This window comes from Ralstonia sp. AU12-08 (assembly GCF_000442475.1).
GTDB classification, from domain to species: domain Bacteria; phylum Pseudomonadota; class Gammaproteobacteria; order Burkholderiales; family Burkholderiaceae; genus Ralstonia; species Ralstonia insidiosa.
In genome coordinates this window covers 1-57,156 of record NZ_ASZV01000049.1, presented here as the reverse complement: position 1 = coordinate 57,156, position 57,156 = coordinate 1, and the positions used below count along the sequence as shown (strand labels likewise).

The following is a 57,156-nucleotide window of genomic DNA, read 5'->3' as shown; positions in this document are numbered from 1 at the left end:
CGGGAAATCGCACGCCGGCACCGCTCCTGCGCTGGTCCTCGGTCTCGCGCTCATGATCTTCTTCGCACCGCGCTGGTACCGGCTCTACCGGTTTCGAACACATACGTTTTTCTGGTATCGAAAGAAGCATCCGGGGTTGGTATCTGACGCTGGCACGATCACGTGTGATCGCTGCTCGTCCAAGCATCTCAGCGTGCACGCGCTTCGACGTGCGCCCGGCACACGCGCCCATTTTTGCAAGACCTGCGGCAAGACGCTCTATTTCTCGGCAGAGGGGTGCTAGGAGCGCGCAACTCTTCGGCACCGGCAAGCGAGAAAGCGCGCTTACCCATAATGCATTCACCACGATCAGCACGACGGCCCCAGCCGACACAACTCACAGCCCACAATCACATGACCACATTCTGCAAGTTCGACATCCCGGCGTTTACCGCAACCGTGCGCAAGAAGGCAAAGCTCCTGCTGGCCATCGCCGCCACCGCCATCATCACGGCATGTGGCTCGTCGACGAGCGACATCGTCGGCGAATACTCCGTCCAGGGAAAGAACGGGCTCGAGCCAACGCTTCGGATCGAGAAGGCAGACGGCAAACTCGCCGTTCAGGAGTTCCACAACGGCAATTGGCGAGCCATCCAGGGCCCGGTCAATGATCTGACCAAAGAGCAAGCTCAAGCGCTCTTCGGCCGCGCCGTTAGTGAATCAGTCAGCGGGATATCCACGAAGGACTTTGCGCTCGTCCATGTCCCTTCGAACTGGAGCAACAAGGACTTCCCAACGACGACGGGGTATCTGCTCGTTTCGATGCTCGGGCCCGTGGAACTGCACAAGGTCAAGTAGCAACGCGTTGCTGCCGACCGCCCCCGCACACGTTGAGCGCGGCATCTGAAGTACCTGGAGTGCATCCTTGACTTCTTGAGCCGCACGCTACGATTAAATCAAGTGGTCGCATATCGATCACCGACCTCAAAATCACCGGAGAAAATCAATGACGAACAAACTCTCTCTCCTCGCAATTGCTGCTGCATCGACTCTCGCACTGACCGCATGCGGCGGTGGCGGTGACGGTGGCACGTCCACGACTGGCGGTTCGACCGGCGGCACTACGACTCCGCCGGCACAGACTGTCACCGGCACCCAGACGACACCGCAGTACGGCAGCACGAGCGCACAACTGGCAGCGTTCAACACGCTGAACCAGTACCGTACGCAGTGTGGCTTTCCGGCACTGTCCGAAAACACTGTGCTGGACACTGCCGCCCAAGCACACGCTGCCTACATGAGCACGAATGGCGTAGTTGCGGATAGCGAGACGGCGGGCAAAACTGGCTTCACCGGTGTCACCTATCAGGATCGCGCGGTGGCGGCTGGCTTCCCCAATCAGTACGTCGGCGGCGTGAGCGGGGGCTACTACACCAATGCGACATTGACCGACGCCCAATACGGTCAGCAACACATTATCGGCTGGCTGTCCGGCGTCTACCACATCGCTGCGGGCGTGTGGCCGTCGAGCATTGTTGGCATCGGCGTCTCCAAGACGCTGTTCAACGGTTTCCCCGACGTGCGCGCCTCGATGAGCTTCGATGCGCCTAAGACGATGCCGGGCAACATGCCCTTGACCTTCCCGTGCCAAGGCACCACCGGTGTGGCCTACTCGTCGAACGGTGAAACGCCGGCGCCGCCGAACACCAGCGGTTCGTGGGGCATTCCTGTCGCGGTTGCGGCCAACCCGAGCGACACCGTTGTGCTGACTTCCGGCACGATGACCGACAACGCCTCGCACACGGTGACGTTGCAACTGCTCAACTCGTCAACTGATCCGAACAAGTTGGTCCCCGCGTTCGAAGCCGTCGCCTACCCGACCGCACCGCTGCAACCGAACACGCCGTACACGGTGAACCTGTCCGGTACGATCAACGGCACGCCGTTCACGCGCAGCTTCACATTCACGACCGGCAACGTGGTGGGCTAAACAGTCTAGCCATCAAAAAGAAAGCCCCACAGTCACCGTGGGGCTTTTTCTTTGTGTCGCCGATCTCTCAATAACTTGCCTGCGGTCAGGACAAACGCCATTTTGCTTTAGCCAACACCGCCGCCGCATGCCCACGGGTTGTAGACAAAGAACACTCGCGACAAATATTGTGTAGCCGTCGCTGGGTCCGAAGGCTGGGAGATGTAAGCTGGAGCAATGTAACGAGCATAGTTCGAGTTCATATACGCTACCCCGTTGTAATACATCTGGTCCCAAGTACCAGAGAAAGTCTGCCCTCCCCAATCGGAGTTGCTGGCGTCATACGTTCCGTCTGCGTATCCATTAAAGGGCCCAAGGTTGCCACAGCTGTTGGTTGTATACGTTGCCACCAACACGTGACCTGCAGGCGGCGGCGGGGGCGGAGGTGCCGTCGGCTGACAGTTCAGGCCTACCCAGCTCGATCCATTCCAAGAAGGGCCACTGGCAGCGTAGTAGCCCGAAGGACACGAAGGCGGTGGCTGATAGTTGCAGCCAGGCGCACTCCAATAGGAACCCTTCCAAACGGGACTTGAAGTCGTCGTCCATCCAGCGCCAGACGAACACTGCGGTGCCGGGACTGGGCCCCTTGCGATAGGGCTCGGGCAAGTCGAGTCTTGGTATCCCGGTGAACAAAGCACAGGGTTCGCCATTGCAAGTCTGGATCCCGCCAGAAGCACAATCACCGACAAGACCCTAAGTAGCATCCTCATTTCACGACTCCATTAGTATCCGCAATAGGTCCCAACAGTGGCAGTCGCGCCACCGATGCCGGCATTTGATCCATCCATGATGTAGACAGTCCACGGGCCTGATCCCCACGCTCCATAGTTGACGACCGTCGTCGGATCGACCGCAAAGTTCGCCGGGGTCACAACGATCATCGGGGTTCCGCCCGCCGGACAAGTCGGCCTCGGAATTCCAGAACCATGTTGCGCGGTGTAATACCCGAAGCGCTGCAAGCTCCCGCCAATTGGTTTCCACACGTTGTACAGACAAACTAATTGCTGGCCAGAGCCATCAGCATTGCCTGCCTGTGTTCCGTTTTGGGCACACGCCGTGTTGGGCGAAGCAACGTTACCCAGCCTCTGCGTTCCCGCCGCGACCACATCGCCGGACTGGTCGACCGAGAATATGGACTGTGTCCAAGGGTTGTTGACGATACGGAACGTGCCATTCAAGCTCTCAAGGTAGATCGATGTACCGTTCGATCCTTTCAGGCCTAGCACACCGCCCTCGCCCACCTGCTCCCAAGTGACTACTTTGCCGTTTGCGGTCGTGATCGATGGCACGGCAAGCGAACCACCGGAAAGAGCCTGCAAGCTTTGTGAGCTGATCTGCTGTGCGCCACTGATGTTGTGCAGCGCCCCCCCTTGATCGGTCATACCAAGGTCGGTCTGCATGTTGTTCAGCTCGGGATGGCCAGGAACCTGAACGCGGTACAGATAGCTGTTGTTCGCACTCACGCCTGTGAACGCAAGCAGTGACACCAGGTGACCGCTGCCTGGATTGGTGAAATTGGTCAACGGAAGCTTCCATGCCCCGTATGCGCCGTAAGCATTTGCGGGGGTCATGGTTGCGTCACCATTCTGGCCGGCATAGGGGACGAATCCGCCCTGCGCCCCTGCTTGGGCGGCAATCTGAACAAGCTGGACAGTGTCCGCGATTGCCCTCCCGCCAACCGATTGCACGACCGACTGCAACGTCCCCGCGGTGGGCTGCAGGACCTGAAGTTGCCATGTCTGTCCGAAAACATTCGTGGTCGAAAAGCCGTTCGGCAAGTAACCGCTGCTGATCAGCATTGCGGTGGTGATGGTCACCGGCACGGTAGGCGTTGCAATCGCCGCGATCGATGTCCCGTTGTCTTGAACGTACTGAGCCGCGGCCTTGTTGTAGATCACCTGCTGGCTTGCCGCGGCCGCAGTCTGCACGTTTGTCATGCCCGACGCCTGCCACTGGTAGAACTGCCCCACGCTCAGCAACGACAGGGCGATGGCGATCATGTAACCGAGAATTGCATCCATTGCGCGTCGCCTTCAGGAAGACGTCTGAACCCAATTGAGGAGTGAGCTAACGGGGATGGTCGTGGGTACTGACATGGTGTTTCCGCCCGCCAAACTCACCGCCACACCTGCGGCCCGGATGACGAACCAATTGTTGCCGCCCTGCGCATCGGCGAGTAACTTTCCCGCTGCACCAGGTGCCGCTGGCAGGTACCCGTAGACGTTGCGACCGCTACCATTCGCCGTCGTCATACAAACAGCACCAGCAGGCAGCAACACACCTGCCGGTAGCGTCACGGTCATGTTTGGACTGATTGCGCCACGCTGCGCGATCGCTGTGCTAACACATGCGGTCCCAAACATCGCAGCTTGCTGAGATGACACCACCGAGCGCGTCTCCATCTGGCCTGCGGGGCCGGCACCAGGAACACTGTCGGCGAGCTGGAACGCTTGAATGCCAAGCCCGAACAGCAGCATGACTGCGGCGAGCGGAAGGAGTGCGAATGCCATCGAAACGCTGACTCGCTGGGGCTCAGTGGAACGTCACGACAATCGTTGCGGTCGCGGAGCAAACAGCGCCGGCCTGCGACGTGTCAGGCATGTTGCTGCGTGTAAAACTCTGACCGCCAACCGTCAACAAGTCGTAGCCTGACAGACTCGTCACGGTGGACGTGCATTCGTCAGTTGTTTGCGACCCGCCACCCCCAAAAGAGATCACCCCGCTCGTGCCACTATTTGCCGAACTCAAAGTAATGGGATTGCCCCACTTGTCGAAAATGCCTCCGCTCTTGACCATGGTCGGAGGGAAGGTGCCTCCGTTAATAAGCCCGCCCAGGTTCGCGTTCGAAAAATTGGCAAAGCCGGTATTGCTCTGCGCGAACCCTGCTCGGGCCTTTGTCATGACGTAGCCAATATCCGTCGCCGCGCCACCACTCTTCTGATCCGACTTCGCCTGCCCGCTGTTGCTGAGCGTGTTGCCCACTGCGAGGATTGCCAGCGCGATCGCCACGAGCGCCCCAATGATCCGTTCCATATCACCCTCTCCTAAAGTAAAACCACGTCCAACGATTTACATCTGCCTCATCGACGACGTGAGAGCCGACGAAAGCGCGTTTGAGCCAAACTGCATGACAAACATGGCTGCGTACACAAGAAGACTCAGGGTCAACGCCATGCCACCGCCGATCGCAAGCACCTTTCGCTCGACATAGGCCGCGTTCTCTCGCGCCACGTTCGCCAGCTTTTCCGACGAGTCGGCTTTGCCCATGTACTCGCCGATCTCATCGATCAGATCCACGGAAGGGAAGTCGTGCCCAGTCCGCATCATGGAAGTTGCAAGATCAAAGCCATTGCGTGTGCCGGATGAAATGGCGAGCAGCCGCGACGCCAACCATGGCGATGCCGTGCGCACCTGTGCGGCCAGCGATTCCACTTCAGGGATGCCCGCCCGCTGCAGAGCAAGAAACGACAGCAACCAAGAGAACCCTGCGATCTCCCGATAGAGTGGGAACGGAAAAACCCATCGATCAAAGAACGCCCTCCCACGGCCAGCCCAGTTCGGTAACGCCCATGCGCACCAGAGCGCATAGGTAAGCAGCCCGTACGTCGCCAAAGGCATTGCCGCGCTTTGTGCAAACACGCCCATCAGGTAGAGGACGCGTGCCCATCCGGTCCACTTCTCGGCCGGCAAGATTCCTGCGAACTCGGGCACTACGTCGGCACCGATAAAGCCGAGTACCTTGTAGAGCGCGTAGACATAGACAAGCGCCGGCGCGAAGCCGAGGATCAGCTTCCAAAAGATGCGATCCACCAGTTCGCGCACCTCGATGACGAGCTTCATTGCCTCGGGAAGCTTGCCCGCTCGATCACCAGCGTCGAGCACGGTTCGCTCAAGATTGGTGAGCGACGAGTCCATTGCCGCCGCCAGCGTCTGGCCGTTGCGGACGCCTTGTGTCACGGCATCGATTGCAGCAGCAGCGCGACGTTTTCGCCGTCGTAGCAAGCCGGCCCCGAACCGGGTAAGCACGCGCTCTAGCGTTACGTCGTTCGCCAGATGCGTTGACGCACGTTCATAGAGGCGTTTTCGGAGCTTCCATGGCAGAGGATTGCCCTTCAGCCACTGCAGAGCTTTCTGGAGATTCATACGCCCTCGCGATACGCCTCAATGGGCACGTTCTTCTGCGCGTCGCGCGGATCGATCCTGCCGGCCAACACACGTTCCATGACATTGCCGAGCATGGATTTGTCGGAGCCCTCACGCAGGCGGTGATTTCGACGTGCCAACGACGTCCCCCTGAGGAAGTCTTCCATCAGCTCTTCGGTGCTAAGGACAACCTCTGCAACTGCCTCACGCCCGCGGATTTGCCGGCCGAAGCAGTGCGGACATCCCTTTCCCCGCACATGGACCTGTTCGATGTTTCCCCAGGTTTTGATGCGGTCGAGCAGAATTCCCGGCATTGCGTCGAGATGTTTGGCCAATGGCTCCCGACACTCCGTGCACAGCACGGGAACCATCCGCTGCCCCATGAAACCCGCGATGATTTTGTGGTTGCACATCAACTCCTTGGAAAGCAGCGTGTGGTCGAGCATTTGCAGGCGACCAATCAGTTCGAACGGATCAAGAACGTGGAGCGAGCCGAAGACCAAGTGCCCGGTCTGCGCTGCCTGAACTGCTGCAACACCTTCATTGCCTGTGCGGATCTCGCCGATGTCGATGATGTCCGGGTCCATCCGGAGCATGCGTTCGACGAGGTATGAGGAGTTCTGCCCCGTCGAAAGCAGTTGCACTGCCCATTCACGCGGGTACTCGACCGGATGCTCACGGGTGATCTGCCGCAGCTCGGGCGAAATCTGCCCCTTGTAGCGCAGCATTTCGTAGCCGGTCGTGGTCTTGCCACTTCCCGTCGGCCCCGTCTGAATAAACAGACCATCCGGCATCAGGACGACCTGCTCGAACATCGCGAGCTGCAGCGTCGTGAATCCCATCCGCTCAAAGTCGACTTTGCCGGCCGGCGCCTCCGGTCTCACCAGTCGCAGACGACTCGCCGGCGTCTCGCGTCGCTGAAGTGTGGCCGTGTGCCTGCGCGGTTGCAGGCGATTAACCATGACGCCACCACCGGCCTCGATCGGATAGGCTGGGCCGCGCGTAATGCGAACACTTTCAATATCGGTCTCAGGCAGCTTGTTGCCGCTGATCTGCGCTTCCTGGAACTCGAGCGGATTGAATGTCGGCTCTTTGACGGTTGCGAGGCCGACGCAAGTTGCTCGCACAAAAGCTTCCCCCTGCGCAGCGTTCAGTTCCCACTCGGGCACCGTCCATAGCTCGCCGTCAATGCGCAACTGAAATTCAGCATGGTCTTCTCGCTGCAGAACGTGAAGGTCGGACGCCCCCAGTTCGGCAGCCTCGACGTGCCGCCGGCGCGACATTTCCAGAAACTCAAGGTATGCGTCGCCCGATTGCCCGTCCGACGTGCTTTCGCGCGCTTGCGCCAGCTCCTGCGGGGCAAGAGATTCAACAACCGGCTCCAGACCATGGCGTTTGAGGTCAGCCAACCATGTGAGAAAGGCCGAACCACCTGCATAGCGGCCATCGACCTGAATCTTCTCGCCGACCCCCGCCCACACGACGTGTTGCATCAGCGTGGCAGGAACAGGCGGGAGCCGCATTGGCTCGACATGCGCGTCAACGCGCGAGAATGCCCTGAACCGCTCAACCAAAGCCACCATGTCAGCTCCCCACCTTGAGGGCAGCAGTCGCCCCAGGAAAACGGTTAACGTAGAGCGTCCCTTTCGCATGCCACTGGCCATCTCGCAGGTCGACGCTGACCTCGGTCAGCCGCAAACCTGGGACTTGATCGAATGCAGAAGCACCGCTGAACCATGGAGCCATCGCAAGCGTGAAATCGGCCGCATTCCCAATCCACGGGGCCGGTTCAGGTGCATCGGGGCCATTCGCGCCAGGAAGCGCGGCGGGCTGCGTCGCCGCCAGCTTCAACTGGAAAGCTTTGCGGTGCGACACGCTCCAAACGATGCGCTTCGCAACCTCAAAATCATCAATACCTGTTGGTTGGATCGTGAACGTATAGGGCTTAACTTCCGTCGAGCGAGAGTGGTTTCCATCGTCGAGGAGCGTGCCGGGCGCGTCCTCAGCCACACCCCCGTCGCGCTCCCATTGAGCGGCAACGTTGACCGTGACGGGACTACCGAACTGGCAGCTCCAGCCGGTCAGCAACCAACCTTTCGTGGCGAGTGCCCTGCCGTGCCAAGCCGAACGACATGCGTCGACAACAGCAGACGGCACAGGTTGAAGTGTCCATGGCGGAATTTGTTGCTTGGCTTGCTTTGCCGCGTGCATCGCCTGTGCAGCACGTTGTCGCGCGAGATCCGCAGCGCGCTGTGCCTCAGCCTGCCGTTGCTGATACCACCACGTGCCGACGCCGGCCAATGCCGCCACTGTCAGCACCCCGGCCACCGGTAGCACGTAGCGTCGCGGCCCCGGCTCCAGATCGGTCAGCCCCTTCACCGATCGCGAAGTGCGAACGATGTCTGCGAGTTCGGCTTCGGTCCCGCGGACTACGTTCCAGTCACCGGACGCTTTGTGCAACGCATGGAGTTGCTCCAATTCTTCGAGCGTGCCAGTCCGGTCCCCGTCCGGTAAAACCTCCTGGCCGTCGCGCACCGCGATGTACCAATACAGGTCAGCGCTGATCCGATAGAAGCCGCACCAAGGCTGAGGATGTGAGTCAGCGACAAGGGCTGCAAGCGGCTTGGTTCGCCAGTTGGAGGCAGCGCCCTCGAGGCCCGCACAAAAGCCGGCCTGTACGTGCCCTGTGCGCGTCTGATGGACGACACTCCACCGTGCTTGCAGATCACGAGCCTTCTTGCGCAGTGCCGCGCGGCTTGGCCTGGCATCCTCATGCCGCCAAGTCAGGCCGACGGCATAGGTGCCCTTGATCCCTGGAAGGTTGAGGACTTGAGCCATGTCACACCGCGAGCTTCAGAACTTGCTTGCCGCGACCCACTCTGACTTGTTTCGCATCGACGCCGATGACTTGCCAGCCATCGCCGAGCTGAGTGCCAGCCACTGCATCCGAAATCGTGATGCCGTTGATTTCGATGAGAGCCGAGTAGACGCCGTCAGCTCCCCCGATGTGAACCAGACGCGGTTTCCCATGTTTGGCCGCAGGTAGCGGAATCGGTGGCTTCGTAACGTTGCCGGGAACGACCAGCGACGGAACAACTCCCGGTTCCCCTGCCTGCCCAGGCGTCACGCTCGTTGCAGCCTGCATCGCGCGCGACTCCGAGCTTTTGATGTCCGCCTGGTACTTCGCAATTTCAGCCTTGACCTTCAGGACTGCCGCTTGCCGTTGCAGGATGCTGAGTTCGTCGGCCTCAGCACCTGCCTGAGCGGCTTCGGTCTTCGGCGAAGGCGCAGCCGCAACAGGAATCGACGCCTGGGGTGATGGAGCAGCCTGGGTTGGCCGTACAGACGTTTCTGCAACTTGCGCGGTACGAGCCGCAGGTGTTGTCGTTGGCGGAGTTGTTGTTGCCGAAGGCTGCGCATCACGAATGGATTGAGCGGCCTGCATCGCCTTCTCCATGCGAGGCGCCGAGGCACCCTGCGCAATTGCAAATCCTGCACCGGCGCTCAGCGCAAGTCCAACCGCTGCAGACAAGAAATGTCGATTCATCATGAACCCCAGGTATCAAAGAAGCCGTGCGGTGATAACGACGGCAATCATCGTTTCGCGCTTTGCGGCATCCACCCCACCGCCCGTCACTGGGACGTAGGGCGAGCCAACGCCGTTGTTCGTGGTACTGGTCGTTTGATCGCGCAAGCCGGTAAGTACCAGCGACTCGCCCGGCTTCAGGCCGACGGTCTGCTGGAAACGTGCCAGTGGCTTGGTTCGCAGCTGCACCTTGGACAAGGAGGCCCCGCTGCCCTGGGTCTGTTCTTGTAGCGGGTTCAGATTCGACAGGGTCATGTCGAACATGATCAAGATGCGGCCGTTGACAACCTTTGGCGTGAACGTGCTTGTGAAGCCGGAGATGTCAGGGGCGGTTTGCATGGAAGACGTGGAACCCACGTTCGACGCCAACGTGGTCTGCGAGCTCGGGATGTAGTCCTGCAAAGTTGCAGACTGCATTGCCATGACCTTGCCGTTTTGGGTAACTCCCGAACGCGACACAACCTGCGTAACGTTGCCCAGCGTCGACAGCGCTTGCACTGCCACCTTGGTACCGTCCAGCTTGCCGCCGACAATCGTCGCGCCGACGGACATGGGTGTCGCGTTGCTCGACACCGTTGGCGGCGCCACCCCGGTGAACGTGGCACCGGTGTGCCCATTTCCGCTCTTGTACCCGAGCGAGAGATTCAAGCCGTAGTTGTCCTCTTGATTGAGCCGGACTTCGTAGATGCGCACGTCGATGGCGACCTGCTTACCGAACATGGCATCAAGAGTACGGACCCAGTCCTCAACACGATCACACTGTGGCGGCGTCCCGGTGACAGTGACAGTCCCCAGATTCGGGTCGGCGATGACCTCCGCACCATTCCCCGCAATTTGCTTGGCGATCTCCTCCAAGCGTTTCCACGGTTTCACTTCCAACGACTGGCTGGCTGTTTGTCCGCCGGTGCCCGAACCGCTTGAACCGCCAGATGTGGAGCTAGTGGTAGAAGCCGACGTGCCGCCCGAGCTGGAAGACAGGTTGCCGTCACTGGAGATCGTCCCGCTCATGGAAGCGAAGGCTCCCATGTCAGGCAACGTGAAGTTCCGGGTCTCGACTCGGAAGAACGTGAGGGTGCCGTCGCGAAAGCGCGAGTAGACGTTGTAGCGCTGCTCGTTCGTCCGCATAAAACCCTTGAAATCGCCAACGTAGTGCAGCGGTGACTGCGTCGGCATCGCTGCGGCCCCAGACTGCATGCCACCTGGGGCGGCCAACGTTGCGTTGGGCGCGCCTGCAAGACTCGTGGCGAGCCCTGCGGGTAGTTGCGGCCCCTTGACTGCGCCGGTTGCGCCGGTGGTCACAATGGACTGCGCCGAGGGGAACGGTGCATTCACCGAGGGATCGATGACCACCCGTACGTTGTAAGTGCGAGCAATCCAGTCGGCAACGTCGGCAAGCGTACTGATGCGGTCCCGTGCGTCGTTGTACGACACGGGCTTGTTGAAGAGTTCCGGTTGCGGCTTGGTCGCCTTGACCTTCTCGCCAAGAAGCCATGCCCCCTCATGGATCTGGAAGACCGGGCGGCTGCTCGGGGCAGCGTCGAGCTGCGCGCGCGTGTCGCGCATCGCGTCTTTCTGGATGCCGCGCACCTCCGCGATACCGCATCCCGACAGACTCAAGACCGTTGCCACAGCACCGGCGATCAGCTTCGGTTGATAGAAGATCCTCATTGCTCAGCTGCTCCGTTCTGGGTGATAACGATCGTGTGGTTGCCGCGCCAGCTGTCGCCGAGCACGTCTGTTCCGTTGGCTGCCAAGTCTTCCGTGACGCGCTTCACAGCAGATTCAAAGTCATCGCCATAGGATTTATTGCCCGGCACTACCCATGCGTCCTGCACCCTCCACAAGACCTTCCAACCCGCGCGCCTCGCCCACTCAAGCAATTGCTGCTCTACTGACTCGTCGGCGATGAGTTCGAACGGCCTATTTGAGGGAACGGACGTGACTGACACTGCTGGTTCAGGTGAGGTACTCGCCAACGCGGAAGCCGCGGCGACGAGCGTGTTGGGATCGGAGGCTCCGTTGCGATTGGCTTGGCCAGCGACGCTTGCTTTGCGAACACTGCTGCCAAGCGGCTGCCAACCATCGCCGTCAACGCTCTGGGTACGGGTCCCCGCGTGGACGGAGGAAACGAAGGTGCATGCAGCCATCGCGATGACGGCCATGCGCTTGTGGGAAAGAAGGCTTCTCATAACGGTCTCGCAATGTGTCAATGACTGGCACCAGCGCGCTGCAATGCCTGCCAGCGCGCGTAGATTTGGTTGGCGTAGCGCAACTGCTTGTCCGGTGAAGTGGCGTTGTATGCGCCGACGGCTTTCCAGTTCGGCCCCAGGCGCGCGATGTTCGAGCTCAGAATCCACGCCCCGACGTAGGCGTTAACACAGGGATTCCACAAGTGCTCAGGGGCAATGCCCACACGCGCCAGCGTCGGAAACCAGGAGGAGTTGATCTGCATGAGGCCAACGTCAACACTGCCGTTAGAGTTGCGATTGACAGCAAGCGGCCGCATGCCGGACTCGTGCCACGCGATGGCGCGAACGAGCGTCGGATCGAGCCGGTAGTAATTGGCCGCGTCGTCGAGACAATCCGCCCGCGCTAAACTGGCAAGAGCCAGCAGAAGTGCGAAAAAAGCGAACAGCCTTTTCGCACCGCTCACGTCTCGCACTCGGAGTCGTGATCCGCTCATTCCACCCTCGCCTTGCGCTCGTAGAAGCGCACTTCAGGGACACGTTCCACGATCACTGAGCGGCCGTCGGCCACCACAGTCAAGCGCTCAGCGATTCCGTTGAACTTGAAGTAGCGGTCCTTCAGTTCGCCCGAGCCCTCGCCGTTGTCGTTGCGTGCGCTCACATTGGCCTTTGAAGTTCGGAATACGAGGTAGGTCGCGTTGTCCTTCTCGAAGACCGATTCGAGGCCCGCTGCGTTGTCGGCCGCGAAGTCATAGCGAATCTCAGCAGCTCGCCGAACTTCGACAGCCTTACCCGCGGCAGAGACGGTGAAACGATCCACGGTATCGAACGCGACCACGCGATCACCGTCCAGCCACGTCAGGCCCTGCTTGCTGCCCTCGCTGTTCCTGATCTGGAGACCCTCAGGCTTCGTCGCAAAGCGAATTTGAATCGTCCCGGCCTTTGTGTCGCGGATGGCCTGCGCGTCAAACGCCTCGGCCAATAGCGAGCTGGCCACGCCACCGTCACCACTGCCTTGATCGTTTGGGACCGTTGCTGGCGCACCTGTGTTGCCGACATTCGCGCCGTTGCTGGCATCGGACGAAGCCACCGCGACGCCCACGGCGATCGACTTGGGCGGCTCAACACGCAGCGCGATGTTGCGACGGCCGAAGTCGACCTCCGCGTAGAGACCCTTCTGGTCCAGCAACCGCCCGAGCGCCTGAAGCCAGTTCTCGGCATCCCGCGTGACGAACGTCGTCTCCTCCGTCAGCGCAATGGTCTTTTGGGCGGTCCCCGTCCAACCGCTGGGAGCTATCGCCTTGACGATTTGCGCCAGCGGCTGCGTGACGCTCCCGGGACGCACGAGTTGCAGATTGCCGTGCTCGCCGACCATCGCGATGCGGCCGGAGAAGCCAGTGAACCCATGGGGCAAGTCCCCCGACGGATTCGCCGGCTCGCGCGTGATCGCGTTGGAGCGTTTCCAGCGCGCCGTCACCATTTGCCCGTTCGCAGTGAAGTGCAGAACGTCGGGGACACCATCAACCATGATGTACGGACCGGATGATTGCCCGTTGTCGGCCACGATGGTCTGCCCGGCACGCGGCTGAATGTACGTGCTCGACCCGTCGTTGAAGATCATCGCGGGGCGAGCCGTGGATGGCGCCACCACCTGGTAATCGAAATCCAGCGGATCGGTGTCTGCGGCGAAGGCCTGCACGGACAGAACGGGCAGCAGCAAAGCGAGGTGTCGGAACTTCGTCATGGGCTATTGGCGGAGTCCAGCCGCTTCAGGTGGTTCAGGAATCGGGCGAAGTAGGGCCCTCCACGCGCGGGGTCAGCGCTGTGATACCAAGCGACCGCCTTCATCGGAGAGCCGCTGCGTTGCCGGTTTTCGAGCAGGATGGTTTCCGCGACACGGATGTTCGATGCAGGCGACAGGGCATCCCAGGGCGATGCGAAGCGCTGGCCGTGGTAGCACCAGTTCACCTGCATGATTCCGACATCGAAATCGCACCGCTTCGCCTCGATCAGGCGGCGGATGGCACCATAGGCATCGTCTCGGGTGGCGAAGTAGTAGCCACGCCCCGCGACGTTCAACGTCCACGGCCATGGTCGCCCCTGATACGACGATTCGTTCAGCGCAATGCCGGCCAGGATGGTCGGATCGACGCGATCACTGAATTCCGCAAAGGGGGCGGCTTTCGGTGCGCAGGCCCAACCGCCCTTGCGCTCGACGATGGCGGCTTGACCCGCGTCATCCAACGAGGCGGGACGCAGCCACCCGGCACCGGCAACAACGCTGACAAGCGTCTCGGCATGAGTCACTCCGTCGGGCTGTCGCGCGGACCCGATCTGGAACTCCTGGCCGACCAAACGCTGAGCCCAGGTTTCGAAGGCGCCCAGGCCGCAGTACAAGACCGGCTTGCCCGGAAGCGTCTGCAGCCGAACCTGTCCACCGTCGCGCACGACGTAGGCCGTCGGTGAAATCACCGCATCGACCACCACGGCGTGCGCGGACACACAGGCCGCCATCAGGAGAAGCCCAATCGCCCTATTCACGGTACGGCTCCAGGACGATGTCTTGCTTGACCTGTACCAACAGCTTCTGGGCAGGTTCCGTGGTGATGGTCGGCCGAATGTTCTGGTTGCGGTTCAGGATGGTCTGCGCCGTCTGTGTGGCGACCTGGCCCGCCGCGTTGCCGTAAGTAGTCAGGCCGTTCGAATTGGAGGTCGTCGCCGTCTGCTGATTGTTGAAGCGTTGCTCCAGCACGGCGATGACAACCGCGCCATAGAAGATCTTGAAGAAATGGTTGTTGACGTCCCCGCTCACACCGGAATAGCCATTGGTGTCGGCACCCTGCATCGAGCCGAGAGGAACCCACTTCTTATTGGGGAGCTGCAGACGGGTGAACGCCACGAGAAGGCGCTCCTGCCCGATGCTGATGTCGCTGCTGTAAGTCCCAACCAGCATCGAACCTGCCGGAATCGCGAGGCAGGTGCCATCCACCGTGTCCCATACGTTCTGCGACACCATCGCGCGAAACTCGCCCGGCTTATCCGAGTTGTTGCCGCCGACAAACGTCGCTGGAATCACAAAGCCCTGGGATACGGTGCAACTCGGCAAACGGCCCGCAATACCTGTGCGCTCGTACTTCGTTGCTGCTGTCTGTTTCAGAAACTGTTGATCGCTGTTGACGGGCGCAGCATCAGCAGGCGGTGCGCCGGTTGCGTTGGCAGCCGCTGCGGCAGCCTGCTGCATCGCCCGCATGGACGCAGGGTCCAGCGTACCTTGAAGGTCGACTTTCGGGCGTGCGTTGTCACGCACCTTGTTCATGCCTGCCTTGTAGAGCGGCGCAGTAAAGATGCTGTCCTCTTCATTCTTCTTCCCCATCACCTCGGTGCCCTGACGGCCCGTCGTGAAGTCTTTCGCCGACATGACCGGTGCGCGCTGACCGGAGTCGGCTCTTACCGCAGAGGCCTCTTGGCGGGACGCCTCATCCTTGGCGGCCTGCTGCTGGGCACGGATCTGCTGGCCGAGGTTCTGCGACGCCTCACCCGCCGTCGCCCGCGATTTCATCTTCTCCGCGCGCTGCTCCTCCGACGCCTCTTTCACTTCGGCGTCGGTTTTGCTCTGGTAGTAGAAGGCAAGCGTGCCGATCAGCACCGCAGCAATGCCTGCTGCGACGTAGATAATCCCTTTGGGGATCTTCCCCTTGGAGACTCGCTCGCGAGCGTCGGTCACGTCCTCAACCTGCTTAGCCACGGCCGATCCTTTAGAAGAGACCCAAGAAGCGACCGCGGCCGCGGCGCACGATCACCTCCGTGCTACCCGACCGAAGCGCCACGGTCTCTGCCAGGCGCTGCAGCACGAGGTAGTCGCCTCGGCGAATGAAGTTCGCTACGACGAAATCACTTCCGTCCTTCACCAGCGCGACGGGCCACTCGCTGGCAGTCGCGGGCATGCGCATCCAGATGAGCTTGCCGTCATCAAAGACAGCGTCGGGCTTGAAGTCCGCGCTTCCCGACGTCGAATAGTCGAAGTTGAGCTTGTCCGGCGAAACGCCGACGGTGTTCGCCGGACGCTCTCCCTGCTCGCGTGCCTCGCCATCTGCCCGCGCCTTGATCTTGGCCATCACGGTCTCAGGGATGCGGAAGCGAACCTTCTGGTAGAAGATCCCGCCCAGGGGGGACGACACCAGCGTGAACTCGTAGGAGCGCTTGTTTGTGGTCACCGACAGGGTGTTGACCAGACCGGCAGCGTGCGGCTTGAGATAGAGATGATTGCCGTTGTCCGTTGACGATTCCCAGCGCACGCTGTCACCCCACGCCGGCTCCGACACGATCTGCTCATCGTCCGGGAACTCAATGGTGGTTCCCTTCAGTGGCGCGGTCAGGACGCGATAAATCTGATCCTTGCTGTACGTAAAGACGACGAGGCGGGAATCGCCCGGCATAGCCAGCGGTTCCGCTCCACCGTTGAACGGATTCATGGGGTTCATGGCATCCGCCATTGATCCCAAGTTCAGCGGGGGGATAACAGGTTCGGCGCGCTTCGCGGGGCGCTCGGCAGCAGCCCACGCGCCTCCGACAACAGCCAGCGCGAGACAAGCGCATGCGAGCGCCGAGGAAGTTGTGCGCAATAGGGACATGGTCATGCCGGGGTCTTCTGGAGGGTGAAGAAGACTGGGTAGATCCCGAACGGATTCGGACCCAGCGCCTCCGCATCACTTTGGGGAGGCTTGATTTCGTAGCGGAACGTGATCGCGTACCGCATGCGCTTGGGCTTCTGGCCTTCTTCGTTCGTCGTCGCGATGAATTCGACGGCGACGGTGTTGTCAGGCAGCGGCGCGATGTTCTTGATTTCGGGTTCGCGGGTGAGCGTCGGGCTGGACGTCACGGCCCGGAACGGTGCGTCCTCGTCAAACCATTGATCGAACTGCTTGCGTGCAGTCCCAACCATCTGCTCCTTCGCGGACTTGATGCTCTTGTACATCCGCGCATCCTCGACCACCGGCGTCAGCATCGGTTCGATCGTGAACCAGCGCGTGATGAGGTCCTTGAACCCGACCGTCAGGTCACGTCCTTTCGGCTCGTAGGGCTGCAGCACTCTGACCAGGGGCTGGCCGTTGGCGTCGGAGCTGACGCCATAGGACTTCACCACGGAAGGTGCCGGCTCGCGCGTCGCCACGGCAACCAGGGCCGTCAAGCTCGCAATCAAGAAGGCGATCTTCCAATGGTTGCGGTCGACCTTGACCGCGGTCGTTTGATCGAAGACGGCCTGGGCAATGCTTTTCTCCGCATACATGCCGGGATGCGGTGAAAGCACCTTCGCTTGTTCGGATTTCTTGCTTTTGAAAAGACCCATTCCGGCACCCAATTAGATGCCGACAATTGAATCAGGAATGAATGCGGACGCTTGATTCAAAAGCCCCGCGATATTTGCGAGCTTTTCACCGATGTCATGTCAGTCGGTGAGCCACCTGACTAGCGCGTTCACGGAGTGAAGTTTGGGTGCCAAAAAGCGCGCGTTGGTTTACCGCGTTCGGGATAAATCCCCGGAAAGCGCCCATCCGCATAGAGGCTTTCCGCACTTTGGTCCATCGCGGGTATCCGCCCCGGATTGTCGTTCTACGTCCTGCGCGACAAGCAAGACGGTCTTAGCGCAGTTGAGCACCCCAGCTCTTCGAGCCTTGCATCGTCGCCAATGCATTCATTCCGCGAAAGCTGAAAAAAATGACCCCGCTTTCGCCGCGAGGGCCTGATCCGTTTTCCAAAAGAATAGCGCCATGACCGCGAATCATGACCCCTATTCCAATCAGCTCACGCCGCTCGAAGAAAGCGCCGTGAAGATGTTCTTTGAATCGCTCAAGCCGATTCAACCGGTGCTTGAAGAGGCGACCGTGGCCGAAGTCATGATCAATCACCACAACAGCGTGTGGGTTGAACGCAAGGGCCGATTGGAGCGTCTCGATCTCATGCTGGAGCCCAAGAAGCTTGAAGGCGCAATCCGCGCGCTGGCTTCGTCGGTTGAGAAATCGGCGGTCAAAGGCACCGATCAAGGGATCATCAACGCCGGCCATAAGGGGCTGCGGATCGCCGCAGTCATGCGCCCGACCGCAATCGACGGGCACGCCCTCAGCATTCGCCGTCACCGTGAAAAGAACCTGACGCTCTCCGACTACACGGCGATGGGCGCGTTCTCTTCTTCCGTCGCGCGCAACCCTGACGACGATCAGATCATCTTCCCGCCCGACGTCTCCGACGACGGGCTCGCGCACGCGCTGTCGACCATGGTGCGGCAGCGCAAGAACGTGCTCGTCGCCGGTGGCACATCGTCCGGCAAAACCACCTTTCTCAACGCGCTCGTTGGCGAGATTCCACACGAAGAGCGAATCATCTCCATCGAGGACACCCAGGAACTGAAGCTAAGCGTCCCGAACTGCGTTCGTCTTCTTTCGAATCCCGACAAGAAGGTCACGACCCAGCAATTGGTCGCGCTGAGCCTGCGTTTTCGTCCCGACCGTGTGCTGGTTGGCGAGGTGCGTGGCGGCGAGGCCTTCGACTTCATTCAAGCCCTCAATACCGGCCACGACGGCGGGATGGGCTCCCTGCACGCCAACAACGGCCGCACTGCGCTCTCCCGCCTGGAGAGCCTCGCCATGCTCGGCATCCCGCTCGGCTCGCGATGGGATCTGAGCGACATGCGCAAGCTCATCGCCGACTGCTTCCACTACGTCGTGCACATGCGGCGCACGGGCGAGATGCGGCACGTCTCCGAGATTCTGGAGATCCAGGGCTACGCAAACAACGACTACGTCATCAAACGTGTTTTCTAAGGGGGTTTCATCATGATCCAAGCAGTCCAGCGCCTGCTCAAACGCGCAACCACCTGGCGCGGCACGGTGGCACAAGCCGTTGCCATCACCACCCTGCTCTATGGGGCGGAGGCCCGCGCCGACGAATTGGCCTCTCTGTCCGGTTTCGTTTGCATGATCGCGAACTTCGTCAAGAGCGGCTACCTGCTCGCGGGCGGCGTGATTGTGATCGTGATCGGTGCAATCGCCATCGCGCAGTCCGAATCCACCATCGTCAAATTCGTCTCGACGATTGGTATCGGTATCGGCATTGCAGCGGCTTGTATCCCGCTGCTGCAGAAGTTCGGCATCTCCGCCACGTACTGCACGTTCGTCTAACCATGCGCCAGCACAAGGTTAGTCGCTCGCTGTCACTGCCTCGCATGATCGGTGGTGTCGTGCGTGGCTTCGCCATTGCCAACGGCACGCTCACCGCAGTGCTGGTCTACATCACCTACCGGGCGGGTTGGCAGTTTATCTGTGGATTCCTCGCGCTCGGCATGGTGGTTCACATGGCGCTGCGTTGGCTGACCAACAAGGACCCGTGGTGGAACCAAATCCTGATGGTCTATGACCGCTATGGCGACTTGTACGAGCCAGGCCCCTGGCACGGCAAGCTCGGCGCGCGCTTTCGCCGGCCCTACGGGTTCGACAGTGATCTGCCATGCTGAAGAAAAAACGGCCCATCCAGGAAATCGCTCCCTGGCTCACCTTTATCACGCCCTCGCTGGTGCTCGGCAAGGATGGCAGTTTGCTGGCCACCTACGGGCTGGGGGGCGTTGACGCGGACCACCCCAACAAGAGTGAGATCACATCCGCTCGGGATCAGCTCGATCAGGCCTGCCGCAGCCTGGACGGTCGCATCACTGCGTGGTGGCGCATCAAGCACCGCCGCGCACACGACTACATCGCCGGCGAGTTCGCCAGTGCTCATGACGCCAAGATCGACGAGCTCAATCGGGCCAACATGTCATCGGGCAAGTTCTACCAGAACACGCACTCGCTCGCGCTCAGCTACACGCCCGCATCCGGCCTGGACAAGATCTTCGAAAAGATCAGCTACCACGTCACGGTGGGCGGCAAGGGGCTGGTCGCGGCGTTATTCGAGTCGCTAAAGGACACGTTCCTCGCGCGCAACGCGTTCGCATTCGATCTTGCCAAGACGCAGGCCGATGCCAAGCGCTTCGAAGGCATGCTCGATGCGTTTGTTGGCGGCAACACCAAGATCGGGCTCAAACGGCAGATGCTGCAGGAGTCCATGGCACTTCTGCATCAAGCGGCGAACCCATCGGTGCCGCCACGCAGGATTCGCTTCCCGATGACGCTGCTGGACACCCACCTCACCGAGTCGATCGTGACGCCGGGTGCCGAGCAACTGCTCTTTGAGTCGGCGCATGGAATGCGCTACGCGGCCGTGGTCGCCGTCAAGGAATGGCTCGGCTTCCAAGAAGCGGCGCTGGACGTCCTGACGAAGCTCGATGTTGAGCTGGACGTCTGCGTCCTCTACCGCTTCTTGGACAACTCCAAGGCCAACGTCTACATCGAGAAGATCCGCAGCTTCTACAAGATGGCGAGCTTCAACCTGTGGAAGATTCTGAAGCAGTTCGCTGCCAAGGAAGAACAGGAGAACGATGAGGGCCGGGAACAGCTCGCCGACGAGGCGGGTCAGGCACTTCGCCGGCTGACCGCGGATGGTCAGCAGCATGGCTTCGCCAACATCTCCGTCATCGTCTACGGCAACACCGAAGAGGAATGCTCGGACGCGGTCAGTCTGGTCGTTGGCGCCATCAGTAACGCGGGGTTCGGCACGATTCGTGAAGGTACGAACCTGATGCCCGCCTGGAACTGCACGCTGCCCGGTCGTTGGGACAACCAGCGGCGCCTGCAATTTGTCGAAACACCGGCCGTGTCGGACGTCGCCCCGATTTGTACGATCAATCCGGGGCCGACCCGCAACGACTGGCTCTCGGACAAGGCCGGCAAGGAGATGCCACCACTCACCTGCTTGCCGACACGCCACCTGACTGCCCAGCGCGTCGACATGCACGAGCCCGGGGGCAATGGCCACCTCTTCGTGATCGGCCCGATCGGTGCCGGTAAGTCGGTATTCCTGAATTTCCTCATGTCACAGTCGGGGCGCCATAACCCCCGGCGCATCCGGTTTGATAAGGACCGGTCGACACGCATCACCACGCAACTCGGTGGTGGTCAATTCATCGATGTCACCGGTAAGTTTGCGACCGCCACACGCTGCAACCCGCTGTCCCTGCTCGGCGAGGCGGAGAACCACGCCTACGTGACGGAATGGCTGATCTTGGCCATCGAGGACGAAGACGGATTCAGGCTCACCCCCACACAGAAGACGGACATCTTCGACGCGGTTCAGATTCTGGCCGGCTATAGCCGCGAGCAATGGACCCTGTCCTTCTTCGCCACACTGATCCACGCCGATCTGCGCGAGCGGCTGCAGCTCTGGATGAAGGGTGGTCAGTACGGTGACTTCTTCGACAACGTCGACGACGCGTTCCAAATCAGCGATGACCTGACCATCGAGATGGGTGAGCTGCTCATCAACTACGAGCGCGCGGCGGTTCTATTCCTAGACTACGCCTTCTTCCGGATCAGCAAGAGCATGGATGGTCAGCGATTCACGCTGATCGAGATTGAAGAGGCGGGCTTCTTCTTCAAGTACGAACGCTTCTACAGGCGCTTGGAAACGTGGCTGACCACCATCCGCAAGCTCAACGGTGCCGTGTGGATGGCAACACAGTCGCTGCGCCAGATCGCGCGGATTACCGACTTCGAGGTGCTGAAGGAAACCATCGCGAACTTCATCTACCTGCCCAACAGCCTCGCCAATACCAGCAAGAACCTGTACTGCGACACGTTCGGCCTGACCGTCGACCAGGTGCAAATGATCAACGACGCCGTGCCGAACCGCGACTACCTGTGGGTCACCCGGACCACGTCGCGCATGCTCCAGACGGACTTCAAGCCTGAGATGGTTGCCCGGCTGCGCTCCGACGGCAAGGCGCAAGCGGTTTTCGACAAGCACTACATGCAGGGCGATGGCTGGGAGGACCGCTACGTGCGTGAACTTCTGGCCGCCTAAGCCGAAGTCGTACCACGGCGCTGCGTTGCGCCATCTCTCAATCGAAGGAGCCACCCATGCTCAAGACCACATTCTCTGCAACTTTGCGAAAGATGCGCGGCACATTCGTCGTGGCCGCATCCGCCGTCGTGCTGTCGAGCCCCGCCCATGCCTCCGGCTGGCCGGTGTTCGATGCCGCTAACTTCCTCAAGAACACCATCAGCGCGGCGCAAGCGTTGAAGACCGAGGTGTACGAGAACACCAACATCATCTACCAGTACAAGATGATGCTGAACCAGCTCCAGCAGGCTGTGGGCCTTGATGACATCAAGAACCAAGCGCAGATCGACTCGATCCTGGCGGACGTGAAGCGCTACTCGGACTACGGCCAAGTGCTCCAGCAGCTTTACGGGGCAGTCTCCAGCGATGCGAGCTTCTTGGACAAGGTGAACGGCCTGGTGGTGGTGTCCGGCAAGTCGCCCGCGCAATGGTTCGAGGACCAACGCACGCTCCTGACCTCTGGGAATAAGACGGCGCAAGCCTTGTTCGATGCCGGCACCGACGTCGCCAAGAACATCGCGCATCTGGCCCAACGTCGTCAGGACCTGCAGTCACAGATGACGCTGAGCCCGACGGCGCAGGCCACCGCCCAGACCACCAATCAATACCTGGACCTGCTCTCCAGCCAGAACGCCGACCTCATCAAGCTGATTGGCACCAAGGTGCAGGCTGACGCCGTGAAAGACCGGAAGGAGAACGCCGACACGGAAGAAAAAACGGCGGCCATGCAGAGCGTGATCTCCAGCCAGGACGCTCAGCTCCAGAAGCTGCGCCAGTCCGTGTACACGCGCAGCAGCACCGCCCAGTGAGAGTGGCACAGATGAGCTTTCCTCGACTGATGGGCCTGATGCGCATAGCGTTGCTGGTCTGCCTCGCGGCGTTGTCGACAGGTGCAACGGCGCAGGCAGACGCGACCTTCCCTGTCACGACACCCTCGACGCCGTCTCCCACCGGCTCTGCGGGGTCAGGCGCGGATAACCAATCCGGTCCCAACCTCGCCGGGCCGAAAGGCGCGGTCGGGGAAGCCATCTCTAGCGCGCTCAAGAAGTTCACCGATTCGACGGCGCAGGTCATCAATGCCGCGGTCGGTATCAGTCACACGATTACCCCAGAAGCCGCCAAGTTCGCGGCGGCGCTGGGCATCATCACCATTGTCCTGGCGGCAATGCGCTTCGCTGGCGCTCACCACCCCGTCACCGCGTGGACGAACTTCCTGGAAGAGATGGCGACGCTCGGGATATTCGCCGCGATCTATGTGGGATACGAGCGGTTCGCGCCAGGCATCTACCAGTACTTCAACACCATGGCCACGTCCATCGCCGGCGGCGACCTTTCGCCCGGTGCGACGTTGGCCACGACGGCCGGCAATTTGTGGGACTCCTACGGCAATGCCCTGAATGCCGCGACCTGGTACCAGAAGATTGGGGTGGCCCTGGCCCTGATCCCCCTGCTGCTTGCCTTCGCCGTGACGGTGGCGACATCGGTGATCTACAACTTCTACATCTCGCTCGGTCAAATTCAGGTGGCCATCGGCATCGTCGTCGGCCAGCTCGCGGTCGCCCTGGGTTTTTCCGAATTCACGCGCAAATACTTCCTCGCCTGGTTTGACTACATGGTGTCCGGCTCTCTGTATGCAGTGGTCGCGGCAATCATGTCGAAGCTGGTGACCGCGTCGTTCGCATCTTCACTCGGTGACGTGAACTCGATCGGTACCGACACGATGGCGGGCGCCTGTTATGCGCTCGTGCTGAGCATCTTCCTGCTGTTCATTTCGTTCGAGATTCCGAGCATTGCAGGCAAGCTGTTTGGCAATGGTGCCGGCATCAGCGGCGGGGCCGTAAAGGGCGGCATCAAGGCGGCGTGGGGCCTTGGCAAGCGCATGGCGGGCTGACGATATGAACCACACGCCAATGCCCATCGCTGCATTGACCGCCACGCTCGGTTCGCGGCTGGACCTCGTTCGGCAGTACGCGAACGAGTCGTCGAGCGCGGATTTCGAGCGCAAGTGGTTGTCCGTGCTCGAAACCTGCGCCGACTGGTATTCGTCGATGCCGCTGCGCCCCGAACAGCATCCGGAACCCGGTGGCGCGTTTCGCGCCACGGTCGAGACCGTCTACTACGCCCTGCGGCTATCCGGGGGACAGAAGTTCGGCGCCGACCAGCCCTCGGAGCGTCGGCGCAAGCTCGAACCACAATACCTGTATGCCGTGTTCCTCGCGGCGTGCTGCACCTGGCTGGACGAACCGTTCCGCCATTTCCAGTTCTACCGACTGAGAGACCAGGCCGAGTGGAGCCCTGCCGCGCATGGCGCCTTCTCGGCTTGGCTGGAAGGTGGCGAATACCGTGTGCAACGCCGAGAGGCGCCATTGCCCATCGAGCGGATGCGTACCGCCCTGCTCGCACGTTCCATCCTCGGCAACACTCGGCTGGAGCTGCTCGAGAGCATGGTGCAAACCGACCTCTTCGGTGCGATCAATCCGGAGAGCCGCCCGGCCGGTACCGAGTCGCTGCTGCACAAGGTCCTGCGTCAAGCCGTGGCGGTGACCTGCGACACCGAGGACAAAGCACGGCGCGCGCGCTTTGCCCCCGATACCACGCCGATTCCTCCCGCGAAGACGTTGGAGGACGGATTTGCCGCTCACGCTCAACCGGCCCCGGCGGCCGAGAAACGTCCATCGCAGCCCAAAGCCAAGGCGGCAAAGAGCGAGCCGTCGGCAGCGGATAGCGTCTCGGCGCTGTTCGAGCAGGCCAAGGCCACGCCGACGTCAACCGCTTCAGCTTCGCCTGAGACGCCAGCGCCGACATCGGAGAAGCCCAACACCCAAAGCTCACTGTTCGACTTGGACTCGATGCAGGTGCCCAAAGAGCCAACGGTCAAACAGGAAGACCCGTTTGCCGAAATCCTGAGTTCTGCGAGCACGCTCATGCGCGAGTTCTTCCGCGCACTCGTGCAGGACGTCGAGTCGGGCAAGGTGGCCGTGCACTGGGCCGAAAAGGGGCTGGTGCTGCAAAAGCGGATTCTCGGCAGCTACGGCATCGCCAGCGAAACGCTGGTGGACAACCTGCGCAAGCTCAACCTCCTCGCCAGCTCGCAGGGCGCTGACATCGTGCTGGTCGAGCGCATTGGCTCGCTGATCCTCGCCCGTCCGCAGCAATGAACTACGTGAGCCACTTTCGCCCGATCTTCGAGGCCCGCGCGGCCGTCGGTTGGCTGATCGGTTTGATCTTGCTCCCCCTGTCCGGCATGCCCCACGCATGGGCGTTCGCGGTCATTTGTGCTCTGTTCCTCGTGGCGCGCGCCTACCAGGTGCGCAAGGCGCTGGCCTTTCGCATGTCGATTTCGACGCGTTGGCTCACCCTCATTCAGATCGACGTGCTGCTGCGCACGAGTGCCCGCATGCGAGCCGACCTTGACGCGATGTACTTCGGTAACGGCTTCGAATGGACGCAGCGCCATTGCCAGATCGCGCACGACATCTTGCGCATGCCGTCCACCGAAATTCCGGGTCTTCCGAAGTGGCTCCCGCCGAAAGTCGCCAAGCGAATCGAGACCGCGTTTGCGCCGCCCAACAGCGTCCCCGACACGGCCCCGCAGGGCAAGTCCTGGATCCACGGGATGGAACCCAACAAGATCGAAGTGCCCCTGCACTATAAGGCGCTCGGCGGTCACACGGCCGTGAGCGGCACCACGGGTGCCGGGAAAACCAAGACCTACGAGCTGATTGCGACACAGGTCATTCACAGCCCCAACAAAGACGTCCTCATTATTGTCGACCCGAAGAACGACAAGGACTTCAAGAAGCGCGTCGAGCGTGAATGCAAGCGTGCCGGTCGCAAGTTCCTGTACTGGAAGCAGGCTGCGCCGTCCGAATCGATTCGGATGAATCCGGTTGAGAATTGGTCGCAGCCGTCGGAAATCGCCAGCCGCGTCTCCCAACTGATGGAAGAAGGCCCTTTCCGCGACTTTGCCTTCCTCTTCATCGACCGCGCAGTCAAGGGTGAGCTGTACGTCGGCGACAAGCCGAACCTCCGCTCGATCCTGAATTACGCACAGTCCGGCATCAATGGTCTGCTCGATCGATGCCTGCGCCGATTCTTTCCGGAAGCGGGCATGCTCGACTGGGAAGACGAGGCCAGAGGCTTTCTGCAGCGCATCGCCCAGAAGGGCGGGGTGGATCCTCTGCAGGGGATGGTTCAGCTCTACGTCGACAACTTCGCAAAGAAGGGCCTCGGCCACGAGACGATCGACGGCCTGGTGGCCACCTTCGTGCACGATCGCGAGCACTACATGCGGATCATCGCCTCGGCGCTGCCGCTGCTGCAGATGCTGGCTACCGGCGAAACCGGTCTCATGCTCGCGCCGAAGGCCGACGATTTCACGGATGACCGTGAGATCTGGGATATCGAGCGCGTGATCAAGCAGAAGGCCGTCCTGTACGTTGGCCTGGATTCGATGTCCAACAGCATCGTCGCCAAGGCGATCGCTTCCATGCTGCTGGCCGACGTGGCTTCTGTCGCGGGCGCCATCTACAACTTCTACGAGACGCCACCCGACATCGTCTTGCTGGTCGATGAGGTGGCCGAAGCCATCAACGAGCAGGTGATCCAGATTCTCAACAAAGGCCGTGGCGCCGGCTTCCGGTCGTTCGTGGCGTTCCAAAGCCGCTCCGACCTGGAAGCCAAGCTTGGCAGTGCTGCAAAGATGCTGCAGGTGCTCGGCAACCTGAACAACCAGATCATCCTGCGCCTTGAGGATACCGACACCGCGCAATGGTTCTCCGACAAGGTGGGCGAGACAGCCATTCGCAACATCGTGGTGTCGAGCAGCGCAAGCACAGGTTCCGAGTCGCACGTCGGGGAATTCAGCGGCTCCGTATCTCGCTCGACGCAGTTGGAGAAGGCGCCGCTGATTCCGCCACGCCTCATCACCGAACTGCCGAACCTCCAGTACTTCATGCGCATCTCCGGTGGCTCGGTCTACCAAGGTCGCATTCCCATCATCCAAGGATAACTGCAGCATGCCCAGTCTGTTTCGACAAGTCGTGAACCAGTACAAGCTTTCGTCGAAGCTCGCGCCCGTCTTCATCGCCTTCCCGGAGCTGGATGACTCCTGCAAGCGCGTCGTCGATTTTCTCGGCGTCAATTTTCGCGTGCGCGAAGAACCCCTCGTGGCCGAGATGCTGATGGATGCGTTGTCGGCTTACCGCCAGGCGCGCAAGGAGGGCGACGCGAATATTGCTTTCGTGCGCGGCCTCTTCACCCGCTCGCACGAGATCTTTTCCATGCGCTACGCCGCGTTCAAGGGCGAGAAGTACCACGTCTGGGCACCACTGCAGGAACCCATCCCGGACTTCGAGGCACGCCAAAGCGCCGGCTACCAGTGCCGCATGGTCGATGAGCCCTGCCCTGACGACGTGACGCCGCGCAGCGCTGCCATGCAAATGGCTGCGCGGGTGCTCAGTGGGCACGTCTTCTGCCGCTATTTCGAGGAATACGATGTCGCTGAAGAATTCGCTCATCGCTAAGGTGTCCCGGCTCGATCTCGATACGGTCGGCCGTATCGAACTCGCCGCCCGAGGCTACCTGCAGGAACTGGCCGAGATTCCGCCCGAGTACGCCCGCGGCCGCGAAGCACTGTGCTTCGCGCTGCAGAGCGTCGCACTTCGCCGACCGGCGCTGTTCTGGTTTGGGTTGGCTTCCGTCATCGTGACGCCGGCGTTGCTGATCCTGCGCGTGGTGCTCTGATGGCTGACAGTCGCTTCGCCTCGCACCTTCGCCTGTGGACGCTTGTTGCCCCGATCATGCTCGCGGTCGGCTGTCCCTTCCTCGAAGGCGATACCACATTCGAGATTTCCGACGCCGAACTGGCGTCGGTTGAACTGAACCTGGGAGACACCGCGGCGACGCGGGCTGCGGATCGGACCAACACGCAGTTTCGGCACTGGTTCGTCGAGTCTGGCGCCATGAAGGCGTGGACGTCCACGCTGCCGAACAGCACCGATATCTCCGACGCTGGCGCGACGGACATGAGCAACGCTTGGCTGCGGCACTTCTGGATGTCCATCTACCGAGGCATCTTCCGCGCGAACGTCGCTCTCTCGTGGGCATTCGGTGCCTTCGTCTTCGGCATGGCCATGATGAACGACGGTGCCGTCTCGCGCCGAATCAAAGCAGCTGCTGCCGGGTTCGCAAGCCCCGTTGCTTTTCACGTGGCGGCACACGCCACGGTCATCACCCTGGGATTGGGCACGTCCGCCCTCCTGTTTCCATTTTCCTTGAACACGATGTGGTGGTCAGTCGGCGCGCTGGTGTTGGGCGTGCTCGGCTGGCGGATGGCTGCATCGTTTCACGTAGGCCGATAGCCGCGTTTCATTCCGTCCCACTGGCGCCCATTTTGGGAGCAAATTTTAAGGAGCACACCATGCAGAACACGATCGATAAGGTTGCAGGCGCCGACAACTCCGACGTTGCCGTGACGACGAACGGGGATACCCTTCCCAACGATGAAGTTGAATCCAGCGCCGCAGCGAATACGGCAGGCGCAACAACACCGTCCGACGTTGAACAAGAACTCAACGAGATGGAGAGCGCGGTCGATGCGCTGCAGCGCGACAGTCTGATCTCGGCGGCCGACGCGGACAGCCAGAAGGGCGAGGTTGCGCGCACCCGCAAAATGTTCCGCGAAATGTCGCCGGATGATCGCGCCAAGATCGTGTCCCGCCGGCGCGAACTGGGGCGCCAGATCCTGACCCGTCAGCTCGCGGGTGCGTCTGTTGTCGAGACTATGGTCAAACTCAACCACACGCGCCTCAAGCCCCTGTTCGAGCAGTGGTGGCCGTTCATGAACCGGATGACCATCAACCTGACCCGCTTCGGACACAGCACGTTCACCGCGTCGGAGCTGTCGACCATCACAAAGCACTTCGAGACACAAATGGCCAATCTGGAAGCCTACGTCGATGAGCAGCTGCGCGTCGCCGAGGGCTATCGCGCAGCACGCGAGAAGGACATGGAATCCAGCGGCGCAATGATCTGGAAGCCGTCGGTCACAAAGCCGTCGATGGAGATGGTGGTCGAAGCATACTCGCCCTTCTCGATGCGGGCTCTGGGCGTGCTGAACAAGTTCGACCGGGCCATGGATCACTTCGACTTCATGGTGTGGAACGCCATCCGCGATCAGTCGGACGTGAACGAGGAAGTGAATCGCTTCCTGCGCAAGTTCCAACCGCTGGCCATTCGTTGCTACACGACGCACCTGCGTCTGATGACCACCGTGCGCAACATCTGATCTGAGCGCGCTCGTGCCCTGCCGGACGACCTCCGCCGTATCTTCACCTGTTGGTGGCGGTACGGCGTACGCATCGGCACAGAGGGTTCCGCCGGCGGCGGGCCACATGCGCTCGGCATTTCCTGAATCGCCTGCAAACGACATCACCATGGAAGCGACATCGCTGCTGAGCGAGATTCGATCTCTCAATATCGCGTATCTGCGCCTTGCTCGCAGGCTGCTAGCCACCGATCAAGCCCTGGCGACAACTGCGCTGGGTATCTCTCAATCGATGGGCGAGGCATTGCTGACCCTCGACGAAGAGGCATGCGTGCGCATGGCACAGACCAATCTGTTTTTGTGCCGCATCCACTTTGATGATCGGGTGCTCGCTGCGCTGTTGGCTGGACCTCGCCTGGAGCTGTTGGAAAGCCCTGCCTCGGCGGGCAAGGCGGCCCCCGCGATTGCGTGACGCCCCGGGTTCGGCGCGCAGCGGTCTACTCCACCGACATTTTTTGAAGCCGATTGCCGGTTTTTGCGAGTCACTGCCATTTATGGAGTGGCGACGCACTCGATCGCTAACCGCTTACACATCCATTGGGAACACCATGAACTCACAGGCCACACTGACAAAGCTGTCCGTCGCATGGACGCTGGTCCGCCACATCGCATTCTGGGGTGGTTGGGCTTTCCGCTTGCTGGTTGTCGTGCCGAGCGTCGCGTTCTGCCTACTGCTTGCGATCCATAGTGACTTCTCATTCTCCGCGATCCCGCGCGAGCTGCTCCAGTCCGTCGCTGATAGAGCCAAGTATCCGGCGGCTCCGGCTGGCTATATCACGATGCAGACATGCAAGGACACCACGTCTGCCGTCAAAGGCTTGCCCCCGCCGCAGGCCCTGTGCAAGACGTTTGGCTTCGAACAGCAGTCGATCGACGCTTCGGCGCGCGAAGCGGGGATGAATCTGGCGCTGATGTACAGCATCTTCGCGCTTCTGGGCTGGGGTTGGTACTTGTTCTCTGGGTCCTTCAACGACAGCCTGCGCGCATTCCGCTCGTCGCTTCAGAAGGTCCGTCGAGCCTAAGTCCCGGGTGCCTGCGAGTTTCCAGAAGCTTCACCCGGCTCGCAGGCCACTTGCCGACCCCATCGGCCATCGCAGGCTCGGGGTTGGCCACCGTATTGGTTTCTCAGATGCCCACGTCAATCCTAGACGAACTGAACCCGTCACAGCGCGAAGTGGCAGACCTACGCCTGCACTGTGTCGCCGTTGCCTGCCCGGGCGCCGGAAAGACAAAGACAATTGCGACCAAGGCAGCCATTCTTCTCGCCGATCCCGCATGCAGGGTCGGTGCTGTGACCTTCAACAAGGAGGCGGCCACGGAACTGCAGGAGCGCATTCGCGCGCTGGCCGGGCCGGCATCGAAGGCTCGCCTGTTGGCAGGGACCTTTCACGGGCTGGCGTTCAAGCAGCTCACACCAAAGGGATGCAAGCAGCAGGACATCGCCAACGAGGGGGACCAGTTGGCGCTGGTTGCACAAGCCCTGAAGGAAGCCGACCTTGATTGGAAGGAAGAAGCCGCTTTGGCCGCCATCGAGGCAATCAAAATGGACTTCGGCAGGGTTCCGCCTGGCAGCGTTGAGGAGCGCCTGTATTCGGCATACCAACAAGCGCTGGCGCGGAACGGGAAGCTCGACTTCCAGGACATGCTCTGTATGGCCATCGAGGGCATGGAGCGCGGAACCATCTCGCCCTACCCTTTCACGCACCTGCTGGTCGATGAGTTCCAGGACACCGATCCGCTGCAATACCAGTGGGTCGCGCAGCACGCGCGCAGTGGCTCGATCGTGACCGTAGTCGGTGACGATGACCAAAGCATCTACGGCTTCAGGGCCGCGCTCGGATTCCGAGGCATGGAGTCGTTCATCAAGGAGTTCGACGCGCGTCCCGTGATTCTGGGGGAGAACTATCGCTGCAAGTCAGAAATCCTCGCCGCTGCCGACAACGTCATTCGGAACAACAAGGAGCGCATCCGCAAAGATCTGGTCGCCGCGCGTGGCCCCGGCGGCCACATCTCGTTTCGGCGCTTCGATGACGAATATGCCGAGGCCGTGAACGCAGTGGAGGCCCTCGCAGCGTCGATGCGCGCCAGCAAATCGGCAGCGATCCTGGCAAGAACGAACCGTATCCTCGACCCAGTTGAGGCCGTCTGCCGCTCCCATGGCGTGAAGTATTTCCGAGCGTCCGGCAAATCAATCCTGAGCCGGGCCGAGGCCGCGCTAATGTGCAACCTGCTCGAACTCATCCAGAAAACGAAGACCAACGGCCTCGATGCCGTGCTGGCGTTCGCTGGCGTCGGAGCGCAAGACCTCAAGACGTTGCACAGCCGGATCGGTCCCAGTCTTGAGCAGCGGCCGCGCAAGGAGCTGGTCGAGATGGGCCTGGCCGAGAGCACCGCGGACACGTACCGGGAGCTGATGAAGCGGCTTGCCGAATGGCGCGGTCTCTGCGATCGGAAGTTCTATCCGCTCGTGCTGGAAGGTGTCTACGAGTGGATGGCTCAACGTGCCAAAGCAGACACCGCCAAGCGTGCGGTCACCACGACCTACGACGTGCTGAGCCGCCTCAACGGTCCATTCTCGGATCGTATCGCCTTCCTGCGGCGCGAGAACAACGTACCGGCGGCCGACGCGCTGATTCTCACGACCATGCACAACTCAAAGGGCTTGGAGTGGGATCACGTATGCATCATCAGGGCTGAAGAAACCGTGGTGCCGAACGAGAAGAGCACAGAGTCCGAGGAGCGTCGCTTGTTCTACGTGGCCATGACCCGTGCGCGCGACCGTCTTGAGATGAGCACGGCGAAGAAGAATCCAACCTCTCGATTCGTTCTTGAAGCCGGTGTGTCGAAATAATCAGCTAGACTTTTCCCGACAGCACGAAGTTCAGAATTTCGCCGGCATTGGGTTCGCCCCAAGTTTCGTGTGCCACCCATTCGAAAAAATTCGATTCCGCTGCCTTGGAGGGCTTCTTGCCTGCGACGACCTTCAACTCCTTCACAGAACACTGATCGTTGTAACGCGAGAGCATCGCCGACTGATCGTCAGCGGATAGTTCCCCAAAGTAGCCCTGCGCATGCGGAATGCGAGCTGCGAGGTATTGCGCCCGCGCATCCTCTTCATTCTTTGGGCTTCGTGCCAACGGCTTCTGCTGCTGTTGACCAGCTCCGGCAGACTCAGCCTTGCCCGCGCCCTTGCCCCAATCCTCCGTAAGCGACTTGCGAAAGTACGCCGGGATGTTATCCAACGGCGGAACACCCTTCTTCGCTTGTCGAGCGCGCGTGTAGCTGATTGCCTCCAGGATGCGTTCGGCTCCGAACGTGCGAACGAGGCGCTTGGCCTCGGAATGCGGGACACCGAACTTGACCACTGTGTTGACTAGGTCTTGGTGAGGCTCCTCCTCCAGTGCGCTCACTTTGCGACTGATCTTGAATTGAATCTCACCGACGGTTCGGCCGACCTTGTGCTCGATCAACTCGATCTCATGGTCTGATACATCATTGATTTCGGCAATACTCGGCGTCAACACCGCTCGCTTGAAGATCTTGTATTCCTTGTATTTGGTCTCGCTCTCTTCGCGTCCGAGTATGAGATTGCGAAAGGTGGCCAGTGGGATACGTGCGGTCAGGCCTATCCGTTCGAACCGTACAGTGTTCTCCCACAACGCAAGCGAATAGGACCGCCGGAACAGCTTGGCGATCCGCATGTCGATCATTGCGTACCGTTGGGGATCCAGTAGCTCCTCACTGATCTGCGGAGCGAACGAATACGACAAGACGGAGCCCACAATCTTGGCGCCGGCAATGAGTGTTGAACCCGTCCATGTCGACGTGCCGTCGCTATTGAGCTGATCCCAATCCACGACAGTGCGCATCAACGATTTTGCGGTCTCTTTGATGTATGCGTTGTCCTTCGTGGTGAGGTCGAGCGCTGCCATCATCTGAGGGATAGAGACCTGAAACGTGTTGTTTGTTTCTCGGCCTGCCAGGCGTTGCTCGATGGCGTTCTTGATCAGTGCATTGAAGATGCGGCGCTGCTGGAGCGACAGCGCACTACCTACCGGTGAAACGTGGATCGCTTGAACCGCCTTCTTGAACGGCTCAGGAGCCTCCTGTTGTTGAAACAGGGCGATCTGGGAACCCTTCTTTGCTTCGGGTACGCGTGCCATGACCTAGTGGGTGGGTTCGCTATAGGTGAAAAACTAGGGGTAGATTTTTCACCTATAGCGCTCGTTTGGCAATCTTACGTTGCCAGGAAGGGACAGCGCTCGCTGCCTGAGTGTTCGACTCTTGATCTCGCTCTCCCCAAAAACGTTCACCTTTTACGCGGGCTTTCGGCCCCGCATTCCTCGAAAGGTGAACGGATTTGGGGGGCTTTCCGCAGTTGCCCGTCCATCTATTGTGCTCCATAGCGCTCATTTGCCCATTTCGTAAGCATTGGAAGGGGCGACAGACTCTTGAAGTCGTCTCGGGTGCGCTTTCGGAGCCAATTGCCCCAAATCCTTTCACCCTTCCCCTCCCCAAATCCTTTCACCTATGCCCGGGAGCCTGGGGCTGGATGGAAGTGGGTACTCACGGGGTTACCCCAAATTCGTTCACCTATGGAATCCCCAAATCCTTTCACCTATGTTTGCAGGCATGGATTTGTGCGGGAGTGCCTGCTCGCATGCGCCCCAAATCCTTTCACCTTTCATCTCCCCAAATCCGTTCACCAAGCGGGTCCAACCTACGGTCTCGTGTGTCGCACCTGGGCTGTACTCTAGGGTGGCTCTCCCCAAATCTGTTCACCCTCGCCATCCCCAAATCCTTTCACCTTTAGGGTTCGCTGGCGGCGCCCCAAATCCGTTCACCAAAGCCCCAAATCCACAACCCCTTGGCCCCAATGGCTTTCACCGTAGCCCCAAATCCACAACCGGCGTTCCCCAATGGTGTTCACCCAATCCACAAATCTATGCACCATATGACCGGCAAAGCCTTACTGGGCTTGGGTTTCCGGAGCCTAAATGTTGTTTAAAGGTTTAAAGTGTTTACGTAAACAAAGTAAACGCTGCGTCTCTTTCAGAGAGCGTCAAAAAAAGACAAAGACCCAGGTACACCTGGGCCTCGTCGTTGAAAAACCTGCATACAGCGTGCTGTTGCTAGCCCGCTGATGGCTCTACCAACTCTTGGTCAACCAGTGCCTTCAGCTTCTCAGCCAGCGCCTCTTGTTTATCAGCCGGAATTTCCTTCAGCTCCAAGCTAATTCGGCCGTCAGGAAATGTCTTAAGTTGGCCGCGCTGCACACCATCAGCTTTGAAATCGAAAAGCTGGTGGTAGCGAGTGCGACTTCGCTTCGCGGTAGCGCCCGGGCCTTGCAGGTTGCGCAAGATGAGCTCCAATTCGCGCACCGTTCTCTTGCCTTCGATAACTGCCGTCAGATGACGATCAGCGCCTTCCTCCCCGACACGGTCGAAGATCAACTTGAGGCAGTAGGCCGCCTGCAACCCCACACGATCAGCACTTTCTGCCATGCGCTCTAGAATGGCTCTCGGCAGTGCGTTCAGCGAAAGAACCTTGCTGACGTATGCCTTGTCTTTGGTGACCTTCTCAGCCAGCGAATTTTGATCCGCGACCACCTGTTGCTCGATCAATTGCTGCCACGCAATCGCGTCATCGAAGATTGACTGCCGCTCGTGGTCGTTGTTCGCTCGGTAAGCCGTGGTGTAGAGGTCGATGGGCAGTACGTCATGACGTTCTTCGGCATCGATGTGCGTCTCGCCCAGCGATCTCTTCGCACGCAGCCGACGCTCGCCGTCGATGATCACATACTTGCCAGGGAACTGAGGTAGGCGCGTGAACTTGATGGCCTCAATTTGGCCTTCCCTTTGAAGGGTTAGGGCCAACTCTTGGATTTTCGCCTCTGGATAGAAGACGCGAGGGTTGTACGGGTTCGAGACGCAATCGGCAATTGCGATGCTCTTGCGCCCACCAACTGCGGACGCAGTTGGGCCGGCAGCAGGTTCCACCGTGTTGGCGGTTGTCTCGGTAACGGGTTGAGATTCTTGCTCCTGAGGGGAAGCCGGAGGCGGTTCCTGCTCTCGCTCGCGAGTCTGAATGGCCTGCTGCTCGTTCTTGAACCCCTTAATCAGCCCGCTCGCGAGGGTGAGCTTTGGGATGGGCTGCCCCTTTGTTGTCGAGGCGCCTTGCACTTTAGTGTCCTTAGTATTCTTAGACATTTTCCACCTTTTGCGAACGCGATTGAGTGATGTGCTGCGTCAACTCAAGGACCAGCGACTCGATTTCAGCGCGTGCTTCCTTCAACCCCTTCATGTATCGCCCGCACTCATGTGCGGTAGTCCCAAGAGCAAACAGCTGCCGATAGATTTCACGTTGGGCAATTTGACTCTGGAGCAGATGCGTACCAACGTCTTGCTGGTTCAGCAGCGAAAGGATTTCTTCTCGCATGCGTGTACGGCCATTGATGTTGTTCAGCATCAGTGCGGAAGCTAATTCCGGATTGATGCGCCGTTTGATGTTCTTGATTTCGTTAATCATTGCCAGAGTGCTGAACAAGTCAGCCGGCGATGGCCCCATTGGGATCAGGCAGAAATCTGCGATGCCGAGCACCTCGGGCGTTCGCGGGTCCTCAAGGTTACCAGGGCAGTCCACAACGACAAGATCGTATTTGCCTTGCAATTTTTGGATTTCGTTTCCGATCTTAGAACCTGCGGGAGCGAGACTCGCCACCGAAATCTTGAGAGGCTCCTCACCGCTTGTTGCCCATCGCAATGAGGTGTTCTGAGGATCTGCGTCGACTAGAGCGACGTCCGTGCCTCCAGATTGGAAGGCAGATGCGAGATTGAGACTCAGCGTTGTCTTACCTACGCCACCTTTTTGGTTTGCGATTGCAATCGTAAATGCGCTCATAGGTTCTCCAAGGTTTTTGTGATTTTAGCGAGACTTGCTGTGAACTCAAGGAATTTCTTATCTCTCTTAGTGTTTTTCTCATCAGCCGTTGTAAATGAGTTGCCACGTGGAAACTATCCTCGTCATGCACTGTGGACTGAACTTTGCGACCAGTTTCCACGTGACAACCCGTCACATCTTTCCTGACGCTGGAGTGCAGTTGTCACGTGGAAACTCGTGCCAAGCATACGTTGCATGTGCGGTTCGGGCGAACGGGCTTCGTGGCTGACGGGAACACTTGGAGCTATTAGCCGAATCGGCGATCGCAATGACGCGAAGTCTGGGCGAAACTTTTACGGATCTACCGAACCCCATTGGTAGCTGCCACCTGGAAACGCGATGGGCCCCTTTGCTGGCGTCACTATCCAGCATCTATGTGATGCAATAGAAGGTTCAGAAGTACGGTCTCTGGCGGCAGTCGGCGACAACATGTCGCATGATTCTGCGTGCGCATGACACTCGTCTGATAAGTTGTCACGTGGAAACTGCAGCAATGCAGCTGGGGATGCTTGCGGGGCGAGTTTCCACGTGACAACTCATTGAGGGGTTCACGGGGGCTCGCTATATACTGAAAGTTAGCCCAATGAAGGACGGGCTTCGTTTGATCTTGGCGCCAGCTTAAGGACAGTGCCGGCTAAGCCTGCAAAGACGGGGAAGTTGCGGCCCCCGCATTCGAAAATCACGAACGCTTCCAAAACCCCCGCAGCTCCTTCATCCGAATGGCCTCTTCCGACGTCACGTAGACCGTCGTGGTGTCGAGCGACTTGTGCCCCAGGTTCTGCTGCATGATCTCGACCGGCGTGCCGGCGGCAATGGCATGTGATGCGTGTGAGTGTCGCAGCCAGTGCGTGCTGGCTTCGTTCAGCCGTGCTGCTCCCTGCGGATCGGTTGCCTCCAACTCGGTTGCGCAGGCCTGGAAGAAGCGCTTGATCTGCCGGTAGAGCACACCCGGCGTCAGCGGAGCGGCAGGGCTCGCCGTGTCCCGCTTTGCCCACGGCGCACGCTCAGCCTGATCGGTCGCGTGGCCGAGCAGGGCCACCGGCTCACGAATCTGGGCGGGGTCGCTGGGGAAGCCGCGGGAGTCCAGGTACGCGCCCAGCGCGTGCACGACCTCATCGGGCACTGGCACCTCACGTACACGCGACCCCTTGCCGACCACGGTCAGCCACCAGCCGTCCATGCGTTCGCCGGAGCGGGGGAGGGCGAGACTGCGCCATGCCAGGTCGGCCGTTGTCGCTCCCACGATCTCCGCGAGACGCAAGCCCGTGGCGTAGAGCAAGGGCAAGGCGACCTGCAGCCGCAGGTTCGATGACGTGCGCTCCAGCAGGAACAGGCGCTCCACCACAAACGCCCATTGGTCCTCGGTCAGACTGCGCCCAACGTCCAGCTGTGGTTTGCCACCATTCGTCGCCCGCACGCCGCCCCACGGATTGCCGCTCAGATAGTTCTTGTCGTTGAGGTACCGGTACAGGTTCTGCAGCACGGTCAGGGCATAGGCCTGCGACTCGGGCGACAGCTTGCCCTCGAACGGTTTCCAGCTCGGCGTCCACCGTTCCCGAGAGCGTGGCGCACACCAGTCGTCGGGCACGTCGGCCAGGAAATCGCGGTAGGCGACGCAGTCCTCAGTCGTCATCGACGAGAGCGGCTTGCGCCGAATCCAGATGGCCCACAGCAGAAAGCGTTCTGCCTCCTTGCGATAACTGCGCTGGGTGTTGGACAGGTAGTGCAGCCAATCCAGCGGGCCGGGCTCGGTGATGACATCGCGCCGGCCGGTGCGCCGCCGGGCGATCTCGGCAGGCGGCAGCCCCGGTTTCGAGCGCAGCCAGGTGAGTACCGCCTCGTAGTCGTTCTGGGCGTCCAGCAGGCACTCGACCGGGGGCCGCCGGAAACGGCCGTTACTGCCGTCGAGCGCGGCCGGCACAACGATCTTTTCCAGGGGCAGGAGGCCAGTGCCGGATGCCACCACGCGGTCACGCTCGTGCGCGGTGAGTTGCCGGCGCGGGATCCGGGCGTGTTCGCCCAGTTTGCGCGCCAGCGTGTCGGCGTTCGCGCGCAGGAAGCGCTCGATGGCGTGGGCTTTCTTCTCGCCGACCCCGCGCAGCGCGCGGAACCAGCCGCCGCCCAGGCTGTTGATACGGTCGATCAGGGTGCCGATGGTGGCTACGCCGGCGGCCTCCAGCCGATCCGCGACGCCCGCGGCCAGCCACGCGTGGCAGTGGTCGTCGACCCGCACCGGCTCCGCCAGCACCTGTTCCAGGTCGGCCAGCAGGCGCAGCTGCCGCTCCATCAGCTTGGTCCGGCGCTCGGCCCGCTGCACCGCGTCTCCGAAGCGCTCCCGATAGGCTTCGAGCTGCTCCTCGATGCTGAAGTCATCCAGCCCGTTCTCCAGCGCGAACTCCTCCAGCGCTGGCAACGCGGGTCCGCGCTGCGCAAGGCCGGAGAGGTCGATGCGGATCAGGCGCACCTTGCCGTAGTGGCCGGCGCGGCGCACGGCCGCCGCCAGTTCAGCGCGCAGCCAGGCGGTCATGCGCCGTACCTTCGGGTGCGCGACGAAGGTCTCCTGCGTCAGCTCGGCCTGCGCCTCCAGTTCGCCATCGATGGCCAGGTAGCGCGCCCACATCGGCCGGGCATCCAGCCCCTGGACGACCGCGCGCAGGAACGCGAAATGGCCACGGTGGAGGTGGCGTCGAACGACAACGCGGCGGCGGGTGGGTCGAGTGCGCTTTATTTCACTTTGCAGCGTCTCGAGGCTGGGGGGTGGTTCAGGGTTGTGGTCGGGGTCGAGCGGGTCCATGGGCGGCGAAGCGTTGTCGGGCTTGGGTTTCCGGGCCTGTTGGAAAACGCGAAAAAGTGACGTTCTCGAAAGCGTACATTAATTTCACAGTACATGATAAGAATACTTATCAACCACAGTAAAAAGCGCACTTCACTCGATGGAGTGCGCTTTTAGGCATGTTAGAATCAGCCCAATAGCCTCCATCCAGACCGAAATGTCGTCGCCGACCTCAAAAATGGCGGCCCAGCGCCAAGACTGGGACACTGCCGAAAGCCGCTGCGCTGAGCGTCGCGAGCTGGCAGGCGCGGCGGCCAGCGCGGCCGTCGCGGTAGAAGAGGGGGTAACGGTGCGCTTCCGGCCGATCGGACGGACGGACGTCGATGCTGCAGATCGCTGGACCTTCGGAGGCTATGCCCCAGGCTGGCTATGGTCCCGCGAGTTGACACGGGCTCGCCGTCGGCCGCGCCGCGTGGAGGCCGCCGTTTATGCGGAGTTGCCGGATCACACGCATGTCTTGTGTGGCTTGATCCTGGGGCGGATCAGTAATCGACACGTGGTCGCGTCGATCCACCTGCTCAGCCGTGCGCCGGCACCTAACCCGCTGCAGGGCCGCTTTGCCAAGATCGCAGTGCGCTACCTGGAATTCTGTGCGGCGGCGTTTGACTGCACGACGGCCTCATTGCAGCGGCCCATTCCCGAGTTGGTAGATTTCTACAAAAGCCTGGGCTACTCACGGGTCGTGGAGAAAAAGGGTAAGATTGAGAGACTTGAGCGCGATCTGGGGGCAGTCCTGTCCGCAATGCGCAAGGGAGATCAACCATGAAGCCGACAGCACGCAAAATTCGACGCCAAGCGCTCCTGGCCGAAAAGCCGGAACAGGTCGCCGCGCGCCTCGCCGTGTTCGCCAAATTGACGCGCGAACAGGCGGTCGCGCGCCGGTCGGTAGTGGAGCCCAAAGTAGCAGGATCGGTGTTGGCAGGCCGGCGCGTAAGGGTTGCAGGCTGAGGCCACACTCGCACGTTACAGGAGCCGCCTTCGGGCGGCTTTTTCATATCTGCAATGACTGCATCAGTGCTGAACCATGATCTTTCGGGGGACTTTGAGCGCCTGCTCACGTTGGTGATGCAGCTCGTTGAGTCCCAGGCCGGGCAGCAGATCCCGGTGGACCAGCTTTGGATGAACGATGCGCAAGTGCTGGGCAAAAAATTCTGTTACCACGTAGCCTCGCTGCGCCTGATAGCCCAACCGGTCCAAATCGATATTGCCGGGTATGGCGCAGATCTTCACATCGACCACAGTTCCGTGATGATTCTTGCGCGCGCGGCTCTGGAGACCTACCTCACGTTCGCCTACATCTACGGCAGCAAAGATGTGGAGGTCCGACAATTCCGCCATATGATCTGGCGTCGTGCCGGCCTACTGGACCGACAGGCGTATCCGGCACGTGCGCCAGAGCACCAACAGAAGTTGGCCGACGAGAAGACAAGGATCGATCAACTCCAGATCGAGATCGAAGCCCACGGCGTCTGGCAGCAGTATTCCGAACCGATGCGTAAAAAGGTTCTGAAGGGCGAATGGCGCGCCGGCCAGTCTTGGATCGACACTGGCATCGCCGCCGGTTTCCACCCCGTCTATATCCGCCAAATCTACAGCTTCCTCTGCGGCTACGCGCACTCGAGCTGGCTCAGCATTCTGCAGATTCGCGATGCACAAGCGCTTTGCGACCAGGAGGCGATGGCCGCTAGGTTCGTAAGCGTGGCCCTCGTTTTCATGAGCTTCTTTGCAACGAGCTACGTTGCCTTGTTTCCGCAGGCTGAGGCGGTCCTGGCCAGCAACACCGAAGCGGCCAACCTTGCCCAGCGGTGGCATCTGACCGCTGATCGCCAGTCTGCCCTGTATGGCACAACGAACTGAGCTTGCCGATTCGCCTATGCCCGCCGACCAAAACCCACCTGCTAAGCAATTCCCCCGGAACGAACGAGTGCCGGTGGCGCGCGCGGTTGCCACGACGATAGAACATGCCACGGCCGCCCAAGTCAAAGCGCTGGCGGAGCCGTTCAAGGGAACCTCGGTGGGTCAACGGTTCTTCGGACCTGGCTGGATCGGTGAAGATGGCGTTGCTTGCATAGTGTTCATCGCCCAGGACCGTGACACCATCCAACGGCTACGTCGACAGCGGACGTGCGTCGCAATTGGTTGGCGTTGGAACAACACCCCCTCCATGGTGTTTTCCTTTACGTTGATGACAGAGGGAAAGAATCCCCATCCCCACACACGGTGGATGCGGCCGAGCGCTGATCCAGTGGTTGCGGCGATTCGCCAGCGCGGTCGCTTTCGCATGATCGCCGTTTCGCCGGAGGGGTACCAAACTGTTTGGTTTGAGGCGCAGTTGCATTCGGGTTTTGGGGAAACCGCTCCCTCACTCCAAGGCATGGAGCAGCAATGGCAACATCCGGTGCCTGGACTGCAGGGGTCACGCGAGGGTCAGCGATTCGATCCATTCGAGCGCGAACGAAAGGCTGACACAACCGATGCCGCTCCTGCGATCCCGCTTTGGGCGGAACCCGCGTCAGACGTCTGGTCGGAGCTGAACTATGACGGGCCCTGGGCAGGCGACCTAAATGCAACAGACAAGGCTCGCGTCGCATGGGGCAGGCAGGTGTATCGGAATCGCCGCCTCGCCGCTGGCTTCGTGCGCGGAATTGCAGAGCGACAGGCATATGACCGCGTACCACCGGTCGTCACGGAAGAGGGCAACTGGCTCGGTGAGGGCATTATTGCCGAGCAGGGCAGGGTGCTAGTGGCGCGTGCGCCATTGATCGGACGTTGGCTGGCAGCATTGGCGGGTCCAGCCCCCGATGCGGAAGCTGCGTATCGGGCGTGTGTTGAGGTGCTGCATGACACGTACGCGCTGTTCTGTTTGCTCGACAAGCTGATTCCGCTGCTCAACGATGCGGGCGACCAAATGTTGTCCGAAGCCGCACGTTGGACGTTCGAGGCTGCTCTGTTGGATGACAAGATCACGCAGGGCGGCACCCACCGGCCCTGGTTCGCCAACACTGGGCAACACGGTTTGGAATTGCGTAGTGCGCCGTTCAACCTCGAAGCGTCGCTGTCCGACATCGAGGAGATGTGGCGCAGCGGTCTGGACATGCTGGACCTCATTGACGCGGGCCAGCGCCTCGGGCCAAACGATTTTCCGGTCCCGTTGTCGGATGTCTGTGAAGCCATGCGCGGCGTCGCGCTCGATGGCACCGAAGACGAAGCTGAAGCGACGATTCAGGCGATGCTGCGCGAAGCACAGGAAGCTCGGCAATGGACTATCCCGTGGGGCGCACGAGTAGAAGTGGCGTTCGGCCCATTCGTGGCGGTGCGGATCTTTGAGAACCAAGGCGAGTTCGCGTGCCAATTTCTCGACGCAGCGCAGCGCTACCACCATGTCGCGATTGGCATTGCCAGCGATCCGCCGCGCGCAACAGGTGGCCGCTTGATCCGCCCGCGCGATGATGATGGCGAAGTGACGTGGAACACGGACGCCGAGTTGAGCTTGCAGTTGATCGCAGCTGCGATCATCCGGGACTTTCTTGTGGTGGAGGAGCGAGAGTCGCTGTTTGGTACGCGAACGACAACGCGCCGCAGCCGTGGCCGTGACTTGACGACGGTGGTGTACCTGCCGCGCGTACGCTATAGCCGGCCCAATCTACGGCAGGCGACACAACACGCGCACGAATCTGGTCGTGCCCCACACGCTGTCACTCAACACCTGCGCCGGGCGGCAACAACATCGGCGACTCAGCGTTTTCTCGCACAGCGGTATGGAATGCACCTTCCAGAAGGGTTCACATTCGTGCGCCCACACACTCGCGGGGCAATGGCGGAGGCTGAGCGGGTGCGTGTCTACCGCAGCCGCTCGGCATCGCGCATGATCTACGAAGAGGTATCAACCGCGCCAGAAGGTGCGCGGCCGGCATGGTTTGAGTTCGAGCGGGATTGTATGCAACTGCTCAGGGAACGAGGGCTGCGCGTGATTCACCAGGCCGCCAGTCGGGATGGCGATGGTGGCGTCGATCTATACGCGGTTGACGAGAGCGGCCAATCTTGGATCGTACAATGCAAATGCTGGGCGGCGCATCGCAGTGTCGGCCCGGAAATCGTGCGTGAACTGCATGGGGCCATTGCCTTTGCTGATCGCGGCAGCAGCGGCACCAGCAAAGGGATCGTCATTACCACAAGCCGCTTTACTTCGGGGGCCGCCGAGGTCGGGCGCGAGTTTGGCTTCGAACTAATCGACGGCCAGCAATTTGCTCAGTGGCGCCAAAATCGGCATTGAAGTTGGTTCACTGTATGAGCGAGCACCTTGCCTTGCGAACGTGCGCGCTATCATCGAACGGGCCAAAACCCTCGAAGCACTCCCATGAGATCCCACACACGATGGCTCGCCTGCAACAGTTGTGGCGTCCTGCGTGACCACGTTCCCGAAAATGCCGGCGTAACATCGTTCGACGCGGCACACCGGGTGCAGCTTTGGATCTGCACGATTTGCGGCGCTGCCCACCCGGTCGCACCGGAGCATAGTGATCAGGCCGACCGCGAGCGATTGGAGCGCCTAGGACAGTTGCGACTAATTGAATGAAGAAAGCTTGTCGGCACCCGTTTGACACCGCATTCGGTCAATCGCGTTGCTGAACTATCAACACACACAACGATGAAGGAACGCGGATGAAGTTCTACCATTTCACGTCCGTCTCGTACGCCGAAACGATCCTCTCGATGGGGATTTCGCGTGGCCACGTGAAGCATGGTGACGGAAGCATTCGCAACTCAGTGGTCTGGCTGACGACGGATCCCGATGCTGATGGTCACGGCCTGACGACAGGCGACAAAACGTTGACCGCGAGAGACATGGAGTATCTGACCCGCGTCGATGGGGTCGCACCCAAGAATGGCATCGTCATGAACAAAACCCGAGTGCGCCTGACGGTGGAGATGTCGGCCGACACAGCCACTCTGATGCCCTTTGTCGAGTACTACGCGCGTCGTGGCGAAAAGCCCGATGAAGCCAAGCTTATGGGCCTTTCCGCATACGTCGAAAATCCTTGGCGTCTGCCTCTCACGAGACGGCGGCATTTATTGAAATCGACCACAACCAAAGAAGGCACGTGGTGGCTCTCGTTTGCGCCGATCACCGCCTCCGAGATTACGCGGGTCGAATACAACAGCCCGGCTGGGTTCGTAGACTACGACTTTGAAGCGCATGGCCGGCAGCACTTCCATGACGCAGGCTTTGTGGTGCCCAGCGCCGCCACGCTACAGTCGCTGCACCCCCTGGTGCCCTGCGACTATCCCTTCGAGAAGGCGAAGGCGTTCGCTTTCTGCTTGGACACGAAGCGCGTTCGACGTGGCGACTGGTGCGCCGGCGTTCGGAATGAGCCACCCGAACGCTGAGGCCTTGGCCAAGTGGGTACGCGACCACTCGGACGAGTTGCTCGACTGCTGGGCCCGCGCTGTTGACGTGTACTACAGCTACTACCCGAAAACAGGGATGCCTCGCCCCCCAGTTCGGTTGAACCCGTAACTACGGGTGCGGGCCTAGCGATCCTGCGCTGTCGAGGGGGCCGCCGCCGCTTCGCTGGCGCGGCCTGTCTTTGATGTAGTCGTCGACTCTTTCGCTGCGGTGGATGTTGAGTGGAAAGCGGCACCAAACTTGTCGCTGAAGTCGTGCCAGCCGGTCACGACCGTCACGAGGGCACTAAACGCGACGAAGGCAGCAACAGGCCACCAGGCAAGGAACGCGCCGACGGCCCTTGCTACCAGGCTTGGCCGAGTCGTCATCGCCTTCTCCGCCGATTGGTAACGGTCTCGGCGCCGCAGCATTCCGATGCGCCAACGATCCCACCGCGAACCACCGTCGAGCACACTGGATACGCGCCAGTATCGGAACGCGTCGGCCACGGCTGCGTCGATGACGCTTTGTGTGACATCGTTCGGGCCCACGAACACTCGCCAAACGATGAGCTTTTCGGGCTGCCGCATGAATTCAGACTCGTACGGATAGAGCAGCACGGCGACATTGCCGGTTTTGGCTTGAGAGAACACAAGTGCGGCTCCGTGCTCCGCCGCTGTCGAGCCCTGTTTTCTCAGCGAAGCGCCCACCGGATGCTGGCCTGGGAATAGGGTGACAGTTCGGTGCTCGCGTTCGACGCGCACGTATAGCCGTTCGAGGTAGCCTGCTTGCTCGGCTGCAGTGATGACCTTCTCAAATTTCTCTTGCAGAGCCGGCTTCAGTACGACGTTCCAATTGATGAACTTGTAGCGGCGCACGTCCGCGCTACGCTGGGGAAAGAGAGACAAGACATCCTCATGGGTTGCGTTGGGCACACGCGCCAATGAAAACGGGAGGCTTGGCCTCCCGTTGGCACGAATGGCAGCGGAGGACTTACTGAGCGGCGTCCTTCACCTTCTTCAGCGGGCGCACCTTGACACGCACGCTGGCCGGCTTGGCCTCGAACCATTGCTCTTGGCCCGTGAAAGGGTTTTTGCCGAAGCGACGCTTGGTGGCCGGTACCTTCACGGATACCACCTTGAAGAGACCAGGCAGCGTGAACTCGCCGGCGCCTTTCTTGTGCAGCGCACTCAGGATGGTGTTCTCCAGATGCAGGAGCACGGACTTCACGGCCTTGGCCTCAAGTTCTGTCTGCTCGGCCAAGTGACTCACCAGGCTGGCTTTGGTGAAGGTGTCCTTCAGCGGCTTGATGGTCGGGGCCGCGGCGGCGGCGGTCTTCTTTGCCGGTGCGGCTTTCTTTGCTGCGGTCTTGGATTTCGTCGCCATGGAGTGCGTAGATTTCAAGGTGGTTGACCATCGCGAGATGGCGAATTGTGCGCGCTACTGCGTGCGAGGGAAGAATAGCAAGGCCAGTCGTGCTGGACAACGGGACTCACCGTCTTCATTTAGTCAAGAGGGGCCTCGTAGCGGGGCGCGCGGATCTGCGCGTCGATCCAAGCATCCTTTACCACCGTATCGAGAACGGTCGGGGGAATATCGAACCACTCCGACACGAAATGTACGGCGTCGGCCTCTAGGCCCGCCCATGCTCGTGCTTTTGCCACCCAGCGCGGTCCGACCTGAATTGGAGTGCAGCGTCCGGGCGTGACGTGGAAATAGCTGACGCGGTGCGCGGTGGTTGATTCGATGAACCACATACGGCGGATGCCGGCGTCGTCTCTGGCGCAGCCGAGACGCAATCGGGCGCCTTGCTGCTCGAGCGCGCGCAACGCACTGACCAACGAGGCATCGGTCGGCCGGTACCAGACCGAGACCTTGCGCAGCACGGCGTGTTCACCTTGCGTGGCGCCCAACCAGTTCACGGCCGCGACCAGGCGGTGGACGCCGTTGGTGCACGTCACAGCCCCGCCGTAGGCGGCCAGCTTCAGTTCGTACGCTGCCTCAGGGGCGGGAAATGATTGGTGGCCGATTTCCGATTCGCAGTAGTCAATGACGCGCTCGTCCCAGCCAAAACCGTGCAGGTCCTGCAGCATGCCGCGCCACGTCAAGGCCTTGCTGAAATTCCGATGCGTTAAGCCAACCACGGCGGCGATGGGCACGTCGACGTAGACCCGCTGGGTTGATCCTTCAGTCGTGAGGAGATCAAGGACCGGGCCCAGCTCAGTGCGCTTCCAGACCGACTGGTCCAATACCGTGCAACTGGAGTCAGATGCTGCCGCGCGGATGCGCGCAAGGCCCGGTGCCTTTCGCATCTGCGCGGCTTGGTCTTGGCCATAGACGACATCTTGAGCGCGATGCATTGCATCATCCATCATGGTGCTTGCATCTCCATTGCTGTGTCATTCGGCAGCAGAATGTCGTTGACTTGGTAGCCGTCCGCTCGCAAGAGTGCGATGAGTCCGTCGGACCCTGGCAGGTGAGCAGCACCAACCGCGACCACCGCGCCGCCGGCGTCGAGGGCTTGGCGCAAGCGCGGCATCCAGGACAAATTGCGGTCGTGGACCATCAGGCGGTGATAGATCGCCGCATCCTCTGGAGATTCGTTACCCAGACTCGCGAGAGCGGCGATCCTCTCATAGTCGCCGCGATTGAATGCGATAACAGCTTGACGGAAATCCTCTCGCTGGCGGGCGATGTTCAAGCCGCCCATCAGCAGGCGCCAATAGATCCGATCCGGGACCGCGCGTCGCCGGTTTTCCAAGTCGGTCTGATCTTCGAGAGGCACTATCGCTACGTTGTAGCGCAGTGCCGCTATCGCGAATATCGCGTCTCTGGACAGGTTGCTCAATTCTGTGCAGGGAATCCAAGCGTACGCGGCGGCCATACGCGGACTCTTGTGCTGCAGCATTTCGATGGCCAGGTCGGGACGTTGAGGTGCTGCGCATTTCGCGCGCAGCTGAAGAAATTCAACCTGTGTATCGGTCAATGACCGGGCCCATGGTGCACGAGAGGCCCGACCAGCAAACACCTCGGGGTCCAGTAGATCGGCGCCCTGGAGTTCGACAGGCTGTGGACCTTGGGCCCTCGAACTTTCAATGACAAAACTTGTGGCGCCCTGGAGCACCGACATCGCCGGCTGGCGCATGCCCTGATAGGGGACGTGGAGAGTGGCGACCAGCACGCTTTTGGCCCCGTTCGGCGCGGTGATTGCGAGTGCGGGTACGCCATCCTGTGCAATAGCCGGTGTGGAGGCGAGGGTGGCGGCACAAACGAATGCCGCCAGTGTGCGAAATTGGTCAACCAGGCCAAACGACCGCAGCATGCGATGACTCCGGATGTGAAGAGGGCTAGGGGAAGGACTGTATGGCGGGCAGGGCGCAATGCAGAGGGGGGCCGTGCCGCCCAGTGGGTAGGTAAGCGGCGTTGCTACGCCCCCTTGCGCCGTGAGTTTGGTTTGCTCGGCGGTTGACCGGTCTGCTGATCTGGTGCCGACTCTGGTGTCGGCTTCGCGGCCTCAATTTGCTCGCGCAGCATTCGCAACTCGGCCTGGGCACCGGCCTCAAGACCGACGACCTCGGTTAGTTTCTCGCGGGTGCGCTCATGCGCGGCCTGCGCTTCAGCCAGTTGGGCACGCACCTGGTGCTCGCGCGATTCGGCGTTGGCCAAGCGCTCGTTGGCCTGGATTCGGGCGATGTCAGCAGCTTCACGCTGCGCATCGGCGACGGCGGCTGTGCGATCGGCAGCGACCCGGGCGGCCTGTTCCGCCGCCAGTTGGGCGCGCAGTTCGCTCAGTTCGCGCTCCAAGTGTGGCAGCGCTTCCAGGCGCAACTCCACTTGCGCGAGCGCCCGACGAACGGCGGCGAGTTCGCCGCGCTCCCGCTCCGACTCTGCATTCAAGCGTTCGATCTCTGCTGCCTGCTCGGCCGCCTTGCCGGCAAGCTTGTCGCGCTCTGTCGCAACCTGCTGCAGCTCCTGCGTCAGGGCGTCGCGTTCAGCTTCCAGAGCCTCGCCAGTGCTGGCCAGCACCGCGTTTTCACTCATGACCTGCGCCAGTGCGGCCTCGGCGTCGGCCGCGGCGTCCTCGGCCACCCGCGAAAACTCGGTGCCCAGTGCGGCCAGCAGGCGGGGGTTCGGATCGCCAATCTTGCGCGCGGCAGGCTTTTGTTGACCCTGCCAAGTAACCAGATGGCGGTGGATGGTGTTCATGCTGCCAGTGCCCAGCCGCTCGCGCACTGCGCTTAGCGTCGGCTTGATTTGCTCGGCGTAGAACAAAATAAAAATGTCACTACGGTTTGGCGAAACTGAGCCAACGCGGGCTCTGTAGTGACAATTTTAATTACGTTGAAAGCGAGGCAATAGCGTCAATAGGCGTAAGCCCGCATTAAATTTGTCAATTGGCATCCTAGACTTCCACTCCCTTCGTAAGGCCTTGATCTTATGGGGAAAAGTCAGTCCTTCGATAGCCCGGTCCCGATCCCGCGACCTCGCGGAGCGCATCGGCGTAGAACAAAATAAAAATGTCACTACGGTTTGGCGAAACTGAGCCAACGCGGGCTCTGTAGTGACAATTTTAATTACGTTGAAAGCGAGGCAATAGCGTCAATAGGCGTAAGCCCGCATTAAATTTGTCAATTGGCATCCTAGACTTCCACTCCCTTCGTAAGGCCTTGATCTTATGGGGAAAAGTCAGTCCTTCGATAGCCCGATCCCGATCCCGCGACCTCGCGGAGCGCATCGGCTCGAGGCCTTCAGCCTCAAATTGGGGCGCCGGGTGTCGTTCTATCGGCGTGCGGCTCTCGATCAATGGCTGAGGCTGGAGGCCGATCCCGACGTTCAGCGTTTTTGCGAAAGGCCTGGGTTCATCCTAGTGGGCGGACAGCGACACTTGGCCGAGTTCTGGGTCCGTTATGAAACTCGGGACGAGTTGGTGTTGCTCTCAGAGTCAGACGACGAGGGCATGGTCGTCGACAAAGGGCGCCAACTGGACGACTCAGAGATCGATATTCGTGTGGTGCCGCCGGCAGAACTCGCTGCATCCCGAGTCTGGATCGACAACTGGCAACGGATGTTACCCACGATCGTGGCCAATCGCGGCTTGCCAGCGGCGAGTCTGCTGACAGCGATCCGGCGCTTTGCGACAGCTGAGCCGAGGCAACTCCTGACCATTGAGCGCGAGTACGCCACAGGCGATCCCGTTCTGGTTCGCACCGCGGTGTATGAGTTATTGCGCACGGGCAAGCTCTCGGCACCGACCTTGCATACGGAAGCGTTGTCGCTGCTCACACTGTTCTCGGCACCGGGAGGACAGTCCTGATGCGCCGCAAACCGGAGCTCCAGCATCTCGACCTCGCGTCCTGGCCGTCAGTTGCATGGACGGAGCTCACGGAGGGGCGTCAGCAGCGGGTACGCATGGCGACTGCCGCCATCGAGCGCTATGCACGAGGCGACGCTATCGACGAAATTGAACTGTCCACCGGTATCGATCGTCGCCAACTATATCGGTGGTTGTATCGTGCGTTGCAGACACACCCCGATGGACGGATCTGGGGCTTTCGCGCCGTCATTCCCAATGTGCGGATTGCCGAATACGCGCGCGTTGCCCCTATCGTCGTCCAGGGGCAGACCGGCAGTCGCGGTACGGCCGGGGCGATATCGCAAATCTTCGAGAGCCATCCCGCCTTGGTGACGTGGCTTCGGGCTCAGATTCGGCAACGCAAGGTCGTGCTGCATCAGGTCAGCACGGATGGCAAGCTCAAGACGCGCCTGCGCGGCCTGAAAGCCCTGCATGAGGAGTTCCTGAAGCAATGTCGGTCGCTCGGTCTGAAGGCGACGGACTACCCGCTCTGTATGGACTATTTGGCAATCCGCTCGTTGTCCAACCGGCTCAAGGCGGAAATGCTGCGCTCCTTCGGCCAAGCTGCGCGCGCGGCGGGCGCCTCTCACCTCAAAGGCTTGCCCCTGCAGGACGGACATGCCGTATCGCCCGCGGCCGTGCGCCCCTATCAGGTCGTGGAATTCGACGGGCACCGTCTGGATGTTCGGCTCAAGGTGGTGGTACGTGACCCTTTGGGTTTTGAGCACGAGTTCGAAATGGAGCGCATCTGGCTGCTGGTCATCATCGACGTTTGCACTCGCGCGATCCTGGGTTATCACGTCGTGCTCGCGCGCGAGTACAGCCGTCATGACGTGATCAAGACGATGGAGAAGGCACTGGAGCCTCATCGCCCCATGACCTTCACCCTTCCCAATCTCGCGTACTCCAAGCACGATGGCCTGCCGTCGCAAAAACTGCCCGAGCTCGCCTACGCTTGCTGGGAGTGGATCAAGCTCGACAACGCCAAAGCAAATCTTGCCAACGACACGCTCAGTGCCTTGTGCGAGTTCGTGGGTTGCATTGTCGATGCGGGCCCTTATCACCACCCGGACGAGCGCCCCTACATTGAGCGTTTCTTTGCGACCATTGCGCAAGAGATGTCGTCGCGTCTGCCTGGCTACACCGGATCGCATCCGCGTGACCTTCGGCGTGCGCTGTCCGATCCGAAGGGCAATCTCCGCTTGTACCTGTCCTCCGATGAGCTGACGGAACTCGTCGAATATGCCATCGCCAGTTACAACGGTACACCGCACAGCGGGCTGAACAACATCACGCCTCTGGAGGCCATGGAGCGGTTGATCCGTGTCAAGCAGAGCATGCTCTCCTGGTTGGCCGAGCATCGGCGTCGCACGCTGTGCCTGATGCAAACCGCGTCGAGGCACACGGTGCGTGCCTACTTGCACCAAGGTGTGCGTCCTCACATCAACCTGCACGGTGTGCGCTACACCAGCACAACCCTGGCAGCGGCGACGCATCTGATCGGTACGAAGCTGCTTGTCTATTCCAACGTCGAAGACCTGCGCGGCGTACGGGCGTTTCTCGCGGATGGAGCCGAGTTGGGGCCATTGCAGGCGCAGGGCGCGTGGGGCCTGGTGCCCCACGATTTGCGGCTGCGCAAAGAGATCCTGAAATGGCGTAAGAAGCGCGGCATGCGCAAAGGGATGGAAGGCAACGTGATCGAGGCGTTCGTCCAAGAGAAGCTGGCGCACGCCAAACACACACGCAAAGCCGCCACGGATCTCGCGCACGTCATCCGTGTTTTGTCGACTGCGCCGACGATCTACACGCCTTTGCGACCCACCGTACCCATTTCTGCGCCGCTTTCCAATGCCGTCGCTGACGATTCACCATCGCCGCCGCCAGCGCCCGGTGTACCACGCCGCCTCACGATTGGTACGGGACTGATTTCCTAGGCGGGCCGCCCGCAAGGAGGACCACCATGTCTGTCGAACGCCCCCGCCCGGTTGATCCGGCTACGCACCCTCTGGTCACTGGCAATTACCGGATCGCCACGGCAGCGATCCAGGATTTTTATGAACTGGTGACACGGTGCCTGCGGTACCGTGTTCCTGGGGCGCTGATCTACGGACCCTCACGCATTGGCAAGACCCGGGCGATCGAATACATACGGCTCCTGCTCGCCCGCAACTACCCCAAAATCTCCACCTTCCACGCGCAGTGCGAGCACAAGCCCAAGCATGCGGAGGGCCCCTTTCTGTCGAACCTGCTGGAGGCCGTCGGCTATCCCGAGCCGCAGACGGGAACCAACACGGCCAAGCGGTTCCGGCTGACCCATAAGCTGCGGGAGGCGGCGGCCCGAGCGGGCAGCGGAACGATTCTCCTGTTTTGCGATGAGGCACAGCGCTACAACGTCAATGAGTACGAGTGGCTGCGCGACATTCACGATACGCTCGATCGGCAGCAGATCAAGCTGTACACCTTCCTGGTCGGCCAGGAGGAGTTGCTGGCCAAGAAGGAATCGCTGCAGGCGGCAGGGGCCACGCAGATCATCGCGCGCCTCATGGTCGAAGAGTTGCCGTTCTATGGGATACGCGATGCTGATGATGTCGCGACTTGCTTGCTCGGCTATGACGAAACCTGTTACCCGGAGGCGAGCGCTTGGACCTTCACGCGGTTTTACGTCCCCGAGGCATTCGACACCAACTACCGGCTTGTCAACGACGCGACCGTGCTCTGGGAGGCCTTCAGCGCGGCGCATCACAAGGCGAGCCTCCCCTACAAGATGGAAATCCCGATGGAATATTTCGTGCGCGCTGTTGAGATTGTCCTGAAAGATAGCGAGACCCGGGACGCACCGGGTTACAGCCCAGCGCCAGCATTGTGGGCATACGCCGTGCAACAGTGTGGTTACGTCCAATCGCGCCATGCGACCGGGCATATCATCGCCGCTGCGTAGCTCCCGGAAGAATCGATTCCCGATTCTATCGTTTGACGAGAGCGTGCTTTCGCCCGCGCTAGGCTACACCTTCGACCCGAAATGGGTCGACCCGTGCGAGTCGCTGATTTCCATTCTTTGGAAATTCGCGCAGGCCAATCAGCTTTCGGGGCATGTTGTGGTGCGTCATGCCGCCTTGTCCTTGCACGCCGATCCCTATTCCGGCGTTTTACCGGTGCACGATGCGATCAATATCGCCGCCTTGCGCAAGACCTTGCACCTGCCGGCCAAGATACTTCTCGGATCGGTCCTCGATGCTTTTCCTTACCGCCAGTACGACGAGCGTTTTCGATTTTGCCGCAAGTGTTTGGGGCGTGGATACCACAGTCCCCTCCATCAGTTGCAGAGCGAGTCCACATGCCCGGCGCATCAGACGCCACTCGAGATCGGTTGCCGACGCTGCGGCTACGAGCCGCTCTGCTTGCTCAAAGCTCGTTTTCTGGAAACCCCGTTTCGATGCGACTACTGTGGTGCCCCCTACAGTTACAAGACGTATTCGACACTACGATCGGAGAAGATGTGCAAAGATGACAGAGTTGCAATGCGTCGGCGATACTTTGAAAGGACATACGGCTAGACTGGGCGCATTTGGATCACGGCGGCGTCACTCGCGTGATTGCCGTGGAGTCGAAAAATTGCTCCATCACGCTGGAAATACTGAGTCCCGGCCCCCGGTTGGGCGTCGGGCGAGGCGCGCTCATGCGTGAAGTTCAGCGACGATGCGCTCGGCGAGAAAATCGCAGGGTGGTCGGTTTGACGTGACGCTTCGGGCGAGGACGATTTCAAGCGTGCCAATCTCAGGCAGGCCGTGTGCGGGCCCGAGCAGCGTAAAGTCAGATGGCACAGCACACCGCGCGAGCGGGGTGATGGCGAGGCCAGTTCGGGCCATCGTCAGCAGGCCAAGCAGACTCGGGCTCTCATAGGAAGTTCGATACACGATTTTTGCGCGCTCGAGACTGTGGATCGCCTTCTCGCGTGCGACGCTTCCCGGTAGGAACACGGCAATTGGTAGCGGCCGCTCACGCCAGATGTCAGTGGCGCCGGGCGCTGCGGCCCACACCATCGGCTCGTGCCGCAAGAACTCGCCGGTCAGCCCTTTCACCCGCGTCGCGCAGACGAGATCCACCGTGCCGTCGCGCAACATCGGGGCGAGCGCGACGCTGGGCAGGCCGGTCACCTGGATCTCGACCTTCGGATAGGTGGCCGAGAACTTCTTGAGAATCGGCGGAAACAGCGACGACGCGTAATCGTCCGGTACGCCGATCACCACGCGGCCAGTCACGTCCGGCCGGACGACCGCCGCCCATGCCTCATCGCGCAGCGCAATGATCCGGCGCGCGTGTGCCAGCAGCACCTCGCCGTCCTGCGTCGGCACCACGCTGCGCGGCTTGCGCACGAACAGCGCTTTGCCAAGGGCCGATTCCAGCGTCTTGATCTGCATGCTCACCGCCGATTGCGAGCGGTGCACGAGATCTGCCGCCCGGCTGATCGTGCCCGTAAAGGACAAGGACATTTGTTGAGAGGGCTGCACCCCAACCCTCAGCGTGCTGCCGGCAAAAACATCGCCGCAAGAACTGGCAGGAGACACTGCGCATATTTTTCTGATGCAGTGGGATTCCACCGAGTGCCGCGCATGCTCTGCATGCGTTGAGAGGCCAAGTTTTGGCGCGCCAGACCATGAGTTGATCGCATGCTTGCGCCTTCAGTATGCGCAAGGTGATTCGAGGTGGTAAGCATGCGGAGAGCAAGCACCATTCTCCGGCTGCATTCTTGTAATCCACCCGTAACTCTACGGTCAGGTTGACTTTCCTAGACTGCGGCTCCGTGATCGTCCATTGATGGTGCCCGTGAAGTTGCTGCGCGTTTTTTCGCTCTGGCTGGTACTAGTTGCGCTGCCCTCACAGGGCATGGGCGCCGGTATTCCTGCCGACTGCGAACGCGCGCATGCTGTAATCAAGAAATCGCGGAGCATTCAGCATAAGCGCCTCTCCGTGGCTACACGTACCAGCCATAAGCATTGCCACGACCACCATGGCAAAGCAGGACCTGCTCGTTATGACGACCGGTGCAAGCTATGTCCGTCTTGCGAGGAGGCTCCGCAGTATGCAGTGCCCGCGCGACTGACCATGTCCAGTTGTCGGCCGACAGCGCGAACACATTCGTCGTCTAGCGCCCAATTTCTTAGTTTCATCCCAGAGCTCCTCCTACGGCCTCCGCGCCTGGTTTCCTGACACGCATCACTGCTGACGTCTGACAGCCTTCGCTTTTGTAAGGGAGGCACGCGGCCACAGCGGTAAGACCCGTGAGCGTGTCCCGGCACGCAACCAGGGAAATTGAGTGTTCCGTCAGCGAGCAATCAAGGCGCGGTGAATAGCGCTGTTGTTCGCTGCGTAGGAGTTTGCCGTGCATATCTGTGTAAATTGCCATGCGCCTCTGAGGCCTTTTGCTTGGTCGTGCAATGCCTGCGGCTGGAGAGCCGCCGTCCATGACGGAGTCGCTTGCTTGGCGCCCGAAATGCTTCAGGACAACGACGGCTTCCACGAGCCGCTGTTCGACGAATACCAAAAGCTTCAAGCCGAGCACTTTTGGTTCGTGTATCGCCGAAAGTTAATCGTGTGGGCGCTGCAACGTTATTTCCCGCGGCTTCAGTCCTTCTTGGAGATTGGCTGCGGCACAGCAGAGAATCTCGCTGCGATTGCAGACCGGTTCCCACATGCTGAGGTATGCGGTGGGGAGCCTTCGCTGCATGCGCTGCAAATGGCGCGCCGCCATTGCACAGCGAAGTTCTTGCAAATGGACGCGCGCGCGATCCCTTTTGTCGAAGCATTCGACGTGGTCAGCGCCTTTGATGTGATCGAGCATATCGATGATGACCGACTCGCCCTGAGCGAGATGTACAAGGCGTGCCGGCGCGGAGGTGGGCTGATCTTGACGGTGCCTCAGCATCCTTCTCTCTGGAGTCGCGTGGACGACGCGGCCAAACACAAGCGTCGTTATACGCGTAAGGATCTCGTGGAGAAGCTGCGGGCCACCGGGTTCCGTCCGCTCTACGTCAATTCCTTCATGTCGCTGCTGTTACCCGTCATGGTTATTTCGCGCGTGCACCAGAAGATTGCGCGGACCGATCTGGAGGTTGACGAGGGTTTCCGCATCGGAAAGACACTCAATCGGCTGTTTTCGACCGTCTGCGACGTTGAATATCGCTTGTTGACCCGCAGCTTGCCATTTCCCGCCGGTGGTTCGCTGCTCGCTGTCGCGGTCAAGGAGTGATATGGCCATTCAAGGCACTGAAACCAGTCATTCGCACCTGCGCTGATGCGCCTTGGAGAAAAGGCCGGCATGACCGATCGACGAATCTTCTACAGATATCTGCTGAGTGGCGGTGCTTCCACCGCCACTCACTATCTGGCGCTGTACATTTTGGTCCACTCCGGTACCACCCCCGTGGTGGGATCGACCCTAGGTGCGATCTTCGGGCTCGTGCTCAATTTCACGGTTAGTCGGCGATGGGTGTTCGGCGCCCCCGCCAAGGTCGGTGCGACACTCTCGCGCTTCCTCCTTGTGTGGGTGCTGGCATTGCTGTTCAACGCCTGGATGCTGGCGGTCCTGTTCGCTGCGGGCCTGCACTATTTGGTTGCACAGGTGATCTCAACCGGGATCTTGGTTCTGATCAATTTCAATCTGCATCGCAGGTGGACATTTTCCGTTGCACAAGCAGCACCTGCAGTTGTGGACGCCTCAAACTGCAAGGCTGGTGCTTGGCGTACACAGCAAAAACCTGATAGCTAACCCTCTTTCACGCCAACTCAGGCATTTGGCTGTGCGGGTACGACGCGCTCAAGGTCCCGCCCACTAGGAGACTATTGCATGAAAAAAAACGCTTTGATATCGGTGTTGGCCGTGGCTGCCAGCTTTCCGACGGTGGCCAAAGGCTTCGTCCTGCATCTTGAGCACGGATTCGACGCCCACAACCCCGTCGTAATCTTGGGGGGTACACAACCCTTTCCCACAAATGCGGAGGAGTTTGACGTATCTGCGCCGCGTGGCGTCATTCTGACCAAAGTACTTTCCTATCAGCAACGCTACATCATGCGGCTGGTCAACCGGGGAAGTGCTTCTGTAGCCCTACGTCTGGACGTCAAGGATGCTAGCAGCGTTAAGACCCTGCCGGGAACGCAACCGATCAATTTGGTCTTGGATGCAGGCGAAACAAGGGAGCTGGCGATGGAAGCGTGGACGCCGATGACTGTGGTGGTAAGCGCGGCAGCGCAGTAAGTATCTCGCCCGCTGGTACGCCAGCCAAGCTGGCGTCATTTGCTGCCCAAAAGCCAGAAAAGGGGCATGCAATCTGCCATTGTTCAGCAGAATGCGTGTCGGCTTCCTCAAGCAATCTAGCGAGCCTGACCGCAACGACCGGATTTACCGTGAACG

General features: G+C 60.6%; 55 protein-coding genes (1 of these 55 only partly in view). 30 read left to right on the top strand and 25 right to left on the bottom strand.

Annotation, left to right across the window (positions count from 1 at the left end; translation table 11 throughout):
* The 3 genes from C404_RS59675 to C404_RS55145 form a co-directional block, all read left to right on the top strand.
* On the top strand, nt 1-283 hold the 3' portion of the coding sequence (locus tag C404_RS59675; RefSeq protein ID WP_012435644.1) for a hypothetical protein. The gene continues 77 nt to the left of window position 1, outside the view; the window shows 283 of its 360 coding nt (coding positions 78-360); its start codon lies off the left edge, out of view; the stop codon is at nt 281-283.
* A 110-nt stretch (nt 284-393) separates the two neighbouring features.
* Nucleotides 394-837: a hypothetical protein gene (locus tag C404_RS55150; RefSeq protein ID WP_012435643.1), complete on the top strand. Its 444-nt coding sequence runs from the start codon at nt 394-396 to the stop codon at nt 835-837.
* A 148-nt stretch (nt 838-985) separates the two neighbouring features.
* On the top strand, nt 986-1,969 hold the full coding sequence (locus C404_RS55145; protein WP_012435642.1) for a CAP domain-containing protein: 984 nt from the start codon (nt 986-988) through the stop codon (nt 1,967-1,969).
* Between the two features lie 761 nt (nt 1,970-2,730).
* Here the strand turns inward: C404_RS55145 and pilV are convergent.
* The 15 genes from pilV to C404_RS55065 all read right to left on the bottom strand — a co-directional run bounded on the left by pilV (nt 2,731) and on the right by C404_RS55065 (nt 17,270).
* Nucleotides 2,731-4,029, bottom strand: coding sequence for a shufflon system plasmid conjugative transfer pilus tip adhesin PilV (gene pilV, locus C404_RS55135; protein WP_012435640.1), 1,299 nt, complete (start codon nt 4,027-4,029; stop codon nt 2,731-2,733).
* 12 nt (nt 4,030-4,041) lie between these two features.
* Complete coding sequence (locus tag C404_RS55130) at nt 4,042-4,518, bottom strand: hypothetical protein (RefSeq protein WP_012435639.1); 477 nt, start codon at nt 4,516-4,518, stop codon at nt 4,042-4,044.
* 22 nt (nt 4,519-4,540) lie between these two features.
* Nucleotides 4,541-5,041, bottom strand: a complete 501-nt coding sequence (locus C404_RS55125) for a type 4 pilus major pilin (RefSeq protein WP_012755741.1) — start codon at nt 5,039-5,041, stop codon at nt 4,541-4,543.
* Between the two features lie 36 nt (nt 5,042-5,077).
* A complete protein-coding gene (locus C404_RS55120) occupies nt 5,078-6,151 on the bottom strand; it encodes a type II secretion system F family protein (RefSeq protein ID WP_012435637.1) in 1,074 nt (357 codons plus the stop codon).
* Nucleotides 6,148-7,734 (bottom strand): ATPase, T2SS/T4P/T4SS family, encoded by a 1,587-nt coding sequence (locus C404_RS55115; RefSeq protein WP_012435636.1) that lies wholly within the window; start codon nt 7,732-7,734, stop codon nt 6,148-6,150. The genes C404_RS55120 and C404_RS55115 overlap by 4 nt, the downstream gene beginning before the upstream one ends.
* Nucleotide 7,735: 1 nt before the next feature.
* Nucleotides 7,736-8,989, bottom strand: a complete 1,254-nt coding sequence (gene pilO2, locus C404_RS55110) for a type 4b pilus protein PilO2 (protein WP_012435635.1) — start codon at nt 8,987-8,989, stop codon at nt 7,736-7,738.
* Nucleotide 8,990: 1 nt separating this feature from the next.
* A complete protein-coding gene (gene pilP / locus C404_RS55105) occupies nt 8,991-9,608 on the bottom strand; it encodes a type IV pilus biogenesis protein PilP (RefSeq protein WP_225694717.1) in 618 nt (205 codons plus the stop codon).
* Nucleotides 9,609-9,713: 105 nt separating this feature from the next.
* Complete coding sequence (locus C404_RS55100) at nt 9,714-11,300, bottom strand: type II secretion system protein GspD (protein ID WP_235180683.1); 1,587 nt, start codon at nt 11,298-11,300, stop codon at nt 9,714-9,716.
* 101 nt (nt 11,301-11,401) lie between these two features.
* Nucleotides 11,402-11,926, bottom strand: coding sequence for a toxin co-regulated pilus biosynthesis Q family protein (locus C404_RS55095; RefSeq protein ID WP_012435632.1), 525 nt, complete (start codon nt 11,924-11,926; stop codon nt 11,402-11,404).
* A gap of 17 nt (nt 11,927-11,943) precedes the next feature.
* Entirely contained in the window at nt 11,944-12,420 is a 477-nt protein-coding gene (locus C404_RS55090; protein WP_012435631.1) for a lytic transglycosylase domain-containing protein, read from the bottom strand.
* Entirely contained in the window at nt 12,417-13,667 is a 1,251-nt protein-coding gene (locus C404_RS55085) for a hypothetical protein (protein WP_012435630.1), read from the bottom strand. The genes C404_RS55090 and C404_RS55085 overlap by 4 nt, the downstream gene beginning before the upstream one ends.
* Complete coding sequence (locus C404_RS55080) at nt 13,664-14,437, bottom strand: lytic transglycosylase (RefSeq protein WP_012435629.1); 774 nt, start codon at nt 14,435-14,437, stop codon at nt 13,664-13,666. The genes C404_RS55085 and C404_RS55080 overlap by 4 nt, the downstream gene beginning before the upstream one ends.
* Nucleotides 14,438-14,456: 19 nt before the next feature.
* A complete protein-coding gene (locus tag C404_RS55075) occupies nt 14,457-15,668 on the bottom strand; it encodes a TrbI/VirB10 family protein (RefSeq protein ID WP_012435628.1) in 1,212 nt (403 codons plus the stop codon).
* 10 nt (nt 15,669-15,678) lie between these two features.
* Nucleotides 15,679-16,560 carry a TrbG/VirB9 family P-type conjugative transfer protein gene (locus C404_RS55070; protein ID WP_012435627.1) on the bottom strand — a complete coding sequence of 294 codons (882 nt, stop codon included), beginning with the start codon at nt 16,558-16,560 and terminating at the stop codon, nt 15,679-15,681.
* Nucleotides 16,557-17,270 (bottom strand): type IV secretion system protein, encoded by a 714-nt coding sequence (locus C404_RS55065; protein ID WP_012435626.1) that lies wholly within the window; start codon nt 17,268-17,270, stop codon nt 16,557-16,559. Before C404_RS55065 ends, C404_RS55070 begins: the two co-directional genes overlap by 4 nt.
* Before the next feature lie 421 nt (nt 17,271-17,691).
* Here C404_RS55065 and C404_RS55060 point away from each other — a divergent pair, with 421 nt between their 5' ends.
* The 15 genes from C404_RS55060 (at nt 17,692) to C404_RS54990 (ending at nt 32,088) form a co-directional block, all read left to right on the top strand.
* Nucleotides 17,692-18,741 carry a CpaF family protein gene (locus tag C404_RS55060; RefSeq protein WP_012435625.1) on the top strand — a complete coding sequence of 350 codons (1,050 nt, stop codon included), beginning with the start codon at nt 17,692-17,694 and terminating at the stop codon, nt 18,739-18,741.
* A 12-nt stretch (nt 18,742-18,753) separates the two neighbouring features.
* Nucleotides 18,754-19,098, top strand: coding sequence for a hypothetical protein (locus tag C404_RS55055; protein ID WP_012435624.1), 345 nt, complete (start codon nt 18,754-18,756; stop codon nt 19,096-19,098).
* Between the two features lie 2 nt (nt 19,099-19,100).
* Nucleotides 19,101-19,430: a VirB3 family type IV secretion system protein gene (locus C404_RS55050; protein WP_012435623.1), complete on the top strand. Its 330-nt coding sequence runs from the start codon at nt 19,101-19,103 to the stop codon at nt 19,428-19,430.
* Entirely contained in the window at nt 19,424-21,871 is a 2,448-nt protein-coding gene (locus C404_RS55045; RefSeq protein WP_012435622.1) for a VirB4 family type IV secretion system protein, read from the top strand. Before C404_RS55050 ends, C404_RS55045 begins: the two co-directional genes overlap by 7 nt.
* Nucleotides 21,872-21,927: 56 nt before the next feature.
* Nucleotides 21,928-22,719: a conjugal transfer protein TrbJ gene (locus tag C404_RS55040; RefSeq protein WP_012435621.1), complete on the top strand. Its 792-nt coding sequence runs from the start codon at nt 21,928-21,930 to the stop codon at nt 22,717-22,719.
* Between the two features lie 11 nt (nt 22,720-22,730).
* On the top strand, nt 22,731-23,801 hold the full coding sequence (locus C404_RS55035) for a type IV secretion system protein (RefSeq protein ID WP_012435620.1): 1,071 nt from the start codon (nt 22,731-22,733) through the stop codon (nt 23,799-23,801).
* Between the two features lie 4 nt (nt 23,802-23,805).
* Nucleotides 23,806-25,068 carry a TraI domain-containing protein gene (locus C404_RS55030; RefSeq protein WP_012435619.1) on the top strand — a complete coding sequence of 421 codons (1,263 nt, stop codon included), beginning with the start codon at nt 23,806-23,808 and terminating at the stop codon, nt 25,066-25,068.
* Entirely contained in the window at nt 25,065-26,921 is a 1,857-nt protein-coding gene (traD, locus tag C404_RS55025; RefSeq protein ID WP_012435618.1) for a conjugative transfer system coupling protein TraD, read from the top strand. The genes C404_RS55030 and traD overlap by 4 nt, the downstream gene beginning before the upstream one ends.
* Before the next feature lie 7 nt (nt 26,922-26,928).
* The gene (locus C404_RS55020) at nt 26,929-27,435 is read left to right on the top strand and encodes a hypothetical protein (protein WP_012435617.1); all 507 of its coding nucleotides are present in this window, start codon (nt 26,929-26,931) and stop codon (nt 27,433-27,435) included.
* On the top strand, nt 27,407-27,655 hold the full coding sequence (locus tag C404_RS55015) for a hypothetical protein (RefSeq protein ID WP_012435616.1): 249 nt from the start codon (nt 27,407-27,409) through the stop codon (nt 27,653-27,655). The genes C404_RS55020 and C404_RS55015 overlap by 29 nt, the downstream gene beginning before the upstream one ends.
* A 56-nt stretch (nt 27,656-27,711) precedes the next feature.
* Nucleotides 27,712-28,272 (top strand): DUF4400 domain-containing protein, encoded by a 561-nt coding sequence (locus tag C404_RS55010; protein ID WP_225694716.1) that lies wholly within the window; start codon nt 27,712-27,714, stop codon nt 28,270-28,272.
* A 59-nt stretch (nt 28,273-28,331) separates the two neighbouring features.
* Nucleotides 28,332-29,198, top strand: coding sequence for a hypothetical protein (locus C404_RS55005; RefSeq protein ID WP_012435614.1), 867 nt, complete (start codon nt 28,332-28,334; stop codon nt 29,196-29,198).
* Between the two features lie 148 nt (nt 29,199-29,346).
* On the top strand, nt 29,347-29,649 hold the full coding sequence (locus C404_RS55000) for a flagellar transcriptional regulator FlhD (protein WP_012755739.1): 303 nt from the start codon (nt 29,347-29,349) through the stop codon (nt 29,647-29,649).
* Nucleotides 29,650-29,785: 136 nt separating this feature from the next.
* Nucleotides 29,786-30,259 (top strand): hypothetical protein, encoded by a 474-nt coding sequence (locus tag C404_RS54995; RefSeq protein WP_012435612.1) that lies wholly within the window; start codon nt 29,786-29,788, stop codon nt 30,257-30,259.
* A gap of 107 nt (nt 30,260-30,366) precedes the next feature.
* On the top strand, nt 30,367-32,088 hold the full coding sequence (locus tag C404_RS54990) for an ATP-dependent helicase (RefSeq protein WP_012435611.1): 1,722 nt from the start codon (nt 30,367-30,369) through the stop codon (nt 32,086-32,088).
* A 4-nt stretch (nt 32,089-32,092) separates the two neighbouring features.
* Here C404_RS54990 and C404_RS54985 read toward each other — a convergent pair whose 3' ends face one another.
* The 4 genes from C404_RS54985 to C404_RS54975 form a co-directional block, all read right to left on the bottom strand.
* Complete coding sequence (locus C404_RS54985) at nt 32,093-33,400, bottom strand: replication initiation protein (RefSeq protein ID WP_012435610.1); 1,308 nt, start codon at nt 33,398-33,400, stop codon at nt 32,093-32,095.
* 969 nt (nt 33,401-34,369) lie between these two features.
* Nucleotides 34,370-35,446 carry a ParB/RepB/Spo0J family partition protein gene (locus C404_RS54980; RefSeq protein ID WP_012435609.1) on the bottom strand — a complete coding sequence of 359 codons (1,077 nt, stop codon included), beginning with the start codon at nt 35,444-35,446 and terminating at the stop codon, nt 34,370-34,372.
* Nucleotides 35,439-36,137, bottom strand: a complete 699-nt coding sequence (locus tag C404_RS0130455; RefSeq protein WP_012435608.1) for a ParA family protein — start codon at nt 36,135-36,137, stop codon at nt 35,439-35,441. The genes C404_RS54980 and C404_RS0130455 overlap by 8 nt, the downstream gene beginning before the upstream one ends.
* A 718-nt stretch (nt 36,138-36,855) precedes the next feature.
* Nucleotides 36,856-38,970, bottom strand: coding sequence for a phage integrase family protein (locus C404_RS54975; RefSeq protein ID WP_012435607.1), 2,115 nt, complete (start codon nt 38,968-38,970; stop codon nt 36,856-36,858).
* Between the two features lie 196 nt (nt 38,971-39,166).
* On the opposite strand from C404_RS54975, the gene C404_RS54970 reads away from it, so the two are divergent.
* The 5 genes from C404_RS54970 (at nt 39,167) to C404_RS54960 (ending at nt 44,397) form a co-directional block, all read left to right on the top strand.
* Nucleotides 39,167-39,775: a hypothetical protein gene (locus C404_RS54970; RefSeq protein ID WP_225694715.1), complete on the top strand. Its 609-nt coding sequence runs from the start codon at nt 39,167-39,169 to the stop codon at nt 39,773-39,775.
* Nucleotides 39,772-39,957, top strand: coding sequence for a hypothetical protein (locus tag C404_RS59665; RefSeq protein WP_004635264.1), 186 nt, complete (start codon nt 39,772-39,774; stop codon nt 39,955-39,957). Before C404_RS54970 ends, C404_RS59665 begins: the two co-directional genes overlap by 4 nt.
* A 54-nt stretch (nt 39,958-40,011) precedes the next feature.
* Nucleotides 40,012-40,866 carry a DUF5677 domain-containing protein gene (locus tag C404_RS54965; RefSeq protein ID WP_004635267.1) on the top strand — a complete coding sequence of 285 codons (855 nt, stop codon included), beginning with the start codon at nt 40,012-40,014 and terminating at the stop codon, nt 40,864-40,866.
* Between the two features lie 16 nt (nt 40,867-40,882).
* Nucleotides 40,883-43,282, top strand: a complete 2,400-nt coding sequence (locus C404_RS0130450) for a restriction endonuclease (protein WP_004635269.1) — start codon at nt 40,883-40,885, stop codon at nt 43,280-43,282.
* Between the two features lie 389 nt (nt 43,283-43,671).
* The gene (locus C404_RS54960) at nt 43,672-44,397 is read left to right on the top strand and encodes a hypothetical protein (protein WP_004635270.1); all 726 of its coding nucleotides are present in this window, start codon (nt 43,672-43,674) and stop codon (nt 44,395-44,397) included.
* A gap of 144 nt (nt 44,398-44,541) precedes the next feature.
* Here C404_RS54960 and C404_RS54955 read toward each other — a convergent pair whose 3' ends face one another.
* The 5 genes from C404_RS54955 to C404_RS54935 all read right to left on the bottom strand — a co-directional run bounded on the left by C404_RS54955 (nt 44,542) and on the right by C404_RS54935 (nt 48,667).
* A complete protein-coding gene (locus tag C404_RS54955; protein WP_004635272.1) occupies nt 44,542-45,303 on the bottom strand; it encodes a hypothetical protein in 762 nt (253 codons plus the stop codon).
* Nucleotides 45,304-45,388: 85 nt separating this feature from the next.
* Nucleotides 45,389-45,781, bottom strand: coding sequence for an HU family DNA-binding protein (locus tag C404_RS54950; protein WP_012435605.1), 393 nt, complete (start codon nt 45,779-45,781; stop codon nt 45,389-45,391).
* Nucleotides 45,782-45,900: 119 nt separating this feature from the next.
* Nucleotides 45,901-46,770: a hypothetical protein gene (locus tag C404_RS54945; RefSeq protein WP_021197350.1), complete on the bottom strand. Its 870-nt coding sequence runs from the start codon at nt 46,768-46,770 to the stop codon at nt 45,901-45,903.
* A complete protein-coding gene (locus tag C404_RS54940; RefSeq protein ID WP_012435603.1) occupies nt 46,767-47,717 on the bottom strand; it encodes a TraB/GumN family protein in 951 nt (316 codons plus the stop codon). The genes C404_RS54945 and C404_RS54940 overlap by 4 nt, the downstream gene beginning before the upstream one ends.
* A 104-nt stretch (nt 47,718-47,821) precedes the next feature.
* Nucleotides 47,822-48,667, bottom strand: a complete 846-nt coding sequence (locus tag C404_RS54935; protein ID WP_012435602.1) for a DNA-binding protein — start codon at nt 48,665-48,667, stop codon at nt 47,822-47,824.
* 613 nt (nt 48,668-49,280) lie between these two features.
* Here C404_RS54935 and C404_RS54930 point away from each other — a divergent pair.
* From C404_RS54930 to C404_RS59655, 4 genes are read left to right on the top strand one after another with little or no spacing between them, the layout of a single operon-like run.
* Entirely contained in the window at nt 49,281-49,709 is a 429-nt protein-coding gene (locus tag C404_RS54930; RefSeq protein ID WP_249262879.1) for a hypothetical protein, read from the top strand.
* Nucleotides 49,709-51,682, top strand: coding sequence for a DDE-type integrase/transposase/recombinase (locus C404_RS54925; protein ID WP_012435600.1), 1,974 nt, complete (start codon nt 49,709-49,711; stop codon nt 51,680-51,682). The genes C404_RS54930 and C404_RS54925 overlap by 1 nt, the downstream gene beginning before the upstream one ends.
* A gap of 26 nt (nt 51,683-51,708) precedes the next feature.
* On the top strand, nt 51,709-52,686 hold the full coding sequence (locus C404_RS54920) for an ATP-binding protein (RefSeq protein WP_021197347.1): 978 nt from the start codon (nt 51,709-51,711) through the stop codon (nt 52,684-52,686).
* Nucleotides 52,687-52,729: 43 nt separating this feature from the next.
* A complete protein-coding gene (locus tag C404_RS59655; protein ID WP_225694714.1) occupies nt 52,730-53,302 on the top strand; it encodes a TniQ family protein in 573 nt (190 codons plus the stop codon).
* A gap of 120 nt (nt 53,303-53,422) precedes the next feature.
* On the opposite strand, the gene C404_RS54915 is transcribed toward C404_RS59655, so the two are convergent.
* The gene (locus C404_RS54915; RefSeq protein WP_012435597.1) at nt 53,423-54,238 is read right to left on the bottom strand and encodes a LysR family transcriptional regulator; all 816 of its coding nucleotides are present in this window, start codon (nt 54,236-54,238) and stop codon (nt 53,423-53,425) included.
* 1,001 nt (nt 54,239-55,239) lie between these two features.
* On the opposite strand from C404_RS54915, the gene C404_RS54910 reads away from it, so the two are divergent.
* From C404_RS54910 to C404_RS54900, 3 genes are all read left to right on the top strand, one after another.
* On the top strand, nt 55,240-55,995 hold the full coding sequence (locus tag C404_RS54910; RefSeq protein ID WP_021197345.1) for a class I SAM-dependent methyltransferase: 756 nt from the start codon (nt 55,240-55,242) through the stop codon (nt 55,993-55,995).
* A 69-nt stretch (nt 55,996-56,064) separates the two neighbouring features.
* Complete coding sequence (locus tag C404_RS54905; protein WP_012435594.1) at nt 56,065-56,514, top strand: GtrA family protein; 450 nt, start codon at nt 56,065-56,067, stop codon at nt 56,512-56,514.
* A 78-nt stretch (nt 56,515-56,592) separates the two neighbouring features.
* On the top strand, nt 56,593-57,000 hold the full coding sequence (locus C404_RS54900; RefSeq protein ID WP_012435593.1) for a hypothetical protein: 408 nt from the start codon (nt 56,593-56,595) through the stop codon (nt 56,998-57,000).
* Nucleotides 57,001-57,156: the final 156 nt, after the last annotated feature.

Coding starts and splice junctions, on each gene's coding strand:
- C404_RS55150 (WP_012435643.1), top strand. CDS start 394: ATGACCACATTCTGCAAGTTCGACATCCCGGCGTTTACCGCAACCGTG.
- C404_RS55145 (WP_012435642.1), top strand. CDS start 986: ATGACGAACAAACTCTCTCTCCTCGCAATTGCTGCTGCATCGACTCTC.
- pilV (WP_012435640.1), bottom strand. CDS start 4,029: ATGGATGCAATTCTCGGTTACATGATCGCCATCGCCCTGTCGTTGCTG.
- C404_RS55130 (WP_012435639.1), bottom strand. CDS start 4,518: ATGGCATTCGCACTCCTTCCGCTCGCCGCAGTCATGCTGCTGTTCGGG.
- C404_RS55125 (WP_012755741.1), bottom strand. CDS start 5,041: ATGGAACGGATCATTGGGGCGCTCGTGGCGATCGCGCTGGCAATCCTC.
- C404_RS55120 (WP_012435637.1), bottom strand. CDS start 6,151: ATGAATCTCCAGAAAGCTCTGCAGTGGCTGAAGGGCAATCCTCTGCCA.
- C404_RS55115 (WP_012435636.1), bottom strand. CDS start 7,734: ATGGTGGCTTTGGTTGAGCGGTTCAGGGCATTCTCGCGCGTTGACGCG.
- pilO2 (WP_012435635.1), bottom strand. CDS start 8,989: ATGGCTCAAGTCCTCAACCTTCCAGGGATCAAGGGCACCTATGCCGTC.
- pilP (WP_225694717.1), bottom strand. CDS start 9,608: ATGGAGAAGGCGATGCAGGCCGCTCAATCCATTCGTGATGCGCAGCCT.
- C404_RS55100 (WP_235180683.1), bottom strand. CDS start 11,300: ATGCGCGACACGCGCGCGCAGCTCGACGCTGCCCCGAGCAGCCGCCCG.
- C404_RS55095 (WP_012435632.1), bottom strand. CDS start 11,926: ATGAGAAGCCTTCTTTCCCACAAGCGCATGGCCGTCATCGCGATGGCT.
- C404_RS55090 (WP_012435631.1), bottom strand. CDS start 12,420: ATGAGCGGATCACGACTCCGAGTGCGAGACGTGAGCGGTGCGAAAAGG.
- C404_RS55085 (WP_012435630.1), bottom strand. CDS start 13,667: ATGACGAAGTTCCGACACCTCGCTTTGCTGCTGCCCGTTCTGTCCGTG.
- C404_RS55080 (WP_012435629.1), bottom strand. CDS start 14,437: ATGGCGGCCTGTGTGTCCGCGCACGCCGTGGTGGTCGATGCGGTGATT.
- C404_RS55070 (WP_012435627.1), bottom strand. CDS start 16,560: ATGACCATGTCCCTATTGCGCACAACTTCCTCGGCGCTCGCATGCGCT.
- C404_RS55065 (WP_012435626.1), bottom strand. CDS start 17,270: ATGGGTCTTTTCAAAAGCAAGAAATCCGAACAAGCGAAGGTGCTTTCA.
- C404_RS55060 (WP_012435625.1), top strand. CDS start 17,692: ATGACCGCGAATCATGACCCCTATTCCAATCAGCTCACGCCGCTCGAA.
- C404_RS55055 (WP_012435624.1), top strand. CDS start 18,754: ATGATCCAAGCAGTCCAGCGCCTGCTCAAACGCGCAACCACCTGGCGC.
- C404_RS55050 (WP_012435623.1), top strand. CDS start 19,101: ATGCGCCAGCACAAGGTTAGTCGCTCGCTGTCACTGCCTCGCATGATC.
- C404_RS55045 (WP_012435622.1), top strand. CDS start 19,424: ATGCTGAAGAAAAAACGGCCCATCCAGGAAATCGCTCCCTGGCTCACC.
- C404_RS55040 (WP_012435621.1), top strand. CDS start 21,928: ATGCTCAAGACCACATTCTCTGCAACTTTGCGAAAGATGCGCGGCACA.
- C404_RS55035 (WP_012435620.1), top strand. CDS start 22,731: ATGAGCTTTCCTCGACTGATGGGCCTGATGCGCATAGCGTTGCTGGTC.
- C404_RS55030 (WP_012435619.1), top strand. CDS start 23,806: ATGAACCACACGCCAATGCCCATCGCTGCATTGACCGCCACGCTCGGT.
- traD (WP_012435618.1), top strand. CDS start 25,065: ATGAACTACGTGAGCCACTTTCGCCCGATCTTCGAGGCCCGCGCGGCC.
- C404_RS55020 (WP_012435617.1), top strand. CDS start 26,929: ATGCCCAGTCTGTTTCGACAAGTCGTGAACCAGTACAAGCTTTCGTCG.
- C404_RS55015 (WP_012435616.1), top strand. CDS start 27,407: ATGTCGCTGAAGAATTCGCTCATCGCTAAGGTGTCCCGGCTCGATCTC.
- C404_RS55010 (WP_225694716.1), top strand. CDS start 27,712: ATGCTCGCGGTCGGCTGTCCCTTCCTCGAAGGCGATACCACATTCGAG.
- C404_RS55005 (WP_012435614.1), top strand. CDS start 28,332: ATGCAGAACACGATCGATAAGGTTGCAGGCGCCGACAACTCCGACGTT.
- C404_RS55000 (WP_012755739.1), top strand. CDS start 29,347: ATGGAAGCGACATCGCTGCTGAGCGAGATTCGATCTCTCAATATCGCG.
- C404_RS54995 (WP_012435612.1), top strand. CDS start 29,786: ATGAACTCACAGGCCACACTGACAAAGCTGTCCGTCGCATGGACGCTG.
- C404_RS54990 (WP_012435611.1), top strand. CDS start 30,367: ATGCCCACGTCAATCCTAGACGAACTGAACCCGTCACAGCGCGAAGTG.
- C404_RS54985 (WP_012435610.1), bottom strand. CDS start 33,400: ATGGCACGCGTACCCGAAGCAAAGAAGGGTTCCCAGATCGCCCTGTTT.
- C404_RS54980 (WP_012435609.1), bottom strand. CDS start 35,446: ATGTCTAAGAATACTAAGGACACTAAAGTGCAAGGCGCCTCGACAACA.
- C404_RS0130455 (WP_012435608.1), bottom strand. CDS start 36,137: ATGAGCGCATTTACGATTGCAATCGCAAACCAAAAAGGTGGCGTAGGT.
- C404_RS54975 (WP_012435607.1), bottom strand. CDS start 38,970: ATGGACCCGCTCGACCCCGACCACAACCCTGAACCACCCCCCAGCCTC.
- C404_RS54970 (WP_225694715.1), top strand. CDS start 39,167: ATGTCGTCGCCGACCTCAAAAATGGCGGCCCAGCGCCAAGACTGGGAC.
- C404_RS59665 (WP_004635264.1), top strand. CDS start 39,772: ATGAAGCCGACAGCACGCAAAATTCGACGCCAAGCGCTCCTGGCCGAA.
- C404_RS54965 (WP_004635267.1), top strand. CDS start 40,012: ATGACTGCATCAGTGCTGAACCATGATCTTTCGGGGGACTTTGAGCGC.
- C404_RS0130450 (WP_004635269.1), top strand. CDS start 40,883: ATGCCCGCCGACCAAAACCCACCTGCTAAGCAATTCCCCCGGAACGAA.
- C404_RS54960 (WP_004635270.1), top strand. CDS start 43,672: ATGAAGTTCTACCATTTCACGTCCGTCTCGTACGCCGAAACGATCCTC.
- C404_RS54950 (WP_012435605.1), bottom strand. CDS start 45,781: ATGGCGACGAAATCCAAGACCGCAGCAAAGAAAGCCGCACCGGCAAAG.
- C404_RS54945 (WP_021197350.1), bottom strand. CDS start 46,770: ATGATGGATGATGCAATGCATCGCGCTCAAGATGTCGTCTATGGCCAA.
- C404_RS54940 (WP_012435603.1), bottom strand. CDS start 47,717: ATGCTGCGGTCGTTTGGCCTGGTTGACCAATTTCGCACACTGGCGGCA.
- C404_RS54925 (WP_012435600.1), top strand. CDS start 49,709: ATGCGCCGCAAACCGGAGCTCCAGCATCTCGACCTCGCGTCCTGGCCG.
- C404_RS54920 (WP_021197347.1), top strand. CDS start 51,709: ATGTCTGTCGAACGCCCCCGCCCGGTTGATCCGGCTACGCACCCTCTG.
- C404_RS54915 (WP_012435597.1), bottom strand. CDS start 54,238: ATGTCCTTGTCCTTTACGGGCACGATCAGCCGGGCGGCAGATCTCGTG.
- C404_RS54910 (WP_021197345.1), top strand. CDS start 55,240: ATGCTTCAGGACAACGACGGCTTCCACGAGCCGCTGTTCGACGAATAC.
- C404_RS54905 (WP_012435594.1), top strand. CDS start 56,065: ATGACCGATCGACGAATCTTCTACAGATATCTGCTGAGTGGCGGTGCT.
- C404_RS54900 (WP_012435593.1), top strand. CDS start 56,593: ATGAAAAAAAACGCTTTGATATCGGTGTTGGCCGTGGCTGCCAGCTTT.